The organism is Streptomyces sp. NPDC059832 (assembly GCF_042731715.1).
GTDB lineage: Bacteria > Actinomycetota > Actinomycetes > Streptomycetales > Streptomycetaceae > Streptomyces.
The window spans coordinates 108,389-149,736 of record NZ_JBHWIY010000020.1 but is presented as its reverse complement, the minus strand read 5'-3'; the positions used below and the strand labels follow the sequence as shown (position 1 = coordinate 149,736).

The following is a 41,348-nucleotide window of genomic DNA, read 5'->3' as shown; positions in this document are numbered from 1 at the left end:
CAGCGCCCAGGCGCCGGAGGCACCTGCCGGAGTGAATGCGTCTGCCATGCGCTTCGCCTCAATTCCACTACTCAATTAATGGAATCATGGTCTGGGGTGGGAGGGGCTGTCAAACCGCCCCGGGCATCGGCTCTTGCGGACCGTGACGCGGATATCCGTGATGCACCTGTTCGGGTGGGTACCCGGCGCTCCCTTCGGAGGACTGGACCATTGAACGTTCAGACGGCTCTGGCCTGGCGGTTCTTCGGCGCGTAGCGTGAGCCCGCATGAAGATCCTGATCAGCGCGGACATGGAAGGCGCCACCGGTGTGACCTGGCCGGCCGATGTGCTGCCGGGCACCCCCCAGTGGGAGCGGTGCCGTGCCATGTTCACCTCCGACGTGAACGCGGCGGCGCTCGGCTTCTACGACGGCGGCGCGGACGAGGTCCTCGTCAACGAGGCCCACTGGTCCATGCGCAACCTCCTGCTGGAGCGGCTCGACGACCGGGTCCAGATGCTCACCGGCCGGCACAAGTCCCTCTCCATGGTCGAGGGCATCCAGCACGGCGACGTCGACGCCATCGCCTTCGTCGGCTACCACACGGGCGCCGGCGCGGAGGGGGTCCTCGCCCACACCTACCTGGCGAACTCCATCACCGGGGTGTGGCTCAACGGCGCCCGCGCCAGCGAGGGACTGCTCAACGCGCATGTCGTGGCCGAGTACGGGGTGCCCGTCGTCCTCGTCACCGGCGACGACCTGACCTGCGTGGATGCCGAGGGCTACGCCCCCCGGGCCCGCAAGGTCGCCGTCAAGGACTATGTGTCGCGGTACGCGGCGGTCTGCCGCACCCCGGCCCGTACCGCGGCGGACATCCGCGCCGCGGCGAAGGACGCCGCCGCGCTCGCCGTGCGGCACACCCCGGTGGAGGGCGGCCCCTTCACCGTGGAGCTGGAGTTCGACGCCGAGCACCTGGCCCAGGCGGCCACCGTCGTCCCCGGGGTGGCACCCAGCGGCGAACGGCGCGTCGCCTACACCAGCGCGACGATGTACGAAGGTATCCGCACGTTCAAGGCGGTGACGACGATCGTGTCGTCCGCCGTGGAGGAACAGTATGGCTGAGGCGACCCGCCCCCAGGAGAGCGTCGACCAGCAGGCGCTCGACGAATCGGTGACGTTCACTTCCGAACTGATCCGGATCGACACCACCAACCGCGGCGACGGCGACTGCCGTGAACGCCCGGCCGCCGAGTACGTCGCCGAGCGGCTGGCCGCCGCCGGACTGGAACCCACCCTGCTGGAGCGCACCCCCGGACGCACCAATGTGGTCGCGCGGATTCCCGGCACCGACCCGTCCGCCGACGCCCTGCTCGTCCACGGCCACCTCGACGTGGTCCCGGCCGAGGCGGCCGACTGGTCCGTGCACCCGTTCTCCGGAGAGGTCCGCGACGGTGTCGTCTGGGGGCGCGGCGCCATCGACATGAAGAACATGGACGCGATGGTCCTGGCCGTCGTACGCGCCTGGGCACGGGCCGGGGTCCGTCCCCGCCGCGACATCGTGATCGCGTACACCGCCGACGAGGAGGCCAGCGCCGACGACGGCTCCGGCTTCCTCGCCGACCGGCACGCCGAGCTCTTCGAAGGCTGTACGGAGGGCATCAGCGAATCCGGCGCCTTCACCTTCCACGGCGGACCGGACATGCCGCTCTACCCGATCGCCGCGGGCGAGCGAGGCACCGCCTGGCTGAAGCTCACCGCGCACGGCAAGGCCGGGCACGGCTCCAAGGTCAACAAGGCCAACGCGGTCAGCGCGCTCGCCGCCGCCGTCTCCCGGATAGGCGAGCACGAATGGCCCGTCCGGCTCACCCCGACGGTCCGCGCCGCGCTCACCGAGATCGCCGCGCTGCAAGGCATCCACCCCGACCTCGACGCCCCCGGCTTCGACGTGGACGAACTGCTCGGCAAGCTCGGCCCCGCCGCCGACCTGGTCGCACCGACCGTCCGCAACAGCTCCAACCCGACCATGCTGGAGGCCGGGTACAAGGTCAACGTGATCCCGGGCCACGCCACCGCCTTCGTCGACGGCCGGATGGTGCCCGGCGGCGAGGACGAGTTCCACGCCACCCTGGACCGGCTGACCGGCCCCGACGTCGACTGGGAGTTCCACCACCGCGAGGTCCCGCTCCAGGCCCCGGTCGACTCACCGACGTTCGCGAAGCTGCGTGCCGCAATCGAGCGCTTCGATCCGGCCGGCCACGTCGTGCCGTACTGCATGTCGGGCGGCACGGACGCCAAGCAGTTCTCCCGGCTCGGCATCACCGGCTACGGCTTCTCGCCGCTGAAGCTGCCCGTCGGCTTCGACTACCAGGCGCTGTTCCACGGCGTCGACGAACGCGTCCCCGTCGAGGCCCTGCACTTCGGCGTCCGCGTCCTCGATCACTATCTGCGTACTGCCTGACCGCTACAGGGGGAATCGATGAAGCTGCCCACCGGGGCCCACGGAACCTGGCCGTCGCCGATCGACGCCGCGCTCGCCGCCTCCCACGACGGACGCCCGGAGTACGTCGGCACCGTCGGCGACGAGGTGTGGTGGACGGAGCCGCGCCCCGCCGAGGCGGGCCGCCGCGCCCTGGTCCGCCGCCGGGCGGACGGGGACGCCCAGTGCGTGCTGCCCGCTCCGTGGAACGTACGGAGCCGGGTCATCGAGTACGGCGGACGGCCCTGGGCCGGGACCGCGCGTGCCGGGGGCGGCCCGCTGATCGTCTTCGTCCACTTCGCCGACCAGCGGCTGTACGCCTACGCCCCCGACGGCACCGACGAGCCCTGGCCGCTCACCCCGGTCTCGGCCGTCGGCGGTGGGCTGCGCTGGGCCGACCCGCAGTTCCACCCCGACCGGGGCGAAGTGTGGTGCGTCCTGGAGGAGTTCACCGGCGCGGGCCCCACCGAGCTGCGCCGGGTGATCGCCGCCGTACCGCTGGACGGCTCGGCCACCGACGACCGCTCCGCCGTACGCGAACTCACCGACGACAGCCACCGGTTCGTCACCGGGCCGAAGCTCTCGCCCGATGGGCGACAGGCGGCCTGGATCGCCTGGGACCACCCCCGGATGCCGTGGGACGGCACCGAGGTGATGCTCGCGGACGTCGCCGAGGACGGCACCTTCCACTACCCCCGGGCCTTCGGCGGCGGACCCGAGGAGTCGGTGCCGCAGATCGAGTGGGGCGCCGACGGGCAGCTCGTCCTCGCCAGTGACCGCAGCGGCTGGTGGAACCTGTACCGCGCCGACCCGCACGGGGGCGAGGTCGCGCTCTGCCCCCGTGAGCAGGAGTTCGCCGGACCGCTCTGGAAGATCGGCCTCAGCTGGTTCCGGCCACTGGACAACGGCCTGATCGCCACCATCCACGGCAAGGGCACCACCACGCTCGGCATCCTCGACCCGCAGACCGGCGAACTGGTCGACGTCGCCGGGCCCTGGACCGAGTGGGCCGAGACGCTCGCCGTGCACGGCAGCCGGGTCATCGGCGTCGCCGCGAGCCCGTACAGCGCGTTCGAAGTGGTGGAACTGGACACCGCGACCGGCCGCACCCGCGTCATCGGGGCACCGCACCAGGACGCCGTAGACCCCGCGTACTACCCGCGGCCCGAGCAACGCACCTTCACCGGGCCCGACGGACGCGAGATCCACGCCCACATCTACCCGCCGCGCAGCCCCGACCGGTCCGGCCCCGAGGACGAACGGCCGCCCTACGTGGTCTGGGCGCACGGCGGCCCCACCGGCCATGCCGCACTCGTACTCGACCTGGAAATCGCCTACTTCACCTCGCGGGGCATCGGCGTCGCCGAGGTGAACTACGGCGGCTCCACCGGCTACGGCAGGACCTACCGCAACCGGCTGCGCGAGCAGTGGGGCGTCGTCGACGTCGAGGACTGCGCGGCCGTCGCCACGGCACTGGCCGACGAGGGCACGGCCGACCGGCGGCGGCTCGCCGTCCGGGGCGGCAGCGCCGGCGGCTGGACCACTGCGGCCTCGCTGACCGGTACCGATGTCTACGCCTGCGGGACGATCATCTACCCCATCCTCGACCTGACCGGCTGGGGAACCGACGAGACCCATGACTTCGAGTCGCAGTACCTGGAGTCCCTGGTCGGCCCGCTCGCCGAAGTCCCGGACCGCTACCGCGAACGCTCGCCGGTCGGCCGCACCGACCGGCTGACCACGCCCTTCCTCCTCCTCCAGGGGCTGGACGACCCGATCTGCCCGCCCGTCCAGTGCGAGCGGTTCCTGGCCGCGCTCGACGGACGCGGCATCCCGCACGCGTATCTCACCTTCGAGGGCGAGGGCCACGGCTTCCGGCGCGCCGACACCATGATCCGCGCACTGGAGGCCGAACTCTCCCTGTACGCACAGACCTTCGGGATCGACCGGGCCGACGTACCGCGACTGGAGCTGAAGAAGTGACCCTCGCACCGCTGACCCGCCCGGCCCGGCTGCGCCCGGGAGCCAGGATCGCCGTCGTGTCACCGAGCGGGCCGGTGCCCGCCGACCGGCTGGAGGCGGGCCTGGACGTACTGCGCGGCTGGGGCCTGGAGCCGGTCGAGGCACCGCACGCGCGCCAGGTCCACCCCGAACTGGACTACCTCGCCGGCACCGACGAGGCGCGGGCCGGGGATCTCCAGGAGGCCTGGTGCGATCCGGCCGTGGACGCGGTGATCTGCGCCCGCGGCGGATACGGCGTGCACCGGATGGTCGACCTGGTCGACTGGGCGGCGATGCGCGCGGCCGGGCCGAAGGTGTTCGTCGGATACAGCGACATCACCGTGCTCCACGAGGCGTTCGCCCGGCGCATGGGGCTCGCCACCCTGCACGGCCCGATGGCCGGCACCGAGACCTTCCTCAAGGACCCGGACACCCAGGAGTCCCTGCGGGCCACCCTGTTCGAGCCCGATTCGGTACGGACCCTCGGCCTGCCGACCGCGCGGGCACTGGTCCCCGGCAGGGCCCGCGGTATCACCTACGGCGGCTGTGTGAGTCTGCTCGCCGCCGACCTCGGCACCCCGCACGCCCGGACGTCGGCCCGGGGCGGGCTGCTGGTGATCGAGGACACCACCGAGGACCCGTACAGCATCGACCGCATCCTCACCCAGCTGCTGCGGGCCGGGGCGCTCGACGGGGTGTCCGGGGTGGTCTGCGGCTCCTGGGCGGGCTGCGGTCCGTACGAGAAGGTGCGGGCGGTACTCGCCGACCGGTTCGGCACGCTGGGCGTACCCGTCGTCGAGGAGCTGGGCTTCGGGCACGGACCGACGGCGCTCACGATTCCGCTCGGCGTGCCCGCCGTGCTGGACGCCCCGGCCGACGGCGGTCCTGCCACGCTCACCGTCGAGGTGCCGGCGCTGCGCTGAACGGCGCAGTACCGCAAAGAAGTTGAGTGCTGTTCAGGAAACGCCGACCCGGGCGTTGACATCACTATGACACGTGTCACAGCATGAGCGCGGTCCATTGCTTACCGGTCGGTAAGGCGCCCTCGGTGTGGAGGTCTTCGTGTCGCGTGCTGTTCCCCGCCCCCGGTCCGGCTACCGGACGTTCTCCCGGAAGTCGGTCGCCTATGTGGCCGGAGCCGCGCTCGCCGCACCGCTGGTCCTCACCGGTGCGGCGCGGGCGACCGCTGCCGAGGCCGGCCAATACACCGTCACCCCGCTGAAGTTCACCCTTCAGGCGGGCGGTCGCTCCTGCACCGTCGATGCCGATCTGTACCGCCCCGCCGGGGTCGACGCACAGCACCCGGCGCCCGCCGTACTCGCCACCAACGGTTTCGGCGGCAGCAAGTCGGACGGCTCGACCGACGCCATCGGCAAGGCCTTCGCCTCCCGCGGCTATGTCGGCCTCGTCTACTCCGGCCTCGGCTTCGGCAGGTCGGGCTGTCTCATCACCCTCGACGACCCGGCCATCGACGGCAGGGCGGCCGCCGGGCTCATCGACTTCCTCGCCGGGACCCGCGCCGCCGACGACGGCACCGAGGCCGACTACGTCACCCGGGACGGCAGGGGCGACCCCAGGGTCGGCATGATCGGCGGCTCGTACGGCGGTGCCATCCAGATGGCCACCGCGGCCGTCGACCGGCGCGTCGACGCCCTCGTACCGCTGATCACCTGGAACGACCTGGCGTACGCGCTCGCCCCCAACAACGCCGGTACGCGCAAGGGTGTTTCGTCCGACACCGCCGGGGTCTTCAAGTGGCAGTGGACCAACGGCTTCTATCTGATGGGGGAGGGGCAGACGGTCCTGAACGCCGGCCTCGACCCGTCCCGGTTCAACAACCTCACCTGCCTCCACTTCGCGTCACGGGCCTGCGACACCATCCGGCTGCTCAACTCCGGCCGCTACCCGGCGGACCGGACCACCGCGATGCTCGACTACGCGCGCAGCGTCTCGCCGGTCGACTACCTCGGCAAGGTCAAGGCACCCACACTGCTCGTCCAGGGCCAGGCCGACAGCCTGTTCAACCTGAACGAGGCCACCGCCACGTACGACACCCTCAAGGCACAGGGCACCACGGCCAAGATGATCTGGCAGGCCTGGGGGCACAGCGGCGGGCAGGTGCCCGGCGAACTCGACCTGGGCAAGGGCAACCTGGAGACCAGCTACGTCGGACAGCGGGTCCTCGCCTGGTTCGACCGCTACCTCCAGCACCGGAAGAACACCGACACCGGGCCCGACTTCGCCTACTACCGCGACTGGAAGAGCGGTTACGGCACCGCGGACTCCGTGCCGGCCCTCTCGCAGAAGGTGTACCTGTCCGGCGACGGCAAGCTCGTCGACAACCGGTCCAAGGTCGTCCGGGGCAGCCGCCAGTACGCCAACTGGCTCGTTCCCACCAGCCATTCGGAGAACTCGCTCGCCGGCCTGATCGGACTGCCCGACCCCAAGCCCTATGACACCAGGGGCACCTACCTCGGCTGGACCAGCGCCCCGCTGACGTCTCCGGTCGATGTCGTCGGCGCACCGAAGGCCACCCTGAAGGTGGTCTCGCCGAAGACGGAGCGGGTCCAGAACAGCGGCGACGCCGCCGACAGGCTCGTCCTGTTCGCCAAGGTCTACGACGTGGCCCCGGACGGGAGCAGGACGCTGGTGAACCGACTGGTCGCTCCGGTGCGGGTGCCGGACGTCACCCGCTCGTTCACCGTGCGGCTCCCGGGCATCGTCCACCGGTACGAAGCCGGACACCGGCTCGAATTCGTGATCGCGGCGAGCGACAGCGCGTACTCGGGCAACCGGGGAATCAAGCCGGTCACGGTGGTCAGCGCCCCGGAGGACACCGGAGTGCTGGAGCTTCCGGTGGTCGGCGGCCGGCTGAAGTGACGTGGCCCGGTCGGGGTCAGGCAGGCCGGGCCTGCCCGGCCCCGACCACCCGCAGATACGCCTGCGCGGAGTCGCGCGTCCGGATCTCGACGGGCAGCAGGACGTGCCGTACCTCGTGCGGACCGTCCGGGTTCCGGATGCGCTGCGCGAGCAGCTCCATCGCCCGGCGGCCCATCTCCCGGGAGGGGAGGCGGGCGGCGGCGACCGTCAGCGGCAGCAGGTCGAAGGGGCCGGCGTCGTCCATCCCGGCGAGTTCGATCTGACCGGGTACCTCAAGGCCGAGGACGGAAAGGTCCCGGGCGGCATGTGCCAGGGTGTGGCCATTGGCGCAGAGCAGGACGGTGGGCGGCTCCGGGCGGTCCAGGAAGGCCGAGAGCACCTTGAGCCGCCGCTCGTCGGGGAGTCTGTGATAGGTCGTCAGGGCGGTGAGCTCCGGTGAGACCGGGATGCCGTGCGTGCGCAGCGCCTGGACGTGCCCGGTCAGCCGCTCCGTCACGCTGGTGACGTCGGTCTCGTCCCAGAGCGTGGCGATCCGGCGATGGCCACGCTCGATGAGGTGCTCGGTGAGCCCGAATCCCACCGCGTAGTTGTCGAAGACGACGGCATCGCTGGGGGATTCGGGGTGGTAGCGGTCGATCATGACGACAGGGACGCCGCACCGGGCGAGCTCGGCCAGCGCCGGTGAGTCCGAGTTGCTGTCGATGGGGTAGAGCACCACCCCGCCGGCGCCCGTCTGCAGGGCCAGACGCAGGGACTGCTCCTCCGCCTGCTTCGAGCCCTTGGAGTTCGACAGGAACATCCGCAGTCCCTCCTCGCCGCACACCGACTCGATGCCGTCGAGGACGCCCGACTGGTGCGGGCCGTGCCCGTGCATCACACAGGCGACCGAGCGTCCACGCGCACCGGCTCCGGCAGTGGCCGGGGGTGAGTTCCGCTCCGCCACGAACGTCCCGCGCCCCCGCTGCCGGACCAAGTACCCCTCGGTGACGAGTTCGTTGAGGGCCCGCACCGCGGTCGTGGAGCTGACGCCGAACCTCTCGCAGACCTCGCGCTGACTGATGAAGGGCTGATCGGGCTCATAGGCACCCCGGTCGATGTCCGCGACAAGATCCCGCTTCACCATCCGGTAGAGCGGTTCCTGGCCGGTGCCGTCGCGCTCGGCCTCGATCATGCTGCCCCCATCGTTCACCGACTCATTCCCTGACACGTTAACGCGCTAAGGGTAACTCCGGGTCGCCGCTGAGCAGAAGATGTCCCACGGGCCTGGGCTCCAAGTGGTGGGCGGGGACGGGCAACGGCATTCCTGGTGTGTTAACTGCACGAACTTCGGCAGCGCTTCAAGCGAGTTCGCCGCAACATCTTTACGCGTTAACGCGCCATTGCTAGCTTCTGCTCAGCCCGATCCGCATCCATGGGAGTCGTGATGACCGAACCCGCGCACAGATCACTCAGCAGGCGGACGAGGAGCCGACGGCCGCGATTCGCCGCCCTCGGAGCGGCTGCGCTCATGGTTGTCTCCCTCGCCGCCTGCGGGAGCGGCGGCGAGAGCGGGAAGAGCGCGGACGGCAGGACGGAGATCACCGTCGCGGGCATGCCGCCGACCACTCTGCCGGCCGGCCGGAAGGACTTCCTCGCTCAGGTCAAGTCCTTCGAGAAGGCCAACCCGGACATCAGGATCAAGCCGACCGACGCACTGTGGGACGCCAAGACCTTTCCCGCGCGTCTTGCCTCCGGCCAGCTGGAGACCGTCTTCCGGGTGCCGCTGACCTACCCGCCGGAGATGATCGAGCGGCATCGGATCGCCGATCTCAGCAAGGAGATCAAGGAGCTGCCGCACGGAGCGGAGTTCGACAGGCGGCTGCTCGCCCCGGCCACCGGCTCCGACGGGAAGATATACGGCATCCCCACCGAGGTGTACTCCGTCGGCCTGGTCTACAACCGGGAGTTGTTCACCAGGGCGGGCCTCGACCCCGACAAGCCGCCCACCACCTGGGACGAGTTGCGCACCGCGGCCAGGACGATCACGGACCGGACCGGTGTCGCCGGCTTCGGCATGCACACCACCGACAACACCGGCGGCTGGATGCTGACCACCATGACGTACTCCTACGGCGGCCGGATGGAGAAGAAGGCGGACGGCAAGCAGATCACGGCCTTCCGCGAGGGCCCGACCGGCAAGGCCCTCGGACTGCTGAAGTCCATGCGGTGGACCGACGGGTCGATGGGCAGGCAGCACCTGCGTGGCACCGACGACCTGACCCGCGACTTCGCCAGTGGGAAGGTCGCCATGCTGCTGGGTTCGCCCAGCACGTACGGCGCCTATGTCTCCAAGTTCCACGGCAGCCCCGACGCCTACGGACAGGCCCCGCTCCCTTCGGGGGGCGAGAACGCCACCCTCCTCGGCGGCGGTGTCGCCGTCGTCTCGCCGAAGGCGGACGAGGCGCAGCGCAGTGCCGCGGCCAAGTGGATCAACTTCTTCTATCTGAGGACCAAGTACGATCCCGCGCTGGCCGCACAGCGCACCGAGCAGATCGCCGCCGACAAGAACCCCGCCGGAGTCCCCGGCCTGCCCTTCTACGACGCGAAGGTCTCCGGCCCGGCCGCCGCGGCCGAACGCAAGCACTCCAACGTGCCGCTGAAGAACTTCGCCCCCTACCTGAACGGTCTCGGCGCGACCGAATACGTCGTCGAACCACCCGTCGCCGCCCAGGAGTTGTACGCGGCACTGGACAGCGCCGTGCAAGCGGTCCTGACCCGGGAGAGCGCCGACCCGGCCGCCGAGCTGGAGAAGGCGGACCGGAGGATCGGCCCGGTCCTCGACCGGTCGCAGCGGTGACGCCGACGCCATGAACGGCCCAGCAGCCCGACAGTTCCACGAGAAGGGACCTCGCGATGTCCGGAGCACCACCGAGAAGAAGGCTCACCCGGCTGCGTCGCACGCTCACGACGCTTGCCGCCGCGGCCCTGGCGGCAACCCTGTTGCAGGCACCCGCCGCCGCGCCTGCGCAGGCGCAGGCCGCCCGTGCCACGGCCGTACTCGGCGCGCAGCCCGCGTACGAAGGCATCGAACGGGCCTGGCCCGGCGACCGTGACAAGGACCCCGCCCACGCGGTCCGCGAACAAGCGGGGCGAAGCTGCTGGACGATGACGGGTGATCCGTACAACCGGTACCTGTACGTCGACGTGGCGGCCGGTGCCGTCCCGGCCGGGGCGAAGCGGGCCGTGGTCACGGTCGACTACTTCGACGCGGCCGCGGTCGGCATGAACCTCCAGTACGACTCGCAGTCGAACGCCTTCACCGGCACCTCCGGTCTGTCGATGAAGGGCACCGGAACCTGGCAGAGCCACCAGTTCGAACTCGGCGACATCCGGTTCGCCAACCGCGCCAACGGGGCCGACTTCCGGCTCGATGTGCAGGCGACGGCCGAGAACATGTCCCCGGTCTGCTTCAGCCGGATATCCGTCGAGTTCACCGACGCCCCGTTGCTCGACATCACCTCGCGTCGTCTGCTCTTCGCCCAGGGCGCGGACCAGGGCCCGATCACCTTCGCCTCCGCGGCCGACCGGGTCGGCTGGACCATCGGCGACGCGAACGGCGTGCCCCTGAAGTCCGGCACGGCGCAGGTCGCGTCGGGCAAGGCCGCCCTCGACATCAAGGATCTCGGCCCCGGCTACTACACGCTCACCGCCACCGCCGACTCCGGCGCCCCGGTGACGCGGACCACCTCGTTCGGCGTCGTCACCCCGGCGCCCGCCAAGGATCCCTACTACGCCGTGGCCATGCACTACGGCTGGCAGCCGGGGTGGGAGGACACACTGCTCGATTCCGCCGCCACCGTGGGCTGGAGCGAGGTCAGATCCGACGTCAACTGGGCGGTGGAGAAGCAGAAGGGCGTCTACGACTTCGGCGCCTACCCCCTCGACGCGGGGCTGAAGAACGCGGCGAAGCGCGGCATCAGGACCATGCCGATCCTCGGATACCGCAACCCGCTCTACGACGGCGGCAAGACACCGAGCTCCCCCGAGGGACTGGCGGCCTTCGCCAGGTTCGGCGCGGCAGCGGCCGCCGCCTACGCCCCGTACACCAAGGACTTCTCCGTCTACAACGAGTTCAACGGGACCGGATTCAACGACGGGGCCTGCGGCATCACCGCCAAGTGCTATATCGACATGGCCAAGGCGGTGAAGCAGGCCATGCCGGACGCCAATGTGGTGGGCCCCACCTCGGCCGGCACCCAGCTCGCCTGGCACGACGACTTCATCGCCCGCGGCGGCCTGGACTACCTCGACACCTTCAGCGTCAACTACTACAGCAGCACCGGCGACGCGCCCGGCACGCCACCGGAGGAGATCAAGGCACTCGGCGAGTTCACGCAGCTGGTGAAGAAGGTCGAGGCGCGCAAGAAGATGCCGATCTGGGTCACCGAGAACGGCTGGCCCACGAACACCGGCGGTTGGAGCGAGACCCAGCAGGCCGACTACCTGATCCGCGCCCAGACGCTGGCCCGCGCGGCCGGTGCCGACAAGTACTTCTGGTACGACATCCTCGACGACGGCGACAACCCCGGTGAACGCGAACACCGCTTCGGCCTGTTCCGCCGCGCCGGGGGCGGCGTCCAAGGACTGGCCCCCAAGCCCGCCGCCGTCACCGACGCCGTCCTCATCCGCCAGACCGTGGGCAAGCAGCTCGGCGCCCGGGAGAGCGCGGGCGACCCGGCCGTCCACGTCTACCCGTACGGCACTACCACCCGTTCCCTGTGGGCCACTTCGCCCCGCACGGTCTCGGTCCGCACCGACAAGCCCCTGACGCTGACCGATCAGTTCGGCAAGCGGAGCACACTCGCCCCGACGGCCGGGCGCGTCACGCTCGGCCTCGACGGCAGCCCCGTCTTCCTCGAAGGGCCGGTCACCGGCGTGGCGGTCACGAACTCGCCGCTCTCGCTGAGCACGGCCGAGCGGTCCGTCACCGGCGCCGGCCTGAAGGTCACCGTCACCGCGGACCGCACCAAGGCGGGCGCACTGCCCCGCCGGCTGCCGGTCACGGTCGACGGCGTGCACGGCACGCTGAGGACCAAGCCGGGTGCGAAGACCTCGCTCACGCTGCAGGTGCCCGCCACCGCGACCACCGGCGTACGCGATGTCAGCGCCTCCTTCGGCCGTCGGGCCCTGCTGCGCACCACGACGAAGGTGGTCGAGCCGTACACCGTGACCGGGCGGCCCGACATCAGGAGGACCGGTGGCGGCCTCACCGTGAGGATCACCAACAACGACCCGGAACGGGAGCTGGCACCTTCGCCGGTGGGCTGGCGAGTCGGGCCGTGGATGGGCACGATCGCGGATCCGGGCCCGGTCCCGGCCGGGAAGTCGTCCGAGAAGACCTTCGAACTCCCCACCACAGCAGCCCAGTTCGTGCCCTACGCCTACTCCGTCACGACCGGCGATGCCGCGGACTCCGGCTCGCTCAGCCTCAGCCCCGTCGAACCCGCGGGTGACACCACCCTCGAACCGACGGACCTGAACTCCCTCGGGAACTGGGCGAGTCTGCGGGGCGGTACCAGGACCGGACCCGACGATCTCTCCGGGACCATCCGCTACACCCACACGGACCAGGACCTGATCCTGGACGCGGTCATCAAGGACGACGTGCACAACGCGGACCGGACGGATCCTTCGGCGGCCTGGCAGGTCGACTCCATCCAGTACGACCTCTACTCGGGCTTCCCCGGCACGCCCGACGGCAACCGGGTGGAGGTCGGCGCGGCGCTGCTGCCGAGCGGCCCCGTCGCCTACACCTGGGCCGCCCCGCCGGGGCAGCAGGCCGGGCCCACGCCGGGCGCGGACGTCTCCGTCGTGCGCGACGAGAAGGCCCGGACCACCACCTACCGGCTCGCCGTCCCCTGGACCTCGCTCGGATTCGACCGGCCGCCCACCGGGACGTTCGGACTGTCGTTCCTCGTCAACGACGCCGACGCGGGCACCGCCACCGACGCGCGTGACGGCTACCTCCAATGGGGTGCCGGAGTGGGCGCCTCGCCCAAGAACCCCGCCCTGTTCCGGTCCGTGAGGCTCGTGCGATGACTCTTCTGCTCGCCGGTGCGCACCTGCCCTACCCCCACACCAACGGATTCCACGCCGAGGGCGAACGACTGGTGCTGACCCGGTACTCACCGGCCACCGGCGCCCTCGGGCTCACCAGCGTCCGCTGGCGCGACGAGGAGCGTGCCGCACGCCCCCTGTACGAACCGGAACCCAGCACCACGGGGCCGGAGCAGCTGCTCTGGCCGGATGTGGCCCTGGCCGCCGAGCGGGTGGCCTGGGTCTGGAACGGTGCGGTCCACGTCCTCGACCTGGACTCCGGTGCCCCCGAGCGGCTGTACACGGCCGCTCCCGGGCACACCCTGCAGAACCTGTGCTCCCTCACGGCATCGGGGGACCGGGTGGTGGTGATGGAACAGCCCGAGGACCGGGAGGCGCCGGTGACCTGCCTGGAGATCTCCGTGTCCACCGGAAGGGCCGACGAGCTGTTCGGCAAGGACTGGTTCGCCAACCACCCGGCCCACAGCCCGCACGACGAGTCATGGCTGACCTTCGCCCACGAGGGGCCCGCCCGGGAGATCCCGGACCGGATCTGGGCCCGGCACCCCACGCGGGCGCCGGAGGGCCGGTGCGTCTTCGAGCAGGCGGTCGACGGCGCAACGCTCGCCGTGGGTCACGAACGCTGGATGTTCCACGACCTGGGCGCCGTGGTGTGCGCGTACGGCGAGAGCGAGGCGGGGCCGCGCGGCCTGTACACGGTCCACCCGGACGGCCGGGCGGCCCGCCTCGTCAGCGAGGGGGAGCGGGACTGGCACTGCGACATCAGCCGCGACGGACGGTGGGCCGTCGTCGACACGACCGGTCCCCACGACGCGCCGGGCCGGGGCTGGCAGGACGCGGGGCAGGTCTCCGACATCGTGCTCGTCGACATGGCCACGGGCGCCCGTACACCCCTGGCCCGGACGGCGGCCGACCGGCACCCCCGGCACCCGCACCCGGTGTTCACGCCCGACGGCACCGCGGTCCTCCACAACCACGGCGATCCGTCGACCGGCGAGGTCGCGGTGGCCCGGGTCCCCGTGCCCCGGGCCGTGCCCCGAGGACCCGTCCCGAGGCACGCGCCTGCCGGTGATCGAGGCCCTAGGCTGGCGTGATGTCCGAGAGCGACTATCTGGCCGAGGGGCGGCGCACGGCCATCCGCCCCTTCGCACTGGCCGATGCCGAGGAGTTCACCAGTCGGGCGCGGGAGAGCCGGGACCTGCACAGACCCTGGCTCTTCCCGCCCGACGACGCCCGCGCGTACGCCGCCTACGCGGGCCGGCTGATCGACGACCCCGCGAGGGCGGGCTTCCTCGTCTGCGAGCGCGGCGGCGGGAGCGGGCCCGCCGGCGGGATCGCGGGGTTCATCAACATCAACAACATCGTCACCGGCGCGTTCCGCTGCGGTGCGCTCGGATACGGGGCCTTCGCCCACGCGGCAGGACGCGGCCTGATGGGCGAAGGGCTGGACCTGGTCCTGCGGTACGCCTTCGGGCCGCTCGGTCTGCACCGGCTCGAAGCCAACATCCAGCCCGGCAACGAGGGTTCGCTCGCCCTCGTCCGACGGGCCGGATTCCGTCTCGAAGGCTTCTCGCCGGACTTCCTCTTCATCGACGGAGCCTGGCGCGACCACGAGCGGTGGGCCATCACCGCCGAGATGACCGGCGAGAAGTCCTAAGCCTTTGACGCGGGCCGGGCCCCGCCCACCGCAGCTGACACCAGGGCGCCGGCTTCGGGCCCGGCCTGCACGACCGCGGTTCCGTCCGGCGCCCAGATGCCGGAGCCGCCCGATGTCCGTTCGTATGTTCCGCTCGGGCCCGCCGAGGTGGCCAGCACCGCCCACACCCCATGGGCGAGCGCCGTGCGGCTCATGTGCCCGTCGCGGCGGGCGGCCTGCTCGGGCCCGGGGCCGTAGAGGGTGCTCGCCACATAGGCGTCGATGCCGAGCGCGGCGGTGCCGGCGGCGTGTTCGGGAACCGCGGCGTCGTAGCACACCGCAAGCCCCAGCCGATGCCCGTCGACCACCAGGACCTGCGGCTTCTCGCCGGGGGTGAACCGGTCGGACTCCGCGCCGTGCAGCCACATCTTGCCGTACACGCACCGCGCGCCCTGTCCCGTCACGGCCAGGGTGGCGAGGTACTCGCGCCCGTCCGCGGCGCGCACCGGTGCCCCGGCCAGGGCCGTCGCCCCCGCCTCGCCGCAGGCCGTGACGAGCGGGCGCAGCCGGGGGTCGTCGGGGGACACGGCCTCGGCGGCGAGGTCGTAGCCGGTGAGCGAGAGCTCCGGGAAGACGACCAGCCGAGCCCCCGAACGCCGGACCGCCGCCGCGTGGGCCGCGGAGTTGGCGGCGACGTCGAGAGGAACGCAGGCGGGCTGGGCGACGGCGACGGTGAGCGGTACGGGGACGGGCACGGGTACTCCGGATCAGCCGGTCGGCCGGGCGTTCTGGGGCGGGCTGCCCCGGAGGGACCGCAGGCCACCGATGCGAACAGGGTCGTGGCCAGCCTATCGAGCGGTCCCCGGCCGGTGCGGTCCCGGGCCGTGACCCGGGGCGGGGCGAGGTGGGGCGGTTCGGCAGTGGCCGGGCCTCGCGAACACGGTGATGCGTGCCTGGGTGACCGTCCGGTCGGTGCACTCCTCGAAGAACTCGTCGAGGGTGGCCCGCTTCACCACCTCGCGCGCGTCCGTCTCCAGCGGCCGGCCCGCCAGGTCGCGTACGACCACGATGCGTTCGTCGGCCAGCATGCGCTCCCGGATCCTGTCGGGCGGCAGTTCCCGGCCGGACAGCGTGCCCGACTCGACCGGCGTCCGCTCCAGGGCGAGGTCGGTCAGGGCCCGGAAGTCGTCCGGCCGGGCCAGTGTCCACACCCGCCTGCGGATCGGCGTGAACAGCAGCCCGTCGCCCGGCTCGGCGACCTTTCGGACCGTCCGGGCGATGGCGACGGCGTCGTTCTCGCGGCTCTCCGGCTTCCGCAGCGCGATGCTCACGGGTACGAGCGCGAGGAGCACCGCGGCCAGTGCCACCGCCCATGTCACACGCCGCACGGTGCCGGCGGACCGGGCCGACCGCCCGAGCCGGTCCAGCATGGAGCCGGTCAGGAGTGCGAAGCCGATCGCCGAGGCCAGGACGTACCGGTCCACGTACAACGGGTGCAGCGGGCTCGTCAGCATCAGCAGCGCGGGGGGCAGGATCAGCAGCGGGAGCGCCAGCTCGGACAACGGAACCGGACCGCGCGAAAGCCGAGCGCCGGTCGCGACCGGCGCACCATGCGAAAACCGAGCACTGGTCGCGAGCCGCGCACCGTGCGAAGGCCGGGGCACGCGGGCGAAGGCGATACCCAGCAGGGCCGTCACGACGAAGCCCAGCACCGCTCCGGCGTCCGGCGGGCCGATCCAGTCCACCTGCTCGGACTGCGTGGTGCTGAAGGCGGCCAAGGGCAGGAGCCCGGCGAGCACCCCGCCCGCCGCGACGCTCCACGTCCGCCTCTCCGGACGCTCCCGTCGCGTCCGGAAGACGGTCACGCCATGGGCCAGAACTATCAGTACGGCCAGCTCGTGGAGCAGACAGGCCGTCAGTATCACCGCGCCGTAGGCCACCCAGCCCCTCCGCCGGGGCCGGGAGAGATTGCTGACGAGGAGCCAACTCGCCCAGGTGACCAGGGCGCAGACCAGGGCGTAGGACCGTCCCTCCTGCGCGTACCGCTGCACCGGTGGCAGCAGTGGGAACACCGCGCCCGCCAGCAGACCGGCCCGCGTCGCGCCGAGCCGTTGCCCGATCCTGACGATGCCGACCGCCGCCGCGGCCACCGCCAGCACCGACGGCAGCCGCAGCGCCACCAGGCCGCCGTCCCAGAGGATGAACACCCCGCGCATCAGCAGGTAGTACAGGCCGTGCACCGCATCGATATGGCTCAGGGTGTGCCGGATCTGCGGCACATCGCGGTGTGCCATCGCATAGGTGACCGCCTCGTCGCCCCACAGGGTGCCCTGGCGACGGATTCCCCAGAGCCCGACGAGCAGCGCCATCAGGCCGGGGGCCCACGGCGCCCACCGGCGCAGGGGGCTCCGGGACGGCGGCGGGCGGTGTTCCGTCAGCGCATCGGAGGGGGTGGAGGAGGAGTGCTCGACGAGAGAGATGACGTGCTCCGTCCGGTGGGGGTCTCTCACTCAGTCGATCGACGGTGATCGACCGCTCGTTGATTGAACGACTGGGGGCGGCAGCCGGTCGCGCTCGTCGCTCCCACCACGAACCCCCGGCCCGGACCCTTCCACCCCACTGGCCGACCCCGGGTTGAGCAAGTCTTTACCGATGGCCGATTCGGGCCCCTTGCCGAGCCTACGAGCCGTTCCCACAAGGGTTCCGGAGCACGGCGCTCCGTACAGGAAGCGGAAAACCGCGGCCGAAAATATGAGGGGCGTGCCCCCGTCCAGGTAACGGTCGTGTTGACCGTACGCAATCGCAGGCAGACGCTCGTCATATAGCTGCTAAATACAACTGGTTCTGCCGGGCGGGACCGGATCGGGAGGACGCATATGTGTGGCATCGCCGGCTGGGTCTCCTTCGACCGCGATCTGCGGGCGGCCGAGGAGGTCGCGAAACTGGACGCGATGACGGAGACCATGTCCTGCCGGGGACCCGACGACCGGGGCACCTGGACCGCCGGTCACGCCTCGCTCGGACACCGGCGGCTCGCGATCATCGACCTGCCCGGCGGCCGTCAGCCCATGACCGTCGACACACCCGAGGGGGCGGTCGCCCTCGTCTACTCCGGCGAGGCGTACAACTTCATCGAACTCCGCGGTGAACTGACCGCCCGCGGGCACCGGTTCACCACCGACTCGGACACCGAGGTGGTGCTGCGCGGCTATCTGGAGTGGGGCGAGGCCCTCGCCGAGCGGCTCAATGGCATGTACGCCTTCGCGATCTGGGACGGCCGCCACGACCGGCTCGTCATGATCCGCGACCGGATGGGCGTCAAGCCCTTCTACTACTGGCCCACGCCCGACGGTGTGCTCTTCGGCTCGGAGCCCAAGGCCATCCTCGCCAATCCGCTGGCCAGGCCCCGGGTGACCCTCGACGGGCTGCGGGAGCTCTTCACCGTCGTCAAGACCCCCGGCCACGCCGTATGGGACGGCATGTACGAGGTGGAGCCCGGCACGGTCGTCACCGTGGACCGCGGCGGCCTGCGCCGGCACGTCTACTGGCGGCTGGAGACCCGCCCGCACCCCGACGACCGGGACACCTCGATCGCCACCGTACGGTCGCTGCTCGACGACATCGTGCGCCGTCAGCTGGTCTCCGACGTACCCCGCTGCATCCTGCTCTCCGGCGGACTCGACTCGTCGGCGGTCACCGCACTCGCCGCCCGGCAGCTCGCCGAGAGCGGCGAGAAGGTCCGCACCTTCGCCGTCGACTTCGTGGGACGCACCGAGAACTTCGTCGCCGACGAGCTCCGCACCACCCCCGACACCCCGTTCGTGCACGACGTGGCCCAGCAGTCCGGCACCCTCCACCGGGACATCGTGCTCGACCCCGACACCCTCGCCGACCCGGAGGTACGGGCCCGGATGATCCGGGCCCGGGACATCCCCATGGGCCTCGGCGACATGGACGCCTCGCTCTATCTGCTCTTCCGGGCCATCCGCGAACACTCGACCGTCGCGCTGTCCGGCGAGTCCGCCGACGAGGTCTTCGGCGGCTACCTCCAGTTCTTCGACGAGGAGGCCCGCAGCGCCGACACCTTCCCCTGGCTGGTGCGGTTCGCCGAGCACTTCGGCGAGGACTCGGGCGTGCTCCGCGACGACCTCGGCCGGGCCCTCGACCTGGGGGCGTACGTCCGCGACAGCTACGAGACCGCCGTCGCCGGCATCGAACGCCTCGCCGGCGAGAGCGACTTCGAGTACCGCATGCGCAGGATCTGCCACCTCCACCTGACCCGGTTCGTGCGCGTCCTGCTCGACCGGAAGGACCGCGCCAGCATGGCGGTCGGCCTGGAGGTCCGGGTGCCCTTCTGCGACCACCGGCTCGTCGAGTACGTCTACAACGCTCCCTGGTCCATCAAGTCCTTCGACGGCCGCGAGAAGAGCCTGCTGCGCGAGGCCACCGCGGATGTGCTGCCCCGGTCGGTGTACGACAGGACCAAGAGCCCCTATCCGTCGACCCAGGACCCCAAGTACGCCATCGCCCTGCAGGGGTACGCCCGCGAACTGCTCGCCCGCCCGGACCACCGCGTGTTCGACCTGGTCGACCGCGACCGGCTCCGCAGGGCGGCCGACCACCACGCGCCCCAGGTCACCTCGGCGTCCCGCCGCGGCCTGGAACGCACCCTGGACCTCGCCATGTGGCTGGATCTGTACGAGCCCGAACTGATCCTCGGCTGAACTGCCACCGCCGGCCCATCGCGTGACGGTCAGTCCGATTCGAGCAGTACCCCCTCGTAGGCGAGCCACTGGGCGAAGGAGTGCAGTCCACGCGACAGGCCCGTCGCGGGCGTCCAGCCGGGGGGTCGCAGGGTGCCGGCCGGGGTGTGCCACCCCGGCTCGGCGTCCGGCACCGTCCGTACCGGTACGGGCCGTACGACGCCGTGCACGGCCTGTGCGAGTTCGGCCGCCGTGCACGGTTTCTCGGCGGCGACCGCGAAGTCGCGATTCTCCGGCCGGGCGCGCAGAACCGCCTCGATCGCGTCGGCGAGGTCGTTCACATGGACGGGATACACCTCGGCGTCCGGGTCGCCCTCGGCCTTGACCGGGTGGCTGCGCAGCGCATCCCACACCATGCGGCCGATCGGGGTGTGGCGTGAGCAGCCGGGGCCGTAGAGCTCACCCACGCTCAGTGTGTACGGGGCCGGGTCACCATGCGGACGGACCGTCACCTCCGGTTCGGCGGAGCGCAGTCGTGTCAGGTCGATCACGGCGGCGGATCGCTCCTGCCGGTCGGCCAGCCTGCGCGCGAGGTGTTCGCCGAGCGGGGTCGCCGCCCCGCGCCAGACGAGGCCCTGCGCCGGCCGGGGGCGTGTGCGGTGCTCGGCGGCGGCTTCGAGCCCGGCCAGGAGCGCCCGCCGCGCCACCTCGGCCAGGGGTTCGCGGCGGCGTGCGATGTGCTCCTGCGTGCTGGCGTTGCTGATGCCACCCGGGCCGATCGTCGCCACCGCCTCCATGTAGGCCTCCGATGCCGTGGGCGGTGCGGCGAGTCCGGCGCGGGCGGCTTCGAAGCCCATGGTCAAAGCCGTCAGCCAGGTGCCCTTCACGTCCGCCTCGGCCGAGGCGGCGCCGGGCGGGCGCAGCAGCGCGGCGGGCAGCCCGGCACCGTGGAGGTACTGCGCGGTGTCCAGGTGCAGCCACTGTTTTGGACCGGGGCCAGGGACCCGTACCGCGCATTGCGCGACCCCGTGCTTGAAGAACGGCAGCACCGTCAGGCCGGTGAGGGTCTCACCCTCCTTCCCGGGCCGGTCTCCCGGCAGGAAGCAGACCGAGCGGCGCGGGCCCCGGAAGGCGTTTCCGGAGATCGAGCCGCGGTCCTCGTGCTCGGCGAGATTGGGCACGGCGACATAGCGCGGAACGCCATGGGCGCTCAGATAGCGGTGCATCAGGATGTCGTCGGGCCAGCCGCCGAGGCGTTTCCTGCCGTACGCGACGAATCCGTCGGCGAACCGGCGCGGCAGCACGATCGCCACGCACGGGAAGTACTCGTTGACGGCGCCGACCCAGCGGGCGCCGGCCATCGCCCCCAACCGCACAGCCGCCCCGTTGCGGGAGTCCCAGAGGGCGAACAGGGCCAGCGCCGCGTCGGGCAGCTCCTCGATCGCGCGCTGGACCCGGTCGAGGAAGGTTTCGGACAACACCATGTCGTCCTGGACCACCAATTGATGTGTGGCCCCGTCCTCGATCGCCGACCACGCGGCGAGTGCGGTGCGCAGCACCGACGGAGTGCCTGTGGGGTCGGGGTCCATGACCACCCGCAGAAGGCCGGAAGGCGCGCTCAGGGCCAGTTTCTCGGCCGCCGCCAGGCGTCTGGGATGGGTCATGACCACCGCGCTGAGCCGTTGGCGCGCCATACGTCCTCCCTCTGTCCGGATCGGCCCGGACCGCACCGGGTATCCGTCCGAAGCCCGGGTCCGCCAGCCGGATTCGGACAGTACGGGCGGTACCGACGGCCCGCAAGAGTGCCGAAATGGCCCTCTGGCAGGGCGACGACGGGCCCGTGATGCTGGGCCCGGCACGCCAGGGTCCGTGAACCGCGTGCATTTCCCCCGACGCCGGAAAGAGGCTTTCATGCCCGCGTTACCCCAATCGACCGCTGTCGCCGCCGAGGAGGCCGTCCGCTCCCGGCTCGACAAGCTCCGCGATGCCCGCATCGTCGTCACCGGCGGCGGCGGACTCGTCGGCAGCAGGCTGGTCGCGCTGTTGCAGAGCGCCGGAGCCGTCGTGACCGTCCTGGACCGCATGGACGCCTATCCCGAGTCCGGCCATGAGACCTTCGGCGTGGCGCGCAGCGGCGCCCGGCTGGTCGTCGGCGACGTCCGTGACGCCGACACCGTCGGGACGCTGCTGCGGGAGGCCGACTTCGTGGTCCACGCGGCTGCCTACGCGGATGTCGCAGCCTGCACCCGGCGCCCGGACATCGCATTCCGTGCCAACGTCGAGGGCACCCAGGTCGTCCTGGAGCAGGCCGCGCGGTTCCCGGTTCGGCGACTCGTGCTCGTCTCCTCCGCGTCCGTCTACGGCAACGGCGCGCCCGATGCCGAGGGGCCGCAGGTCTTCCACGAGGACATGCCGCTCGTCCCGGTGTCCGTGTATGCCAACTGCAAGCTCTGGGCGGAGCACCAGACCAGGCTGATGCTCGGCGCCTCCAGCGGCACCGAGTACGCGGTGGTGCGCTACTTCTCCGTGTACGGCGAGCCCCAGATCCCCAAACCCGGCAGCCACTCCTGGATGGTGCCCTGGCTCTCGCTCCAGGCGCGTCTCGGCCGGCCCATGCGGCTCAACGGCGGCGGGAACCAGGTCCGCGACCTCGTGCACGTCGACGACATCGCCGAGGCCACCGCGCTCGCCCTGATCGAGGAACAGATGGCCGGGCAGACCGTGAACGTCGGAACGGGCCGGCCCACGTCGGTCCGCGAGGTGGCCGATCTGATCGCCCCGTACTTCCCCGGCTCACGGCAGATCGTCACCCCGCGCCCCGAGGGGGATCCGCTCGGCGGCTACGCCTCCGTCGAGCGCTCCCGCGAGCTCCTGCGCTGGCAGGCCCGCATCGGGGTCGGGGAGGGCGTGGACCGGTACGTGCGGTGGCTGCTGGCGACGTCGGGCGCCATGCCGCGCTGGCTGGCCGAGGAGCCCGGCGAACCGGAAGGGGCGTGACACGCTGCGCACTGACGGGCCCGTGGGGCGCATGGACTGCGACGAAGGCGACACGTACACGATGGGTTACACCGGTTCCTACATCTGGTCGCTGCGCCGGCAGGTCGGCTCCAGGACGCTGCTGGTGCCCGGCGCACAGGTGCTTCTGATCGACGCCGAGGGGCGCGGGTTGTTCCAGCAGCGCGCGGACACCGGCGTCTGGGAGCTCCCGGCCGGATCCTGCGAGGAGGACGGCGACTTCACCGACGCCGCCGTCCGCGAGGTCGCCGAGGAGACCGGCCTGCGGGTGGAGCGGGACGACCTGGTGGCGTTCGGGACGCTCTCGGATCCACAAGTGCACACCCTGACCTATCCGAACGGGGACGTGACGCACTGCTTCGCGCTCTGTTTCGTCGCCCGGCGCTGGTCGGGGGAGCTGTCGCCCGGCGCCGACGAGGTGCGCCAGGCTCTGTTCCGGCCGCTCGACGCGCCGCCCCGACCGCTGCACCCGCCCACGGAGGTGGTGCTGTCCATGTACGAGAGATTCCGCGTGGAAGGAAGGTTCCAGGCCCGGTGAACCCCATACATCCGATACGCGCGGCGGTGCCCTGTCGGGCCTGTCTGTCCGGCGAGGACCTGGACTGGCTCGGCGGGGGCCGCTCGGTGACTCTCGCGCTCGGCCTGATGACGACCGTGGAGGTCGGTCCCGGCCCCGGCCCCGGCCCTGGCGAAGAAGGGACCGAGGACAGCTGGCAGCGGGAGGTGTGGGCGTTCCTGCGCGCACGGCTGCCCGGACTCGCCCCGCGACCGCCCGCCGTGACGGTCCGCAGCGAGGCACCCGCGGCGAGCGGCCTGTCGTCGTCCACGGCGCGGATCGTGGCGCTGTTCCGGGCGTTCGCGGACACTTCCCTGCGCGGGAGGCGTGTCTCCGACGCCACGATCACGCAGTGGGCGTACGAGTTCGAGTTCGCCGTCTTCAACGGTGGCGGCATGGACCACCTGGCAGTCGTCGAAGGCGGTGCGCTCCTGCTCGACGGCCGCGAGCGCGGGCTTCCGGCCATACGGGACCGGCTGGAGTTCCCCGAGCAGTGGCGGGTGGTCGTCGTGGATTCCGGCACCCGCAAGGACACCCGGCACCACATCCGGGACGTACGGGCGCAACTCGCGGCCGGCGACCCCGCACTGGCCGCCTACCGTTCCGTGACCGACGAGGCGTCGGGCCGGGTGTGGGAGGCGCTGCGCTGCCGGGACCTGGCGGAGCTCGGGGCCGCGATGGCCGATGCCCACGAAGCCATGCGGGACCACCAGCGGATGTCGACGCCGTTCCTCGAGGAGCTGCGGACGGTCGCGCTGCGCTCCGCCGGCCTGCCGCTGAAACTCAGCGGGGCCGGCGGGGGCGGTGCGCTGGTCGGCATCTGCCCGGCGGACGAGGCGGCGGAAACGGTGGCCCGCCTCGCACGGGCGCTGCTCGTCTCCCATCCGGGGGCCCGGGTCGTGCCCGCCACGGCCGCTCCGGGCGCCCGGCGGGAGCCGGTGCCGGTGGCGGGAGGTCAGAGGAAGGGGTCGTAGTCCTGCACGAGCGGGAGTTCGCCGGTTCCGCGGGCGATGCGCTCCAGCTCCAGGTTGGAGCGGTGGCGCGCGCAGTGGAACCGGCAGTCCCGGCTCGGGTCGACGATCCCCCGCCGGTCCGCGTCCTGCCAGATGGTGGCGAGGTCGTCGGTGACGGCGTCGCCGATCTTCGCGAGCGGGTTGCCCCGGTGGTAGGCACACACGTACACCCCGGAGGGGGTGATGAGCGTGCGGAGTTCGGCGACCCGGCAGCGGTCGTACTCCTTGGGCTGGACGGTGCCGACGTGGCCGCGTAGCGAGGTGAGGGTGGAGGAGTTGACGAGCTGGAAGTCCTCGCTCTCCAGGCGGGCGGCCTCGGCGAGCTGGCGGTCGACGGATGCCAGCATCTCGCCGGGGACCTGCACGATGTGGTGGTCGTCGTCGAACATGGCCTTGGTCTCGAAGTAGTCGCAGCCGATGTCGTGGGCGAGCTCGGCGGCGCACAGCACCTCGTGATGGTTGGTGACGGTGCGCCCGCCGGGCTCCTGACGGGACATCACGAGGAAGGAATAGCCGAGCGCGCCGGTCTTCTCGGCGGCGAGCAGCCGCATGTTCTCGATCACCTTGTCGAAGACGCTGCGGCCCTTGCGGTCGGGCCGGAACAGGCCGTACGTCCCGGCGGTGCCGGCGTCGACGGAGACCCGGACCCAGGTGGCGTACTGGGCGAGCTCGGCGAGGTTCTGCCGGATCATCGTGCCGTTGGTGACGACTCCGACGGCCAGGCCCGCTTCGCCGAGGATGCGTAGGACCTTGCGGGTGCCGCGATGGGCGAGGGGTTCCCCGCCGCCTATGAGAACCACCGCCCGTACGGACATGGCGACGAGTTCCTCGGCGAGGGCGGCGAGCCGTTCCGGGGTGAACCGGCCCTGGTTGAGGAGCTTTCCGCTGATGCACTCGGGGCAGGCCAGGTCGCAGAACGTGGTCGGGTCGAGGTCCACGACGAGCGGGGCGGAGGAGGGTTCGCCGGCGGCGGCCTGCAGGATCCGGGGCCAGCCCGCGGGCTGGTACAGCTTGGAGACGAGGTCGAGACGGTCGTGCGTCACAGGGTTCTCCTCTGTGGGGTGTACGGGGTTCGTCGGCGGGGCGTACCGGTTCCGGCCGGGCGGCGCTCAGCCCTTGACCGCTCCGGTGGCCAGCCCCGCGGCGATCTTGCGCTGGACGGCCAGGAAGAAGACGACGACGGGCAGGGCGGTGAGCGTGGCGCCCGCCATCAGCCCGCCGTAGTCGGTGCCGAAGCTGGTCTGGAAGGAGACCAGCCAGATGCTGAGGGTCTGCTTCTCCGGGGTGGACAGCAGGACGTAGACGAGGACGTACTCGTTCCACGCCTGCACCATCGCGAAGACGGAGGTGGCGACCAGCCCGGGGGCGAGCAGCGGCAGGACGATACGGACGAAGGCACCGAACCGGCCGCAGCCGTCGACCATCGCCGCTTCCTCCAGCTCCGCCGGGATCGCGGCGATGAAGCCGTGCAGCATCCACACGGTGAACGGCAGGGTGAAGACGAGGTAGACGAGGATCACGCCGCCGAGGCTGTCGGTGAGACCGGCGTCGTTGAGCAACAGGTAGACGGGGATGATGAGGGCGGCGAGCGGGATCATCTGGACGGTGAGGATCACCACGACGAACGCCTTGCGGCCGGCGAAGCGGAAGCGGGCGAGGGCGAACGCGGCGAGGGTGCCGACCAGGAGGGAGACCAGGACGGTGCCGAGGCCGATGACGGCGCTGGAGCGGACGTTGGCCCAGAAGGTCTCCGTGCGCATCGCGCGGGCGAAGTTGCCGAGAGTGGGATTGCTCGGCCAGAACTCGGGCGGCAGGCTGAGGATCTCGGTCGCGGGCCGGAACGCGGTGAGCACCATCCAGTAGACGGGGAAGCCGAGGGCGGCGGCCACGAGCAGGCCCAGGAGGTCGTAACGGCGTCGGGGCCGCCGCACGGCCGCAGTCCTCTGCCCCTTGCGTACCGCTCTCATTCGGCCTCACCCAGCCTCAGCATCTGCCGCAGGTACACGACGGCACCGGCGAGCAGCAGGACGACGGTGACCAGCGCGATGGCGGCCCCGGTGCTGTAGCGGTTGACGGCGAACGACTCGATGAAGGAGTAGACGCCGAGCAGGTAGTACTCGCGCTCCGGCTGACCGCCGCGCATTAGCCAGATCTGGTTGAAGACGCCGAAGTCCCAGATCGCCATCAGGGTGGTGACCATCACGAAGAGGGGCTTGATCGCGGGGAAGGTGACGTACCGGAAGAGCTGGGACGGGCGGGCGCCGTCGATGAGGGCGGCCTCCTCCAGTTCCGGCGGGATCTGGGTGAGCGCGGCGTGCAGGCTGACGGCGGCGAACGGCAGCGCGCCCCAGACGACGACCGCGGTGATCACGGCGAAGCCCTGCCAGGGGTCGGTGAACCAGTTGTGCCGGGCGAGGTCGATGCCGGGCAACGTCGACAGGAGCCAGTTGACGAGGCCGTAGTCCGCGTCGAAGAGCCAGCGGAAGATGGCCGCTGCGACCATCACCGGCATCGCCCACACCGCGACGAGCACGCCGGCGAGGACCGCTCGCACCCATGGCGACGTCCGCCGCATCAGCAGCGCGATGAGCAGGCCGAGCCCCATGGTGAGGGTGACGCAGACGACGGTGAACAGGGCCGTGCGGGCCACCACCGTCCAGAAGAACCCGTCGCCGAGGATCGTCCGGAACTGTCCGAGACCGGCCCAGGGCGGCGCGGCGCCGCTGAACAGCTCCTTGCGGGTCATGTCCTGGAAGGCCAGGGTCACCATGTCGACCAGCGGGTAGCCGAGGACCACGAGGAGGGCGAGGAAGGACGGGGCGATCAGCAGGTAGGGCAGGTGGGGGCGCGGCCTTCGCCCGGCCGGATCAGCGCTCATTGATCACCGCGTCGATCCTGCGGTCCGCCTCGCGTGCGGCGTCCCGCACGGACGCCTTTCCGGTGGCGATGCGCTCCAGCATCTCGGGCAGGACGTTGGACTTCTCCACCGAGGTCCAGCCGGGGGCGAGCGGGGTGACCCAGCCGCGCGCGGCGGCCTGGGCGGCCGGACCGTTGATTCCTCCGGCGGCGACGTCGGCGAGTTGCACGGTGTTGTTCGGGAGGGTGTTGGCGGCGATCAGCTGCCGTTGCGACTCGCCGTCGGTGAACAGGCGGATCCAGTCGGCGGCCAGCTCCTGGTTCCGCGACTTGGCGGGCACGGCCAGGGTGGAGCCCCCGAGGAACGGCGGGAGCAGCTTCCCGGAGGGGCCGGGGAAGGCGAAGGTGGCGAACTTGCCCTTGAGGCGCGGGTCGCCGCCGGAGCGGGCGTCGGCGGCGGCCTGCGCCTCCCAGGTGTTGCCGTAGAAGACGCCGGCCTTGCCCTGTCCGACGACGGCCGGCTGGTCACCGTTGTCCTTCGCCCGGTCGCCGACGTAGTAGTCGTCCAGGAGCTTCTTCCAGGCGGTGAGCCCGGCGACGGACTTCGGCGAGGAGAGGGCGCCCTGCCAGCGGCCGTCCTTCTCCACCGCCATCTCACCGCCCGCGTCCTTGACGAAGCCCATGGCGGCGTACCAGTAGCGGCCGGGCATGTAGAAGGCCGAGAAGCCGGGGTCCCCGGCACCGTACTTCGCCTTGAGCCGGTCCAGGCCGGAGATCAGCTCGGGATAGGTGCGCGGGGCACTGGTGATCCCGGCGCCCTTGAAGTAGTCGGTGCGGTAGACGCCGACGCGCGCTCCCGCGTAGTACGGCACGCAGTACGTCCGGTTGTCGTGGCGACAGGCGTCGGCGAGCGCGGGCAGCCACTGCCCGGACCGCTCGAAGGTCTTCGGGTCCAGCGGTGCGAAGGCCTCGTTGACGATGTAGTTGGTGGTCTCGCTGTTGCCCATCTCCACCACGTCGGGCACGTTCCGGCCCGCGAGGACGGCGTCCAGTTTCTGGTTCTTCGTCGTCCACTGCTGGTACTGGACATCGACCTTCACGCCCGGGTGCTGCTTCGCGAACCGCTTGTTGGCGGAGGCGACCATCTCCGGCCAGCTCTCGCGGGCGTCCACGGTCAGCCACACCTTCAGATCACCGCCCGAGCTCCCGCCCGGCGCGCCGCCCTCTCCCGAGCTGCACCCCACCACCGTGAGCAGCAGCAGGGCTCCCAGGATCCCGGATCGGCGGGGCAGACGCAGTGTCATGGATTCCTCCGTGCGGGATTCATCGAGACGTACGGGACTTGGGCGACGGTCTTCTCACTACCCCGCGGACCGAGGCTCCCCGCCGCGACACGGAGTTTCGGCCGGAAGACAACGGTGTGCTTCCCACAAAGGGCCCAGCGTCCCCCCGCTGCGCTGCGCCGATGCCATCGGCGGCTCGGAGGACGGGGGCCGCACTCAGGCCACAGTGACGCGAATGCCTCGGTGAGTAGCCGAGTGGCTCTTGACGGTGACGGTGTGCTGCCCGCAGGTTGAGCCCCTGCGGCACTCCACGACCCCGATCGAAGGGCTTGTACGTGACCGAGCAGACGACCATCGCGTCCGACACCTTTGCCCCCGCCGGCTCCGAGCGCCCCGTGCGGGTCAACGCATGGAACGGCTGGGACCCCCTGCGGCATGTGATCGTCGGCCGCGCGGAGGGCACCGTGGTGCAGGCCCCCGAACACGCGGTGCGCCGCGACTACCCCGACGACGGCTTCCCGCTGGGGACGTACGGCCCCATGCCGGCGGACATGGTGGCCGAGGCCGAGCAGCAGCTGGACGACTTCGCGGACATGCTGCGGGGGCGCGGCATCCGGGTGGACCGTCCCACCCCGGTCGACTTCACCCAGGAGGTGTCCACGCCGGAGTGGACGCACGACTCGATGTTCGGCTGCATGCCGCCCCGGGACCTGCTGCTCACGGTCGGCAACGAGGTCCTCGAAGCGACCATGTCGTACCGCAGCCGCTGGTTCGAGTACCTGTGCTACCGGCCGGTGCTCCAGGGCCTGTTCGACGCCGACGACCGGATGCGCTGGGAGGCCGCGCCCAAGCCGCGGCTCACGGACGCCTCGTACAAGACCGGGTTCTGGGACACGTACAACGACCTGTCGACCGAGGAGCAGCTGGCCCGGGTCCGCGACTACGACCTGGTGCTCACCGAGGCGGAGCCGCTCTTCGACGCCGCGGACGTGGCACGGTTCGGCAAGGACCTCTTCGTGCAGCTGTCGTTCGTCACCAACAGGAGCGGCTACGAGTGGCTGCGCCGTCACTTCCCCGACCACCGGGTGCACGCGGTGACGTCGACCAACACGCATCCGCTGCACATCGACGCGACCTGGGTGCCCCTGCGGCCCGGCCTCGTGCTGCACTGCGGGGAGCGGCTCGCGGACGCCGAGCTGATGGAGTTCTTCAAGCTCAACGACTGGGAGATCGTGGAGGCCGTGCAGCCGGCCAGCTGGGACCATCCGCCGAAGCTGTCCTTCTGCAGTCCGTGGCTCGCCGGGAACATGCTGAACCTCGACCAGAACACACTGTGCGTGGAGGAGAAGGAGGTGCGGCTCGCGGAGCAGCTGTCCTCGTACGGGTTCGAGATCGTGCCGGTGCCGTTCCGGGCGGTCGGGCCGTTCGGCGGCGGGCTGCACTGCGCGACCGTCGACATCGAGCGGGACGGCACCCTGGAGGACTACTTCCCGCACCGGTACGGCCGGTTCTAGGCGAATCCCGTGGTGGTGACGGACGGGATCGGCGCGGTCGTCCTCGACTTCTACGGGACGCTCGTACGGATGGTGGAGCCGCTGCCGCCGGACCACCGCGGCATCTTCGCACGCCGGGGCCTGGCGGCACAGGGCGAACTCTGGGGCGACCAGTGGTCGGTGGGCCCCGGCGAGGGCGAGGAGCACGCGACGCACTCGGTCGACGAGAGGGCGTACGTGACGTGGGAGCGCGATCGGCTGCGGCGCCGTGCGCGGGCCTGCGGTGTGCCGGAGACCGAGCTCGACGGTCTGGTCGCCGAGCTCGACCGGGCGATGAAGGCGGTCCGGCTCGACCTCTACCCGGACGTGCCCGGGGTGCTCGCAGGGCTGCGGGCACGGGGCCTGCTGATCGGGGTGTGCTCCAACTGGTTCTGGAACCTGGAGGAATGCGTTGCGGAGGTGGGCATCAGTGGGGCCGTGGACGTGGTGGTGGGCTCCGCGCGGGCGGGGGCCCGCAAGCCGCATCCGCTGATCTACCGCACGCTGGTCGAACGTTGCGCGGTGCCGGCGGACCGGGTGCTGTTCGTCGGAGACATGTGGGTGCCCGACGTGCTCGGTCCGCTGGCGGCGGGGATGCGGGCGGTACATCTGTGGCGGCCCGACCGGGCGGTGGACGGTGTCGCGCCGCCCCTGCCGGAGGGGGCGGCGCGGATCACCGGCCTGCGGGAGCTCATCCCGGCAGTGGACTCCGGTGGCGGAGACGGTCGAGGAGGTTCCGGGTGACGCGGACGACGGCCGGGTCCTGTTCGTGCCCGCAGACCACGGGCCAGTCCGTGGTGCCGGCGGTGAAGACGGTGCCGCCGGCGGTGTAGAGGCCCATGGTGGCGGCGCGCGGGCTGCTGATGGACGGTTCGCGCACGGGGCCGTTCCAGTGACCCCATTTGAAATGATGGAAATCCTCGTGCACCGGTTCGAGGACGTGAATTCCGAGAATGAGGAAGGAGCCCGGAGTTCCGTCCTCTCCGGTGGCGCGGGCGACTCCGTCCGCGCCGTAGGAGAATGCGGCGCCGTCGCATTCGTATCCGATGAGAGGTGTACCGGCTCCCAGACGGTCAGCTGTCCCTCCGTCGGACCCGTCGCGCAATCCGGTGCCTTCGTAGATCCAGTGATCGGCGTGCTGCACGGTGTATCCGACGCGGGGACGGTCGCCGGGCCATTCAGTGGCGGGCCACATTCCGCCGTTTCGGAAACTCACTCCGGTGAGCGTGTTCTCCGGCCTGCCGACCCCGTCGGGCACGGGCGCCCACCACTGGTCGGTGGCGGGCAGGTGGGGATATTCGTCGCCGACGTGGTGATCGGTGTCGGAGACGAAAGCGGTGTTCTCGTCCGTCGGGTGCACCCGCCACCAGCAGGTGTTGGCGCTGAGAAAGGCGATGTTCCCGCCGTCGCGGACGAATCGCTCCGCGTGGGTGCGCATCGCCGCGCTCCAGTACTCGTCGTGACCGACGCTGAGCAGGAGGTCGTACGAGGAGAGCAGGCCGGAGTCCTCGTGCAGATCGAGATCGGTGCAGTACTCGACGCGATAGCCGTGGCGTTCCAGCCAGGCGATGAAGGGCGCATCCCAGTAGGCGAGGTCGACAACGCCCCCGGGACGGTGGAGGCTGACCTTGTGACCTCGGGGTTCACCGCCGCCACCGGCCCGGTGGACGGGGTGGTCGTAGAGGCTGACGGCGCGTTCCAGACCGGGCCGGTCGGAACGGTTGTAGGCGTGCCGGGTGAAGGTGGACTTCTTGTAGAGGATGCGGGAGTGGCTGCCGGGGACGCGGGGGCGTACGACGAAGAACTCCCGGGCGTGCCCTTCGAGCTGCTCCGCACCGAGGAGGGGAGGATTCCCGGGATGGTCCGGGCCGCATTCGATGAATTCGACCAGGTGGATTCCCGGCCCCCAATCCTCTGGTACGGGAAGGGTGAGCGGCGGCCAGTTCCAGTCGTCGGCGGGCGAGGCGCGTCCGGTCAATCCATCCGGATGGTCGGGCGGGGTGTGCTGGAAGCCCGGAAACTCCTCGGATTCTCCGACCGGTATGAGTTCCTGGCCGAGCCGGTAGAAACGAAGACGGAACCTGGGGGCGTCCGTGGAGAGATGGAGTATTAATTCCCCGCCGACGGTGACGCTTTCGCGTCCGAGATATCCCTCAATCATGCCGCTCATGCTAAGCAACCGTCGTGCGGACGACAACGGAGCCGCCAACCGGCCATTCGATCCCCTATTTTCAGACACGGTGGGTGGGTCGAGACTCTGTGTCCCGACTTCTGGGTAAGGAGGAATCCGAAAAGGGCACGGGGCCGTCCGTCGATCGGTGAGGGGCTCGTATGAGCGGTGAAATTCGCGGTGAATTCCGTGTACGCGAACTGGTACTGGGGATCGAGGGGCTGGCGCTGCTGCGCCACGCCGTGGACGGTGACGAGGAGTTCCTCCGGGAGCGGGTGGCCGACATACGCCGCTTCGCCCTCGACGAGGAGAAGCTCCCGGACGGCGGGGCCCTTGTCAGCGAGCTCGACGCGGCGGCCGGCTACGCGTCCTGGTCGGCGGTGTACGACTCGCTGCCCAGCTCGTACATCGAGGTGGAGGAACCGGTCGTCCGCACGATCCTGGACGGTCTCGCGCCCGGAGCGGCGCTCGACGCCGCCTGCGGCACCGGCCGGCAGACCCGGGAGCTGACTGCTCGGGGGCACCGCGTGATCGGCGTCGACCAGTCGCCGCAGATGATCGCGAAGGCCCGCGAGCACGCCCCGGAGGCCGAGTACCGCGTGGGACACCTGGAACGTCTGCCGCTCGACGACGACTCCGTCGATCTCGCCGTCTGCTCGCTGGCCATGACGCACCTTCCGGACCTCGCCCCCGCCGTGGCGGAGCTGGCCCGGGTGGTCCGGCCGGGTGGGCGGATCGTCGTCTCGGACATGCACCCGTTCGTGATCGCGCTCCAGGGACAGTGTCTCTTCGTGCACGGCTCCGAGGAACTCGCCTTCGTCCGCAACCACGTCCATCTGCCCGGCCGCTACCTGGAGGCGTTCGGACGGGCGGGGCTGCGGGTGCGCGGCTGCCACGAGCCGTTGTTCAACGGGCGTCTCGCGCCCGGCGGTTACGAGGAGTTCATCGCGGACGCGGCCCGCGCCGCCTGGGACGGTCTCCCGATCGTCGTCGTCTGGGACGTCGAGGTCCCCGCCCGGTAAGGAGGCACCATGGCCCTGGCACTGGTTCGTCACTCGGAACGGCCCGAGCTGTGGGACCGCATCCCCGAGCGGTTCGCCGGCGTGGTGCCCGAGTACAACCTGCACGGAGACATCAACGGCGAATACTGGAACCGGCTGTTCGACGATTTCCCGGAGTTCCAGTTCGTCCTGTACGACGACGAGCACGACGCGGTCGTCGGCGCCGGCCGCTCGCTGCCCCGCACCTGGGACGGCACCGCGGCGGACCTCGGTCCGGGCCTGGACGACTCGATCGCGCGGGCCTTCGCGGACCGCGACGCCGGGCGCGCCCCGGACGCGCTGTGCGCGCTGGGCATCGAGGTCGCCCAGGACCATCAGGGCCGGGGGCTGTCCAAGGTGCTGCTCGACGCGATGTCGGACACGGCACGGCGCGCCGGTCTCGCGACGGTCCTGGTACCGGTGCGTCCCACCTGGAAGGAGCGGTATCCGCTGGTGCCGATCGAACGGTACGCGGCGTGGACCCGGGACGACGGGACCCCGTTCGACCCGTGGATCCGGACCCAGGTGGGCGCGGGCGGCACCCTCGCGGCGGCGTCCGGGCGTTCCTCCCGGATCACGGGGACGGTCGCCGAGTGGGAGAGCTGGACGGGCCTTGCCTTCCCGGAGGACGGGGAGTACGTCTTCCCCGGTGGTCTCGCACCGCTCCGGGTCGACCGGGCGCGGGATCTGGCCGCGTACTGGGAGCCGGGAGTGTGGATCACGCACCGGGCCGGAGACCGGCGAGCCCGTTAGCCGAGATCTTCTCCCGCGCGAACGGCGGTCCACGCGAACGCGGCCATCGCACGGACCTCGTCCGGGCCCGCCTCGGGGCGGCGTTCGGGCGGGAGTCCGGCGGGTCCGGCGGTGGCCACGGCGGAGTGCCGCAGCCGGTCGAGTGCGTCGGCGGGCACCCCGTCCGGCAGCGGCCCCAGGCGGCGCGAGGCCTGGACGGCCTGCCGTCCGAGCAGCAGACAGTGGGTCCACAGCTCCTCCGCGAACGCGCCGCCGAAGGTCCCGGCCACCTCGGCCGCAAGGTCCTGCGGCAGATGCGCGGCCCGCGCGGCGCGGACCGTGTCCTCCGTGAGGCCGGTCGCGGGCAGGGCGTCCCGCCAACGGTGGTGGCCGCGCCCGCCGTCGGCGCCGTGCTCCTGTCCGACGAGCCGGATGTAGCCCTCGCCGTACCGCATGTACGGGATCCAGCCCGGCTCCTCCAGCACGCGGCCCCGGTCCAGCAGGGGTGCGGCGTCTGCGGCGGAGGTGGGACAGACGGCGAGCCGGATGCCCTGGGCTGCATGGTCGTTGATGCTGGTCGTCCCGATGTGCTCGACGATGTTCGGTACGGCGAGCAGACCCATCCGGCCGTGCCCCCGGAAGAAGACGGAGAGCAGTTCGTCGTCATGGCGTTCGGCGCTGTCACGGGCGTGGGCGCGGAAGGCGGCGGCGCTCCCGGCCGGCAGGCAGACGGCAAGGGACGGCGTGAACTCGTCGGGGACGGCCCGTACCCAGGAGGCACCGGCGAGGGCGGCAAGGCGGGCGGCGGCACCGTTGCGGGCGTGCCAGTTGGTGTAGAAGACCAGTGCCTCGTCGGGGAACCGGGCGGCGGCCCCGGTGACGATCTCCAGGAGCTCGGCAGGGGCGTCGACATCGTCCTGGACGACGAGGTGGTGGCTGGCCTCCGGGTCCGCGGCCGACCAGGCGACCAGGGCGGTGCGCAGGGCGCAGGGCGGGCCGTCCGGGGCAGGGTCGAGGGCGAGGCCGTCCAGCCGCAGCCGGTCAGCGAGGTCCTGGGCCTGAGCGAGGCGTACGGGGTGGGTCATGACGGCCGAACTCACGCGAGGCTTGGTCACCTTGGTCACACTGCGCTCCTCCACAGGGGTGGTCGTCGGTCATGGTCGCAGAGCGCGGACGGACGGACCCCGGTGTACCGGGAGTTTGGCCGGATCAGTAGCGGTGGTGAGTGTTCCAGCGGGAACGGGCAACAAGCTCACCATCGGTGGAATACCGAACGGCGCGGTGGTGGCGGGGGCCAGGAGCGTTGTCGCCGGGTGCATCAGGGGACCGGCGGCTGCGGAGGAGCAGGCCGGTGACGATGAGCCAGCACAGGCCGATGACGGCATCGGCGTACACGGTGACAGCGAGCGGCAGGGCGGCGGCGCCGTGCACGGCCGTCACCGCGAGGGCCGAGAGACCGATCCCGGCGGCGAACACCAGGCACCTCAGGGGTCGCCGCACTGTGAGCACCTCTCGTCCGTCGCACCGCTTCCCCCAAGTGAACGGCAGGCCATCGAACCCTGTGACGGTCCATTCCGGACAGGCTGTTTCCGCCAAGTCGTGGGGCATTCGCCATGTCACGCCCCTGCCGATCGGCCCCACAGGGGTCCGGGCGGTCCTGCCGACGCGGTGTTGTTTTGCTCCTGAGCCTTACCGGCCCTTGTAATTGATCTTCATCGTGTCCATGTCGGTCACCGTGGACCGCAGCGCGCCATGGCCGTACCCCTGCTCGTTCAGGTAGGTCTCCGCGCGGTCCTCGGCGATCACGGCCGCCATCTCCTCGCCGTCGTCGGCGTCGGAGACGACCTCGTACCGGAAGCTGAAGTGTTTGAGCACACGGTCGTACGCGAGCGAGCCCTTTTCGGTGAACTGCATCGCGCTCAGGCCGTGGCCGTCCACTTCGGACAGCAGCCGGGCGCGGGCCCCGTCCGTCAGGCCGTCCCAGGTGCCGCGCACGATCACTCGGTAGGTGTGCTGCGTGCTCATCGTGTCCCGCTCCGCGTTCCGTACGTGTGGGCCGCATCGGCCACTGCTCATGAACCGTCGGGGGCCAAGATTACGGCGGTACGGGCGGGGCGCATCCGAATTACCGGGCGGCACCGGAGGCGGGCCGCGGGCCGTCCCCGTGGTCTTTGCCGAAGTCTGGCGGCCATGCCCCTGGCCGGGGCGTTGTCCAGCGTGTTCCATGGTCATCGGGGGGCGCCCGGACCTGCGGCGGCCCGTGCGAGGGAGTGAGGTTGCCTTGGCCACGACCGTACGACGCGCTGTACTGACTCTGCCCGCCGCACCACTGGGCCCGGAGAATCCGCTGCCCGCGCTGCGGCCGCTCGACGAGATGCATGTGGTCGACGAACGCGACCGGGCCGCACTGCCACGTGACATGGCACGCCAGATCGGCTATCGGCCACTGGCCACCGTGCTGCCGGTGCGCATCCTCGACGGGTACCGGCGGGAGCGCACCCCCACCGGACTCGACGCGATCGTCATCGAGAACGACCGGCTGCGGGCCACCGTCCTGCCCGGACTCGGCGGCCGCATCCACTCCCTCCACCACAAGCCGACCGGCCGCGAACTGCTCTACACCAACCCCGTGCTCCAGCCCGCCGACTTCGCGCTCAACGGCGCCTGGTTCTCCGGCGGCATCGAGTGGAACATCGGCGCCACGGGCCACACCACGCTGTCCTGCGCCCCGCTCCACGCGGCCCGCGTACCCGCGCCCGACGGGGGCGAGATGGTCCGCCTCTGGGAGTGGGAGCGGCTGCGCGACCTGCCGTTCCAGGTGGACCTCTGGCTGCCCGAGGACTCCGACTTCCTGCACGTCGGCGTACGGATCCGCAACCCCCACGAGCACACCGCACCCGTGTACTGGTGGTCCAACATCGCCGTGCCCGAAGGCGAACGCACCCGCGTCCTGGCCCCCGCCGACGAGGCGTGGCACTTCGGGTACCAACGGACCCTGACCCGGGTCCCGGTCCCCGTGGCCGGCTCCGTCGACCGTACGTACCCGCTGCGCGGCGACTTCCCCGCCGACTACTTCTACGAGGTGCCCGACGGCGCCCGCCGCTGGATAGCCTCGCTCGACCAGGACGGCCACGGGCTCGTCCAGACGTCGACCGACCTGCTGCGCGGCCGGAAGCTTTTCCTCTGGGGCAGCGGCGCGGGCGGGCGGCGCTGGCAGGAGTGGCTCACCGAGCCCGGCACCGTCGGATACGCCGAGATCCAGGCCGGACTGGCCCGCACCCAGCTGGAGCACGTCCCCCTCGAACCGGGTGCCGAGTTCAGCTGGCTGGAGTCGTACGGGCCGCTGTCCGCGGACCCGCTCGCCGTGCACGGCGAGGACTGGGCGGCGGCCCGCGCCGAGACCGAACAGCGGCTCGCCGAGGCGTTGTCGCGCACCGATGTCGAGGCCGCCTACGCCGTCTGGCGCCCCTGCGCCGACACCGAACCCGGCGAGTCGCTCGCCACCGGCTCGGGCTGGGGCGCGCTGGAGGTCCGGCGGGGCAAGTACGAGCTGCCCGGCACACCGTTCGCCGACTCCACCCTCGGTGAACAGCAGCGGCCCTGGCTGGAGTTGCTGGACCAGGGCACCTTTCCCGAGCCGCGCAGGGCGGTCCCGCCCGGCCCCTCCCTGGTCTCCCCGCACTGGCGCGACATGCTGGAGACGGCTCCCGCCGAACCCCTCACCGAGTACCACCTGGGCGTCGCCCAGTGGCACGCCGGTGACCGCGCCCAGGCGGTCCGCAGCTGGGAGCGCGGACTGGCACTCGCCCCCTCGCGCTGGCCGCTGCTGCGGTGCCTCGCCGTCGCCGCCGAGGAGGGCCGCCAGTGGGACCGGGCCGCGGACCTCTACGGCGAGGCGTTCGACGACCTGTGCGCGGAACGCCGCGACGACGGCGAGGCCTGGACGGCGGCCACGGCGGCGCTGGGCCGGGAGGCGATGGAGGCGCTGCTGACGGCCGGGCGCGCGGCAGCGGTCCGGGCCGTATGGGCCGCCCTGCCTCCGGCGGTCCGGCAGCGCGGCCGGTTCCGCCTGCTGGAGGCACGGCTGCTGATCGCCGAGGGCGACCTGACCGCCGCCCGGACCGTCTTCGACGAGGGCTTCGAGGTCGAGGATCTGCGTGAGGGTGCGGAGATCCTGGACGAGGTATGGGCCCTGCTCACGGACGAGCCGCTGCCCGATGCGTACAACTACCGGATGCGCCCCAAGAGTTGAGGGCGCCTGTCCGCCCCTGCCCGCGTCGGCCCGGGTCCGCTCTCAGCGGCCCGGTCCGGACGGCAGGGTCCGGTCGACGTACTCGAAGACCGAACCGTCCGGGTGTACGGCGATCAGGTTGCGGCCGACCGGCGTCGGTACCGGCCCGGCGAGGATCCGGGCACCGACGCGGGCGAGGGCGGCGTGCGCGTCGTCGACGTCCTTGACCGCGATCGTCGCCGTCACCTTGCGCAGGATCTCCAGCTCCGCCTCCGGGCCGCTCATCAGGAGGAAGCAGCTGATCGCGGCGACCGAGACCCCGCCGCGCTCGAAGCGGAGCGCCGAGCTGCCCGTGAGGTCCTCGTAGAAGGCCACCGCGGCCTCCAGGTCGTCGACGCAGATGCGGAGCGTGGTTCCCAGAATGTCCATGCGCACAAGGGTAGTTGGCGGCACATCGGCGCGTGATCGATTCGAGGAGGGGCGCGGCGGAGCCCGCGGTCACGGCCGCCGGGAGGGCCGCGGAGTCCGCCGCGGGCTCAGGCCCGGCAGAGCACCTCGCCGTGCGGGACCATGAACCAGGCGTCGTCCCGCGTGCCCCACTCGCGCCACGCGGCGGCGATCCCCGCCAAGTCCTCGGCGCCGGCCCGGCCGCCGGCGGTGGCCATCTCCGCGTACGCCGTGCCGACCGTGCGGTCCGCCCACATGCCGCCCCACCAGGCCCTGCTCTCCGGGGTGGCGAAACACCAGTTGCCGGCGGTCGGGGTGATGTCGGTGAAGCCGGCCCGGCGGGCCCAGGAGAGCAGCCGGCGGCCCGCGTCCGGCTCGCCGCCGTTGGCTCGGGCGACCCGGCGGTACAGGTCCAGCCAGTCGTCCAGGCCGGGAACCTCCGGGTACCAGGCCATCGCCGCGTAGTCGCTGTCGCGGGCCGCGACGACGCCGCCGGGGCGGCAGACGCGCCGCATCTCGCGCAGTGCCTGCACCGGGTCGCCCACGTGCTGGAGCACTTGGTGGGCATGGACGACATCGAAGGAGTCGTCGGGAAAGTCCAGGGCGTGCACGTCGGCGGTGGTGAACTCGACGTTGTCCAGTCCGCGTTCGGCCGCGACGCCCGCCGCCTGGGACAGGATCTCCTCGGTGGTGTCGACGGCGGTCACCCGGCCGGGAGCGACCAGCGCGGCCAGGTCCGCGGTGATGGTGCCGGGGCCGCAACCGACGTCCAGCACGGTCAGGCCGGGGCGGAGCTCGTCGATCAGATAGGCCGCGGAATTGGCGGCGGTGCGCCATCGGTGCGAGCGCAGCACCGCCTCGTGGTGGCCGTGGGTGTAGACGGCGGTCTCCTTCGGCATGGCCGTGGATCCTTTCTCGGAACGCGGCTGGAAACGTCTCGGAACACGACGCAGACGCGAGCCGCGAAGCGCTGATCGGTACCGTCACCGTACGCCGCAGTGTCGAATGATGAGATAGATGTCTTGCTATATGGACGAGTTGCGTTCGCGTTCCGGCGCCGGGCCGGGGAGAGTGAACGCATGGCATCCGTCTTTGCAAGCGAACTCCTCGACTGCCACGGCGAGGCGCTCCGGCTCTTCACCGACCGGGTGCACGCGGTGCGCGAGGACCAGTGGTCCGCACCGACTCCGTGCACCGAATGGACCGTCCGTGAGCTGGTCGCCCATCTCACCTCCGAACAGCTCTGGGTGGTGCCGCTGGTCACCGGGGGCCGCACCGTCACCGATGTCGGTGACGCCTTCGACGGCGATGTGCTGGGCGACGACCCCGTGACCGCCTGGGACCGGGCGGCGGACGGGGCGCGCAGGGCGTTCGAGGCGCCGGGCGCCCTGGAGCGGACGGTGAACCTCTCGTACGGGGAAAGCGCCGCCGACGCCTACTGTGCGCAGATGGTGGCCGACGCCGTGGTCCACGCCTGGGACCTGTCCCGGGCGATCGGTGCCGACGAGCGGCTGCCCGCCCGGCTGGTCGCGTTCGCGCGCAGTGAGGTCGGACCGTACGCGAAGGACCTCTCGCAGAGCGGTCTGTTCGCCGCCCCCGTCGACACCGCGGCGGACGCCGACGCGCAGACGCGGCTGCTCGCACTGCTCGGCCGACGGGCCTGAGGCCACCCGCGGCCGGGCGGCGTTGTCGGGCCAAATGCCACGCGATTAGTGTGGGTTCGATATTCCGGTCACGAGAGGCTGAAGTGAACGCACCGTATCTGGACGTGGCCGTACATGAGCAGGCCGAGCTAGGCGAGGGCCCGACCTGGGACCCGGTCACCGGCCGGCTGATCTGGGTCGACATCGTCTCCGCGCGCGTGCACACCTACGACCCGGTGAGCGGCCGCCGTACGGTGATGGCGACCGAACAGCACGTCGGGGCGGCCAAGCCGCGCGCCGGCGGCGGACTCGTGGTCAATCTGCGCGACGGCATCGGCCTGTACGACCCGGACGGCGCCTTCCGCTGGCTGGTCCACGACCCGGAGCCGGGCCGGCGCGGCAACGACGCGGCGGTCGCGCCGGACGGGGCACTGTGGGCGGGCACCATGCGCTACGACGGAGCCGCCGACGGAGGCAGCCTCACCCGCGTCGCGGCCGACGGCGCGGTGACCCCCGTGCTGCCCGCCGTGGCATGCTCCAACGGCATCGGGTGGAGCCCGGACGGCCGGCTGATGTACTTCATCGACACACCCACGCGCCGGATCGACGTCTTCGACTTCGACGGCGAACATGCCGTGAACCGGCGCCCGTTCGCCACCGTCGAGGACGGCGCGGGATTCCCCGACGGACTGACGGTCGACGCCGCAGGTGCCGTCTGGGTCGCCCTGTGGGACGGTGCGGCGGTGCGCCGGTACACGGCCGACGGCGCCCTGGACCGGATCGTCGCACTGCCGGTACGGCGCCCGACCGCCTGCGCCTTCGGCGGCAGCGGCCTGAGCGACCTCTACATCTCGACGGCCCGGACGGGGCTCGCCGCCCCGCACCCGCTGTCCGGATCGCTGCTGGTGCTGCCGGACGCGGGGCGCGGAATGCCCCAGGCGGCCTTCGCGGGCTGATCCCGCCTCACCTGCCGGTCACCGCCGCGAGACCCCACCCCCCCGGGGGGGGGGGGTGTCCGAACCCCACACGAAAGGGACCTAGGGATAGAAAACCCCAAAAG

34 protein-coding genes are annotated in these 41,348 nt (G+C 71.4%); 20 read left to right on the top strand and 14 right to left on the bottom strand.

The window, feature by feature from the left end:
• The first annotated feature begins 266 nt into the window (after positions 1–266).
• The 5 genes from ACFV8T_RS29645 to ACFV8T_RS29625 all read left to right on the top strand — a co-directional run bounded on the left by ACFV8T_RS29645 (position 267) and on the right by ACFV8T_RS29625 (position 7,335).
• The gene (locus ACFV8T_RS29645) at positions 267–1,100 is read left to right on the top strand and encodes a M55 family metallopeptidase (RefSeq protein WP_385333447.1); all 834 of its coding nucleotides are present in this window, start codon (positions 267–269) and stop codon (positions 1,098–1,100) included.
• Positions 1,093–2,436 carry a M20/M25/M40 family metallo-hydrolase gene (locus ACFV8T_RS29640; protein ID WP_385333444.1) on the top strand — a complete coding sequence of 448 codons (1,344 nt, stop codon included), beginning with the start codon at positions 1,093–1,095 and terminating at the stop codon, positions 2,434–2,436. Before ACFV8T_RS29645 ends, ACFV8T_RS29640 begins: the two co-directional genes overlap by 8 nt.
• 18 nt (positions 2,437–2,454) lie before the next feature.
• Positions 2,455–4,437 (top strand): prolyl oligopeptidase family serine peptidase, encoded by a 1,983-nt coding sequence (locus tag ACFV8T_RS29635; protein WP_385333442.1) that lies wholly within the window; start codon positions 2,455–2,457, stop codon positions 4,435–4,437.
• Entirely contained in the window at positions 4,434–5,378 is a 945-nt protein-coding gene (locus ACFV8T_RS29630; RefSeq protein ID WP_385333440.1) for an LD-carboxypeptidase, read from the top strand. Before ACFV8T_RS29635 ends, ACFV8T_RS29630 begins: the two co-directional genes overlap by 4 nt.
• Before the next feature lie 127 nt (positions 5,379–5,505).
• Positions 5,506–7,335: a CocE/NonD family hydrolase gene (locus ACFV8T_RS29625; RefSeq protein WP_385333437.1), complete on the top strand. Its 1,830-nt coding sequence runs from the start codon at positions 5,506–5,508 to the stop codon at positions 7,333–7,335.
• 16 nt (positions 7,336–7,351) lie between these two features.
• Here the strand turns inward: ACFV8T_RS29625 and ACFV8T_RS29620 are convergent, their stop codons facing one another.
• Positions 7,352–8,524, bottom strand: a complete 1,173-nt coding sequence (locus tag ACFV8T_RS29620) for a LacI family DNA-binding transcriptional regulator (protein ID WP_385333435.1) — start codon at positions 8,522–8,524, stop codon at positions 7,352–7,354.
• A 318-nt stretch (positions 8,525–8,842) separates the two neighbouring features.
• On the opposite strand from ACFV8T_RS29620, the gene ACFV8T_RS29615 reads away from it, so the two are divergent.
• The 4 genes from ACFV8T_RS29615 to ACFV8T_RS29600 are packed head-to-tail and all read left to right on the top strand — an operon-like array spanning position 8,843 to position 15,088.
• On the top strand, positions 8,843–10,171 hold the full coding sequence (locus ACFV8T_RS29615) for an ABC transporter substrate-binding protein (protein WP_385333432.1): 1,329 nt from the start codon (positions 8,843–8,845) through the stop codon (positions 10,169–10,171).
• Between the two features lie 56 nt (positions 10,172–10,227).
• Positions 10,228–13,413 carry a hypothetical protein gene (locus tag ACFV8T_RS29610; RefSeq protein WP_385333430.1) on the top strand — a complete coding sequence of 1,062 codons (3,186 nt, stop codon included), beginning with the start codon at positions 10,228–10,230 and terminating at the stop codon, positions 13,411–13,413.
• Positions 13,410–14,525 (top strand): oligogalacturonate lyase family protein, encoded by a 1,116-nt coding sequence (locus tag ACFV8T_RS29605; protein WP_385333428.1) that lies wholly within the window; start codon positions 13,410–13,412, stop codon positions 14,523–14,525. Before ACFV8T_RS29610 ends, ACFV8T_RS29605 begins: the two co-directional genes overlap by 4 nt.
• On the top strand, positions 14,525–15,088 hold the full coding sequence (locus ACFV8T_RS29600) for a GNAT family N-acetyltransferase (protein WP_385333425.1): 564 nt from the start codon (positions 14,525–14,527) through the stop codon (positions 15,086–15,088). The genes ACFV8T_RS29605 and ACFV8T_RS29600 overlap by 1 nt, the downstream gene beginning before the upstream one ends.
• On the opposite strand, the gene ACFV8T_RS29595 is transcribed toward ACFV8T_RS29600, so the two are convergent.
• Both ACFV8T_RS29595 and ACFV8T_RS29590 read right to left on the bottom strand, forming a co-directional pair.
• Positions 15,085–15,822: a carbon-nitrogen hydrolase family protein gene (locus ACFV8T_RS29595; RefSeq protein WP_385333423.1), complete on the bottom strand. Its 738-nt coding sequence runs from the start codon at positions 15,820–15,822 to the stop codon at positions 15,085–15,087. The two genes, ACFV8T_RS29600 and ACFV8T_RS29595, sit on opposite strands and share 4 nt — an antisense overlap.
• Before the next feature lie 93 nt (positions 15,823–15,915).
• Positions 15,916–17,577: a glycosyltransferase family 39 protein gene (locus ACFV8T_RS29590; protein WP_385333420.1), complete on the bottom strand. Its 1,662-nt coding sequence runs from the start codon at positions 17,575–17,577 to the stop codon at positions 15,916–15,918.
• A gap of 366 nt (positions 17,578–17,943) precedes the next feature.
• Between ACFV8T_RS29590 and asnB the strand changes: the two genes are divergently transcribed.
• Entirely contained in the window at positions 17,944–19,791 is a 1,848-nt protein-coding gene (asnB, locus tag ACFV8T_RS29585) for an asparagine synthase (glutamine-hydrolyzing) (protein WP_385333417.1), read from the top strand.
• Between the two features lie 29 nt (positions 19,792–19,820).
• On the opposite strand, the gene ACFV8T_RS29580 is transcribed toward asnB, so the two are convergent.
• Entirely contained in the window at positions 19,821–21,464 is a 1,644-nt protein-coding gene (locus ACFV8T_RS29580) for a hypothetical protein (protein WP_385333414.1), read from the bottom strand.
• 217 nt (positions 21,465–21,681) lie between these two features.
• Here ACFV8T_RS29580 and ACFV8T_RS29575 point away from each other — a divergent pair, with 217 nt between their 5' ends.
• Genes ACFV8T_RS29575 through ACFV8T_RS29565 form a run of 3 tightly spaced genes read left to right on the top strand, consistent with a single transcriptional unit; the run spans position 21,682 to position 24,315 of the window.
• Positions 21,682–22,767 carry an NAD-dependent epimerase/dehydratase family protein gene (locus ACFV8T_RS29575; protein WP_385333411.1) on the top strand — a complete coding sequence of 362 codons (1,086 nt, stop codon included), beginning with the start codon at positions 21,682–21,684 and terminating at the stop codon, positions 22,765–22,767.
• Positions 22,768–22,798: 31 nt separating this feature from the next.
• On the top strand, positions 22,799–23,323 hold the full coding sequence (locus ACFV8T_RS29570; RefSeq protein WP_385333409.1) for an NUDIX domain-containing protein: 525 nt from the start codon (positions 22,799–22,801) through the stop codon (positions 23,321–23,323).
• Entirely contained in the window at positions 23,320–24,315 is a 996-nt protein-coding gene (locus ACFV8T_RS29565; RefSeq protein WP_385333406.1) for a mevalonate kinase, read from the top strand. The genes ACFV8T_RS29570 and ACFV8T_RS29565 overlap by 4 nt, the downstream gene beginning before the upstream one ends.
• Here the strand turns inward: ACFV8T_RS29565 and ACFV8T_RS29560 are convergent.
• The 4 genes from ACFV8T_RS29560 to ACFV8T_RS29545 form a co-directional block, all read right to left on the bottom strand.
• Positions 24,297–25,397, bottom strand: a complete 1,101-nt coding sequence (locus ACFV8T_RS29560) for a radical SAM protein (protein WP_385333403.1) — start codon at positions 25,395–25,397, stop codon at positions 24,297–24,299. The genes ACFV8T_RS29565 and ACFV8T_RS29560 overlap by 19 nt on opposite strands.
• 66 nt (positions 25,398–25,463) lie before the next feature.
• Positions 25,464–26,285, bottom strand: coding sequence for a carbohydrate ABC transporter permease (locus tag ACFV8T_RS29555; protein WP_385333401.1), 822 nt, complete (start codon positions 26,283–26,285; stop codon positions 25,464–25,466).
• 32 nt (positions 26,286–26,317) lie between these two features.
• Positions 26,318–27,232: a carbohydrate ABC transporter permease gene (locus ACFV8T_RS29550; RefSeq protein WP_385333398.1), complete on the bottom strand. Its 915-nt coding sequence runs from the start codon at positions 27,230–27,232 to the stop codon at positions 26,318–26,320.
• The gene (locus ACFV8T_RS29545) at positions 27,222–28,514 is read right to left on the bottom strand and encodes an extracellular solute-binding protein (protein ID WP_385333395.1); all 1,293 of its coding nucleotides are present in this window, start codon (positions 28,512–28,514) and stop codon (positions 27,222–27,224) included. Before ACFV8T_RS29545 ends, ACFV8T_RS29550 begins: the two co-directional genes overlap by 11 nt.
• A 314-nt stretch (positions 28,515–28,828) precedes the next feature.
• Here ACFV8T_RS29545 and ACFV8T_RS29540 point away from each other — a divergent pair, with 314 nt between their 5' ends.
• Both ACFV8T_RS29540 and ACFV8T_RS29535 read left to right on the top strand, forming a co-directional pair.
• Complete coding sequence (locus tag ACFV8T_RS29540; protein WP_385333392.1) at positions 28,829–30,007, top strand: serine/threonine protein kinase; 1,179 nt, start codon at positions 28,829–28,831, stop codon at positions 30,005–30,007.
• Positions 30,008–30,016: 9 nt separating this feature from the next.
• Positions 30,017–30,769 carry an HAD family hydrolase gene (locus ACFV8T_RS29535; protein WP_385333390.1) on the top strand — a complete coding sequence of 251 codons (753 nt, stop codon included), beginning with the start codon at positions 30,017–30,019 and terminating at the stop codon, positions 30,767–30,769.
• On the opposite strand, the gene ACFV8T_RS29530 is transcribed toward ACFV8T_RS29535, so the two are convergent.
• Positions 30,717–32,186, bottom strand: coding sequence for a N,N-dimethylformamidase beta subunit family domain-containing protein (locus ACFV8T_RS29530; protein ID WP_385333388.1), 1,470 nt, complete (start codon positions 32,184–32,186; stop codon positions 30,717–30,719). The two genes, ACFV8T_RS29535 and ACFV8T_RS29530, sit on opposite strands and share 53 nt — an antisense overlap.
• Before the next feature lie 170 nt (positions 32,187–32,356).
• On the opposite strand from ACFV8T_RS29530, the gene ACFV8T_RS29525 reads away from it, so the two are divergent.
• Complete coding sequence (locus ACFV8T_RS29525) at positions 32,357–33,217, top strand: class I SAM-dependent methyltransferase (protein ID WP_385333386.1); 861 nt, start codon at positions 32,357–32,359, stop codon at positions 33,215–33,217.
• 9 nt (positions 33,218–33,226) lie between these two features.
• Positions 33,227–33,988, top strand: coding sequence for a GNAT family N-acetyltransferase (locus ACFV8T_RS29520; RefSeq protein ID WP_385333383.1), 762 nt, complete (start codon positions 33,227–33,229; stop codon positions 33,986–33,988).
• Here ACFV8T_RS29520 and ACFV8T_RS29515 read toward each other — a convergent pair.
• The 3 genes from ACFV8T_RS29515 to ACFV8T_RS29505 form a co-directional block, all read right to left on the bottom strand.
• Positions 33,985–35,091 carry a hypothetical protein gene (locus ACFV8T_RS29515; RefSeq protein WP_385333381.1) on the bottom strand — a complete coding sequence of 369 codons (1,107 nt, stop codon included), beginning with the start codon at positions 35,089–35,091 and terminating at the stop codon, positions 33,985–33,987. The genes ACFV8T_RS29520 and ACFV8T_RS29515 overlap by 4 nt on opposite strands.
• A gap of 85 nt (positions 35,092–35,176) precedes the next feature.
• Positions 35,177–35,467 carry a hypothetical protein gene (locus ACFV8T_RS29510; RefSeq protein WP_385333378.1) on the bottom strand — a complete coding sequence of 97 codons (291 nt, stop codon included), beginning with the start codon at positions 35,465–35,467 and terminating at the stop codon, positions 35,177–35,179.
• A 189-nt stretch (positions 35,468–35,656) separates the two neighbouring features.
• Positions 35,657–35,992: a DUF6204 family protein gene (locus tag ACFV8T_RS29505; protein ID WP_385333375.1), complete on the bottom strand. Its 336-nt coding sequence runs from the start codon at positions 35,990–35,992 to the stop codon at positions 35,657–35,659.
• Positions 35,993–36,248: 256 nt separating this feature from the next.
• On the opposite strand from ACFV8T_RS29505, the gene ACFV8T_RS29500 reads away from it, so the two are divergent.
• Complete coding sequence (locus ACFV8T_RS29500; protein ID WP_385333373.1) at positions 36,249–38,219, top strand: DUF5107 domain-containing protein; 1,971 nt, start codon at positions 36,249–36,251, stop codon at positions 38,217–38,219.
• Positions 38,220–38,261: 42 nt separating this feature from the next.
• Here the strand turns inward: ACFV8T_RS29500 and ACFV8T_RS29495 are convergent, their stop codons facing one another.
• Together ACFV8T_RS29495 and ACFV8T_RS29490 are read right to left on the bottom strand one after the other, a co-directional pair.
• Positions 38,262–38,627, bottom strand: coding sequence for a VOC family protein (locus tag ACFV8T_RS29495; protein WP_385333370.1), 366 nt, complete (start codon positions 38,625–38,627; stop codon positions 38,262–38,264).
• Between the two features lie 107 nt (positions 38,628–38,734).
• Positions 38,735–39,544: a methyltransferase domain-containing protein gene (locus ACFV8T_RS29490; protein ID WP_385333367.1), complete on the bottom strand. Its 810-nt coding sequence runs from the start codon at positions 39,542–39,544 to the stop codon at positions 38,735–38,737.
• Between the two features lie 180 nt (positions 39,545–39,724).
• On the opposite strand from ACFV8T_RS29490, the gene ACFV8T_RS29485 reads away from it, so the two are divergent.
• Positions 39,725–40,309, top strand: a complete 585-nt coding sequence (locus tag ACFV8T_RS29485; RefSeq protein ID WP_385333364.1) for a TIGR03086 family metal-binding protein — start codon at positions 39,725–39,727, stop codon at positions 40,307–40,309.
• 83 nt (positions 40,310–40,392) lie between these two features.
• Positions 40,393–41,244: an SMP-30/gluconolactonase/LRE family protein gene (locus ACFV8T_RS29480; RefSeq protein ID WP_385333361.1), complete on the top strand. Its 852-nt coding sequence runs from the start codon at positions 40,393–40,395 to the stop codon at positions 41,242–41,244.
• Positions 41,245–41,348 lie beyond the last annotated feature (104 nt).

Coding starts and splice junctions, on each gene's coding strand:
- ACFV8T_RS29645 (WP_385333447.1), top strand. CDS start 267: ATGAAGATCCTGATCAGCGCGGACATGGAAGGCGCCACCGGTGTGACC.
- ACFV8T_RS29640 (WP_385333444.1), top strand. CDS start 1,093: ATGGCTGAGGCGACCCGCCCCCAGGAGAGCGTCGACCAGCAGGCGCTC.
- ACFV8T_RS29635 (WP_385333442.1), top strand. CDS start 2,455: ATGAAGCTGCCCACCGGGGCCCACGGAACCTGGCCGTCGCCGATCGAC.
- ACFV8T_RS29615 (WP_385333432.1), top strand. CDS start 8,843: ATGGTTGTCTCCCTCGCCGCCTGCGGGAGCGGCGGCGAGAGCGGGAAG.
- ACFV8T_RS29610 (WP_385333430.1), top strand. CDS start 10,228: ATGTCCGGAGCACCACCGAGAAGAAGGCTCACCCGGCTGCGTCGCACG.
- ACFV8T_RS29605 (WP_385333428.1), top strand. CDS start 13,410: ATGACTCTTCTGCTCGCCGGTGCGCACCTGCCCTACCCCCACACCAAC.
- ACFV8T_RS29600 (WP_385333425.1), top strand. CDS start 14,525: ATGTCCGAGAGCGACTATCTGGCCGAGGGGCGGCGCACGGCCATCCGC.
- asnB (WP_385333417.1), top strand. CDS start 17,944: ATGTGTGGCATCGCCGGCTGGGTCTCCTTCGACCGCGATCTGCGGGCG.
- ACFV8T_RS29580 (WP_385333414.1), bottom strand. CDS start 21,464: ATGGCGCGCCAACGGCTCAGCGCGGTGGTCATGACCCATCCCAGACGC.
- ACFV8T_RS29575 (WP_385333411.1), top strand. CDS start 21,682: ATGCCCGCGTTACCCCAATCGACCGCTGTCGCCGCCGAGGAGGCCGTC.
- ACFV8T_RS29570 (WP_385333409.1), top strand. CDS start 22,799: ATGGACTGCGACGAAGGCGACACGTACACGATGGGTTACACCGGTTCC.
- ACFV8T_RS29550 (WP_385333398.1), bottom strand. CDS start 27,232: ATGAGCGCTGATCCGGCCGGGCGAAGGCCGCGCCCCCACCTGCCCTAC.
- ACFV8T_RS29545 (WP_385333395.1), bottom strand. CDS start 28,514: ATGACACTGCGTCTGCCCCGCCGATCCGGGATCCTGGGAGCCCTGCTG.
- ACFV8T_RS29530 (WP_385333388.1), bottom strand. CDS start 32,186: ATGATTGAGGGATATCTCGGACGCGAAAGCGTCACCGTCGGCGGGGAA.
- ACFV8T_RS29525 (WP_385333386.1), top strand. CDS start 32,357: ATGAGCGGTGAAATTCGCGGTGAATTCCGTGTACGCGAACTGGTACTG.
- ACFV8T_RS29520 (WP_385333383.1), top strand. CDS start 33,227: ATGGCCCTGGCACTGGTTCGTCACTCGGAACGGCCCGAGCTGTGGGAC.
- ACFV8T_RS29505 (WP_385333375.1), bottom strand. CDS start 35,992: ATGAGCACGCAGCACACCTACCGAGTGATCGTGCGCGGCACCTGGGAC.
- ACFV8T_RS29495 (WP_385333370.1), bottom strand. CDS start 38,627: ATGGACATTCTGGGAACCACGCTCCGCATCTGCGTCGACGACCTGGAG.
- ACFV8T_RS29490 (WP_385333367.1), bottom strand. CDS start 39,544: ATGCCGAAGGAGACCGCCGTCTACACCCACGGCCACCACGAGGCGGTG.
- ACFV8T_RS29485 (WP_385333364.1), top strand. CDS start 39,725: ATGGCATCCGTCTTTGCAAGCGAACTCCTCGACTGCCACGGCGAGGCG.